The 43,680-nt window shown below is 34.4% G+C and carries 29 protein-coding genes and 1 pseudogene; 20 read left to right on the top strand and 10 right to left on the bottom strand.

Annotation, left to right across the window (positions count from 1 at the left end; all coding sequences use genetic code 11):
- Positions 1-991: helix-turn-helix domain-containing protein (locus tag ACP6PK_RS08960; RefSeq protein WP_426559315.1), on the top strand; the 991-nt coding region annotated here is incomplete at its 5' end.
- 610 nt (positions 992-1,601) lie between these two features.
- Here the strand turns inward: ACP6PK_RS08960 and proB are convergent.
- Complete coding sequence (gene proB, locus ACP6PK_RS08955) at positions 1,602-2,711, bottom strand: glutamate 5-kinase (RefSeq protein ID WP_426559314.1); 1,110 nt, start codon at positions 2,709-2,711, stop codon at positions 1,602-1,604.
- 721 nt (positions 2,712-3,432) lie between these two features.
- Here proB and iscB point away from each other — a divergent pair.
- Both iscB and ACP6PK_RS08945 read left to right on the top strand, forming a co-directional pair.
- Positions 3,433-4,724 (top strand): annotated as a pseudogene (iscB, locus tag ACP6PK_RS08950) (RNA-guided endonuclease IscB).
- Positions 4,725-5,024: 300 nt separating this feature from the next.
- Positions 5,025-6,095 carry a Gfo/Idh/MocA family protein gene (locus ACP6PK_RS08945; protein WP_094673161.1) on the top strand — a complete coding sequence of 357 codons (1,071 nt, stop codon included), beginning with the start codon at positions 5,025-5,027 and terminating at the stop codon, positions 6,093-6,095.
- A gap of 1,154 nt (positions 6,096-7,249) precedes the next feature.
- On the opposite strand, the gene ACP6PK_RS08940 is transcribed toward ACP6PK_RS08945, so the two are convergent.
- Both ACP6PK_RS08940 and ACP6PK_RS08935 read right to left on the bottom strand, forming a co-directional pair.
- Positions 7,250-7,606, bottom strand: a complete 357-nt coding sequence (locus tag ACP6PK_RS08940; RefSeq protein WP_426559313.1) for a phenylpyruvate tautomerase MIF-related protein — start codon at positions 7,604-7,606, stop codon at positions 7,250-7,252.
- Positions 7,607-8,247: 641 nt separating this feature from the next.
- Positions 8,248-8,727, bottom strand: coding sequence for a flavin reductase family protein (locus ACP6PK_RS08935; RefSeq protein WP_094673060.1), 480 nt, complete (start codon positions 8,725-8,727; stop codon positions 8,248-8,250).
- A gap of 502 nt (positions 8,728-9,229) precedes the next feature.
- On the opposite strand from ACP6PK_RS08935, the gene ACP6PK_RS08930 reads away from it, so the two are divergent.
- The 8 genes from ACP6PK_RS08930 (at position 9,230) to ACP6PK_RS08895 (ending at position 17,166) form a co-directional block, all read left to right on the top strand.
- Positions 9,230-10,987: an ABC transporter substrate-binding protein gene (locus ACP6PK_RS08930; protein ID WP_426559312.1), complete on the top strand. Its 1,758-nt coding sequence runs from the start codon at positions 9,230-9,232 to the stop codon at positions 10,985-10,987.
- 952 nt (positions 10,988-11,939) lie between these two features.
- Positions 11,940-12,521, top strand: a complete 582-nt coding sequence (locus ACP6PK_RS08925; RefSeq protein ID WP_426559311.1) for a hypothetical protein — start codon at positions 11,940-11,942, stop codon at positions 12,519-12,521.
- A gap of 108 nt (positions 12,522-12,629) precedes the next feature.
- A complete protein-coding gene (locus ACP6PK_RS08920; RefSeq protein ID WP_426559310.1) occupies positions 12,630-12,839 on the top strand; it encodes a hypothetical protein in 210 nt (69 codons plus the stop codon).
- A gap of 334 nt (positions 12,840-13,173) precedes the next feature.
- Positions 13,174-14,712 carry a hypothetical protein gene (locus ACP6PK_RS08915; protein ID WP_426559309.1) on the top strand — a complete coding sequence of 513 codons (1,539 nt, stop codon included), beginning with the start codon at positions 13,174-13,176 and terminating at the stop codon, positions 14,710-14,712.
- Between the two features lie 307 nt (positions 14,713-15,019).
- A complete protein-coding gene (locus tag ACP6PK_RS08910) occupies positions 15,020-15,373 on the top strand; it encodes a hypothetical protein (RefSeq protein ID WP_426559308.1) in 354 nt (117 codons plus the stop codon).
- Positions 15,374-15,818: 445 nt separating this feature from the next.
- Entirely contained in the window at positions 15,819-16,283 is a 465-nt protein-coding gene (locus ACP6PK_RS08905) for a hypothetical protein (protein ID WP_426559307.1), read from the top strand.
- 386 nt (positions 16,284-16,669) lie between these two features.
- Entirely contained in the window at positions 16,670-16,888 is a 219-nt protein-coding gene (locus ACP6PK_RS08900) for a hypothetical protein (protein ID WP_426559306.1), read from the top strand.
- Positions 16,837-17,166: a hypothetical protein gene (locus ACP6PK_RS08895; RefSeq protein ID WP_426559305.1), complete on the top strand. Its 330-nt coding sequence runs from the start codon at positions 16,837-16,839 to the stop codon at positions 17,164-17,166. The genes ACP6PK_RS08900 and ACP6PK_RS08895 overlap by 52 nt, the downstream gene beginning before the upstream one ends.
- 511 nt (positions 17,167-17,677) lie before the next feature.
- Here ACP6PK_RS08895 and hetR read toward each other — a convergent pair.
- The gene (hetR, locus tag ACP6PK_RS08890) at positions 17,678-18,583 is read right to left on the bottom strand and encodes a heterocyst differentiation master regulator HetR (RefSeq protein ID WP_426559304.1); all 906 of its coding nucleotides are present in this window, start codon (positions 18,581-18,583) and stop codon (positions 17,678-17,680) included.
- Positions 18,584-19,814: 1,231 nt separating this feature from the next.
- Positions 19,815-20,066 carry a hypothetical protein gene (locus tag ACP6PK_RS08885; protein WP_426559303.1) on the bottom strand — a complete coding sequence of 84 codons (252 nt, stop codon included), beginning with the start codon at positions 20,064-20,066 and terminating at the stop codon, positions 19,815-19,817.
- Between the two features lie 348 nt (positions 20,067-20,414).
- Between ACP6PK_RS08885 and cysC the strand changes: the two genes are divergently transcribed.
- The 7 genes from cysC to ACP6PK_RS08850 all read left to right on the top strand — a co-directional run bounded on the left by cysC (position 20,415) and on the right by ACP6PK_RS08850 (position 33,460).
- On the top strand, positions 20,415-20,978 hold the full coding sequence (gene cysC, locus ACP6PK_RS08880) for an adenylyl-sulfate kinase (RefSeq protein ID WP_256386654.1): 564 nt from the start codon (positions 20,415-20,417) through the stop codon (positions 20,976-20,978).
- 23 nt (positions 20,979-21,001) lie between these two features.
- Entirely contained in the window at positions 21,002-22,654 is a 1,653-nt protein-coding gene (locus tag ACP6PK_RS08875; protein WP_426559302.1) for an SLBB domain-containing protein, read from the top strand.
- 1,328 nt (positions 22,655-23,982) lie between these two features.
- Positions 23,983-26,430, top strand: a complete 2,448-nt coding sequence (locus ACP6PK_RS08870) for a GumC family protein (RefSeq protein ID WP_426559301.1) — start codon at positions 23,983-23,985, stop codon at positions 26,428-26,430.
- Positions 26,431-27,506: 1,076 nt separating this feature from the next.
- A complete protein-coding gene (locus ACP6PK_RS08865; RefSeq protein WP_426559300.1) occupies positions 27,507-28,874 on the top strand; it encodes an NAD-dependent succinate-semialdehyde dehydrogenase in 1,368 nt (455 codons plus the stop codon).
- Positions 28,875-30,139: 1,265 nt separating this feature from the next.
- The gene (locus ACP6PK_RS08860; RefSeq protein ID WP_426559299.1) at positions 30,140-31,777 is read left to right on the top strand and encodes an acetolactate synthase large subunit; all 1,638 of its coding nucleotides are present in this window, start codon (positions 30,140-30,142) and stop codon (positions 31,775-31,777) included.
- 475 nt (positions 31,778-32,252) lie between these two features.
- Positions 32,253-32,612, top strand: a complete 360-nt coding sequence (locus ACP6PK_RS08855; protein ID WP_426559298.1) for a hypothetical protein — start codon at positions 32,253-32,255, stop codon at positions 32,610-32,612.
- 296 nt (positions 32,613-32,908) lie between these two features.
- A complete protein-coding gene (locus ACP6PK_RS08850) occupies positions 32,909-33,460 on the top strand; it encodes a hypothetical protein (RefSeq protein WP_426559297.1) in 552 nt (183 codons plus the stop codon).
- 38 nt (positions 33,461-33,498) lie between these two features.
- Here the strand turns inward: ACP6PK_RS08850 and ACP6PK_RS08845 are convergent, their stop codons facing one another.
- From ACP6PK_RS08845 to ACP6PK_RS08830, 4 genes are all read right to left on the bottom strand, one after another.
- The gene (locus ACP6PK_RS08845; protein ID WP_426559296.1) at positions 33,499-33,951 is read right to left on the bottom strand and encodes a zinc ribbon domain-containing protein; all 453 of its coding nucleotides are present in this window, start codon (positions 33,949-33,951) and stop codon (positions 33,499-33,501) included.
- Between the two features lie 281 nt (positions 33,952-34,232).
- On the bottom strand, positions 34,233-36,215 hold the full coding sequence (gene dndD, locus ACP6PK_RS08840; protein ID WP_426559295.1) for a DNA sulfur modification protein DndD: 1,983 nt from the start codon (positions 36,213-36,215) through the stop codon (positions 34,233-34,235).
- Between the two features lie 530 nt (positions 36,216-36,745).
- On the bottom strand, positions 36,746-38,302 hold the full coding sequence (gene dndC / locus ACP6PK_RS08835; RefSeq protein WP_426559294.1) for a DNA phosphorothioation system sulfurtransferase DndC: 1,557 nt from the start codon (positions 38,300-38,302) through the stop codon (positions 36,746-36,748).
- A gap of 70 nt (positions 38,303-38,372) precedes the next feature.
- A complete protein-coding gene (locus tag ACP6PK_RS08830; protein WP_426559293.1) occupies positions 38,373-39,212 on the bottom strand; it encodes an HNH endonuclease in 840 nt (279 codons plus the stop codon).
- Positions 39,213-39,713: 501 nt separating this feature from the next.
- Between ACP6PK_RS08830 and ACP6PK_RS08825 the strand changes: the two genes are divergently transcribed.
- Positions 39,714-41,315, top strand: a complete 1,602-nt coding sequence (locus ACP6PK_RS08825) for a DGQHR domain-containing protein (RefSeq protein ID WP_426559292.1) — start codon at positions 39,714-39,716, stop codon at positions 41,313-41,315.
- 733 nt (positions 41,316-42,048) lie between these two features.
- On the opposite strand, the gene ACP6PK_RS08820 is transcribed toward ACP6PK_RS08825, so the two are convergent.
- Positions 42,049-42,309: a hypothetical protein gene (locus ACP6PK_RS08820; protein WP_426559291.1), complete on the bottom strand. Its 261-nt coding sequence runs from the start codon at positions 42,307-42,309 to the stop codon at positions 42,049-42,051.
- Between the two features lie 239 nt (positions 42,310-42,548).
- Here ACP6PK_RS08820 and ACP6PK_RS08815 point away from each other — a divergent pair, with 239 nt between their 5' ends.
- Positions 42,549-43,439, top strand: coding sequence for a GlcNAc-transferase family protein (locus ACP6PK_RS08815; RefSeq protein ID WP_426559290.1), 891 nt, complete (start codon positions 42,549-42,551; stop codon positions 43,437-43,439).
- Positions 43,440-43,680 lie beyond the last annotated feature (241 nt).

The raw sequence follows: 43,680 nt of genomic DNA, 5'->3' as shown, positions 1-43,680 counted from the left end.
AGATGAGCAAGAAAAAAATACTCTTTCTCAACAGAAATATCAGGAACAATTAATCTATAAAAATCCAAATCAGGTTCAAGAAAAAATGAGTACAAACCTAAACAGTGCTATAGAAACAGAAACTCCAAATGAATCAATAGTCGTATCTATAAATTCCGATAATACAGATGAGCAAGAAAAAAATACTCTTTCTCAACAGAAATATCAGGAAAAATTAATCTATAAAAATCCAAATCAGGTTCAAGAAAAAATGAGTACAAACCTAAACAGTGCTATAGAAACAGAAACTCCAAATGAATCAATAGTCGTATCTATAAATTCCGATAATATAGACACTAATCTTTCAGAAAATAACAACAATTACTCTGAAAAGTTTCAACCAGAAAATAATCTACTAAAATGGAATAAAAAGCCAACAAAAGCAGAACAAGCAGCTATAGCACTTCAGGAAAGAAATACATATCTACACGAACTAGGCAAAAAACTACAAAAAGCACGAAAAATGCGTTATTTATCAATGAAACAAATTCATAAACAAACATTCGTGCCACTTCATTACCTAGAAGCAATAGAGAAAGGTGAAACAGAAAAATTACCAGAAGATGTATATCTTCGGGGATTCATCTTTCGTCTTGGCAATGCTTTAGGATTTGACGGAGTAACTTTAGCGGCAGAATTACCTATTTCCAATTCACTTCAAGGGTTAATGCCATCTTGGTCTAAGTCCAATAAGGATTTTGGATTTTATCTACATCCAGCTTACTTATACTTAGGTTATACAGCTTTAATGGCTGGAGCAGTAAGTGGACTAAGTTGGATATCTCAACAACCAAGTCCTGGAGCAAATATAATTCCAGATACACTAGAACCAGCTGATTCAGTTGCCCACTCAGATAGAGATTTAGAAACCACTCAAACACCTGGATTAAAATCTACTACAGGTAGTCTAGTTGTTGGTTCTGATATGGCTCCACCAGAAACAATGATTTAGGGCTTGCTGAATATAGTCATTTCAAATAAGGATGAAACACTTTTTTGCCTGAAACCCTTTCCAGGAAAGGAACACTCGTCCGAGTCTTATTCAGAATGACTATAAGTCTTTTAGTAGGAGTCGGGAGTTAGGAGTCGGGAGTCGGGAGTCGAGAGTCGGGAGTTAGGAGTCGGGAGTTAGGAGGAATGGAAATTCTAAAGTAGGTAGTCAGAAGAATAGTCCCTTAATTTTTCTGTGGAGCGTTACCTCAAAATGGTCACTTTTTCAGCTCCATCAACTGAAAAGCTGGTACTTTTTCCCGACCTAAAATTGTTCAAAGCTTTAGAGACTGTTTGTCAAATAATTATTAAGAGAGCACGGGAAGTGACTAAAATCTAAAAGCGGTAATGCTTCAAGGGATTGAAATAAGGTAGATAGAGAAGTATTCAGTACATATATTCCTAGATTTAATAGCAACAAAATATGTCAAGTATTTCTTCAGACCTATTCCCTCCATACCTATTCCCTCCATACCTGTTCCCTTTTCCCTATCTCCTTTTTATATTTCCTGATACACTCAATCTCTTATATTTTAATGCTTTGATGTTTAATCAGCAAACATGATTTAGATTTAATTTGTAATTAGAAGATTATCTCTATGTACAACTGTTTCAGCACCTGCATAGCCCAAAATATCAGGTATATTTTCTGAGCGACAACCTAGAATTTTTTGCAATTCAGCATTGCTATAGTTCACAAGTCCCCTAGCTATTTCCTCACCTTCTTCATTACATAGTTGTACAGCATCCGATGAATTAAACTCCCCTTCTACTTGAGTAATACCAGCAGCTAATAGAGATTTGCCCGACTCAGAAATGGCCTTAACTGCACCTTGGTCTAGATAGAGCTTGCCTGCTGGAACTAAAACATTGGCAATCCAGTGTTTGCGGGCATTTACTTGTTGTGGTTGAGGTTCAAACTGAGTGCCAATAGATTCTCCGTTGAGGATTTTTTCTATATTAGTAGGAATTTTACCATCAGTAATTACAGTTCGGACTCCAGCAGTTGTGGCAATTTTAGCAGCCTCAATTTTTGTAATCATTCCGCCAGTTCCTCGTCCACTAACAGACTCGCCAGTTTGAACTTCTAGTTCTTGGAGTTGTTCTATTCGCTCTACTAAGGTAATGGGTAAAGCATCTGGATTATTTCTTGGATCGGCTGAGTATAATTTATCAACATCAGTTAGTATGAATAACCAGTCAGCCTCGACTAAACTAGCAACTAAAGCTGAGAGAGTATCATTGTCCCCAAATTTTAGCTCTTCAACAGCAGTAGTATCATTTTCATTGACTATTGGGACTACACCCAGTCGCAAAAGTTGTTGAAATGTATTGTAGGCATTGACATAACTACTACGTCGTGATAAGTCACTTCTAGTTAGTAAGATTTGGGCAATTGTCTGCTGTAAAGATGTGAACAAGTCATCGTAAACTCGCATTAGTCGTCCTTGACCAACTGCTGCTACTGCTTGTTTGATGGAAATATTTCGGGGCTTTTCGGTTAGTCCTAAAAGATCGCAACCTACACCAACAGCTCCAGAAGATACTAAAACGACTCGATGTCCCTGCTGACGTAGATTGATAATAGTTTCAATTAAGCTAGAAATTGTGGATAAGGCTAAATTTCCGGTTTCTGAATTAGTTAGGCTAGAAGTACCTATTTTAATCACTATTGTATTCATAGAAATAATTGAATTTTTCAACTACTAATCCTAAGCGCAAAAAATTAGCCTTTAACTGAGTAAAATTGAAATATTTATCATTGGAGACTATTTGTAAAGCAAATATTTAAGAAGGTTAGTAAGCTTTTCTGGGAAGAAATTTAGAAGATTGTCCTTCTGAAGTGAAAAATTTTTGGCGATTGCCCTGCTATCCTAATATTTAGATAGGGATAGGGCTACTTTCAGATTTTAATGGTGGTGCATAGTAATGGTATTGGAAGTGTGGGAAGTGTGGCAGGTATAGGAAGTGGGGAAAAAATATATATATTATCACCATTACGCAAGCGGGACTACCCAGATTTTTTTACAAACACTCTCTTAAAATCATTTTTATAGTTAGTATGATAACTAATTTTTGATTCACTCGGCTCCCAAGAACTCCCTCAACATGATAAAACTTTGAAAAATTGATTCAGAATAGACACCTTTGAAAAACCTAGCCAATCCTAGACATTTTGAGGAATTGTCTCTCAAAGGTTGCAGATTAAGTCTTAACTGACTACGTTGGCTAAGTCACGACCACAATATGTGAACTCCAGCATATATGCTGGTCGCTCTAAATTAAGGACAGCGTTAAAGTACGCCAATCGGAAGTAGGTTTTGTACCGATAGTGTTTAGAGCATGAACAAGCCTAGCCAACATGATCGAGGAACACTTTACTGAAAAGGAATAGACACCACAATGTCTAATACTAATTACGTTTTCGTCATAGATACAAACAAAAAACCATTACAACCTTGCCCACCTTCTGTTGCTCGTAGATTGTTAAATTCTGGCAGAGCTGCTGTCTGGCGACGCTTTCCGTTTACTTTGATTCTCAAAAAAGCTGTGGAAAAAGTTGCAAAAACAACTTTAACCCTCAAGATTGACCCAGGCTCAAAATTTACAGGGATGGCTCTATTAGAAGGAAACAAGGTGATCTGGATGCTCTTAATTGAACACCGAGGTTCATTAATTTCCGAAAAACTGCAAAAGCGTTCTCAAAGAAGGAGAGCTAGGAGGACAAAAAATCTCAGATACCGTAAACCAGGATTACCTAATCAAAAGAAGCCTATTGGTTGGTTAGCACCTTCTCTCATGCACAGAGTTGAAACTACTATGACTTGGGTCAAACGATTAATTAAGTTTTGTCCTATTCAATCAATCTCAATGGAACTGGTTCGCTTTGATACTCAATTGATTCAAAATCCAGAAATTTCTGGTACTGAGTATCAACAGGGTGAATTGACAGGATATGAATTGAAAGAATATTTGTTAGAAAAATGGGGTCGTCAATGTGCTTATTGTGGCCGAACAAATACACCACTAGAAATAGAACATATTCATCCCAAGTCAAAAGGAGGTTCAGACCGAGTATCTAACTTAACTCTTGCCTGTACTAAATGCAATCAACTTAAGAGTAACCAAGATGTTAAGGAATTCTTATCAGGAAAGCCAGAATTATTAAAGCGAATACAAACCCAAGCCAAATTACCTTTAAAAGATGCACTACTCGGTTAATTCTTGTCGCTGGAAATTGTTCAATACATTAAAAACTACTGGGTTAAGGGTAATCACATAAGCGCGGGGGACAAACAAAATTTAACCGCAGAAAGCAGAAGTTACCCAAAGCGCACTGCATAGACGCGGCTTGTGTAGGTGAAGTGAATCAGTTAGACTTTAAAACCACTCAAGCTTTAGCTGCTATTTGCAAAGGGCAAGGTGGTAGACAGAAAGCAGCGGTCAATAAATATGGCTATCCCATCAGGTATAACCCACTCAAACCAATCAAAGGTTGGAATAGTGGAGACTTAGGGTTGAATATTGAAACTGGAGTTGTAGGTAGAGTTAATCCTCGCTCAAAATCAAATAGTTTTAATTTCACAGTGCCAGGACAAAAAGCCAAAAGTGTGAATATGAGTAAATTAAAACTTGTACATAAAAAAGACGGTTATACCTATACATTTGGTCCACATTTGTCCATAAATGTCTAGGAAAATGCTGTCTAAAACTTAACAGAATAGATGGTGCTTTTGGTATAGTGTCAGTGAATGGCTTGAATAGTATTCCAAATTGTATGAGATTTTCTGTATAGCAGTATTCGCAAATTTCACCGGAAAATTGGGTTTGAATCCTCCCCTGTTAAGAACATTCCTAGAAAATTGCAAAACTCAAATAGAATTTCATAGCACTAGCCCCTGCCAGCAAATTAAGATAAATTTGCAAAGACTGAACAAAAAAACCTATTAGTCTAATTAGGTGTGGTGGAGGAGAATCTAGGAGTGCTAAATAGAATGTCAACAGTATATTCAACAAATTTTACCAAAAATGGTCAAGCAAAACTACTGCGTGTCGGGGTAATAGGGGTTGGTAATATGGGACAACATCATACCCGTATCCTAAGTTTGCTCAAAGATACTAAGTTAGTAGGTGTAGCAGACATCAACGTGGAAAGGGGACTAGATACTGCCAGCAAGTATGGAGTTCGTTTTTTTGAGGACTATCAAGAGCTTTTGCCTCATGTTGATGCTGTCTGTATCGCCGTGCCTACTCTTCAACATTATGCTGTAGGAATGACCTGTTTAAAAGCAGGAGTCCATGTATTAATGGAAAAGCCGATCGCTGCCAGTATTGCTGAGGCCGAATTTTTGGTTAATACTGCTGCTGAAACAAATCGAATTTTACAGGTGGGTCATATAGAAAGGTTTAATCCTGCTTTTCAAGAACTCAGTAAAGTTCTTAAAACAGAAGAGTTATTGGCCTTGGAAGCTCATCGGATGAGTCCTTATTCTCATAGAGCTAATGATGTGTCTGTAGTTTTGGACTTGATGATCCATGATATTGACTTATTACTAGAGTTAGTAGCTGCTCCAGTAGTAAAATTGACTGCTAGTGGGGGTAGTGCTTCTAGTTCTGGAAATTTAGATTATGTAACAGCTACTCTTGGTTTTGCCAATGGTATAATAGCTACTCTAACTTCCAGTAAGGTGACACACAAAAAACTTCGTTCGATAGTTGCTCACTGTAAAAATTCTTTGACAGAAGCAGATTTTCTCAACAATGAAATTCTGATTCACCGTCAAACAACAGCAGATTATGTGACAGATTATGGTCAGGTTCTTTATCGTCAGGATGGTTTAATTGAAAAGGTTTATACTAGCAATATTGAACCTCTTCATGCAGAGTTAGAACATTTTGTCAATTGTGTGGGTGGAGGAAATGAACCTTCGGTTGGAGGAGAACAAGCTCTTAAGGCATTGCGTTTAGCTAGTTTGATTGAGAAAATGGCTCTTGATGGTTTAGCTTGGCATCCAGCAGATTCAGAATATAATTTGTTGAATACTTCAATGCTCAAAGTAGGTTAAAATATTTCCATAATTCCTCTAGGAATTTTTTAATAGAAGTATTATTTTTTTGATAAATTACTCCGCCTTATTTATATATATTTAGGCGGATTTTTATAGCAGTTTTCATGTTTTTTAGAGTACAGAGATTTCGGTTTAAAGGAAGAAGGAAGAAGAAAGAAGTTTTGTAGTCATGAAGTGAAAACCGCTATAAGTGGAAAAATGGAAAAAGAGCCAGGATTTGTATAAATATTTAAGGATAATTATCAGAAATAATTCAAATGTTTTTAATTATTATTATTCAGATTTGATATCAAATCTTTTCGCGTTCGGTATAAAAAATTTTCCATCTTTAAGTTATTCCCAAATCTTTCTATATCTCCCCATCTCCCCATCTTTCCCACACTCTGATATCTAATTACACCAATACTACAGGATTTGATATGATCTGGCTATCAGCTAATGGCTGATAACTTATACCAATTTGCAAAAAAAAATCATATACTTGGGTCAAACTTTAATTATTAAGTAATTAACACGGGCAGAATGACATTTTTGATAATTCTTAACCAAGAGTGTGTTAATTATTGCTCTGCTAATTAAATCTCAAAGCATTTACAGATAAAGATTTTAGCCTTTTTAGGTATTTAAAAATTACCTAGTTTTCAGCTCTTTCTGCACGGTTCCCGAAAAATCAAAAAGGAGCGCATTTTAGGCGCATAGTTGAGCAAAAAAATTACTCCCCTACTCCCCTTCAGCAAACCCTAATTATCTAATTATTCTTAGTCTTTACTTCTCCCAATACTCCCCTACTTTTGTACTCCCCTGTTCAAGAAAATGCAGCAAACATTGCTCGAATAACTATCTATAAAACCTAAATTATTAGGTTTTCTGTTCCCTAAAACCTATAACTTTCTAACTGACCAAGATTAAAAATTAGTATAGCTAAATACTTAGGGTTTGCTCAACTTAAAACCTTAATTGAGATGCACCCAAAACCTAACTATAACTAAATATTGAATCAGGTATTATCCATTCAGGACTGCTATACATATCACAATCTTTGCCTTAATCTTTAATTAGGGCAGTTTTTGGAATAATTATGATTAATTATCTCATTAATTTATTAGTTCAAACTGCACCTATGTAAATTCCTCAATAAAGGTGAAGAAAACCTAACCAAATGTAGAACTATTCCACCCCCACATCGAACCTTTAGCGTCAGAAAATTCTATATAAATTCGATTTTTTGGTACACCCAAAACTTGATGAACTTGTTGACAGAAATCTTGGCTTATTGTCTTTGTTTGGTTAGGATTCATACTACCAATGCTTTTAATTTCCATATAGCAAACTGGTTCATTACTATTACCACCAAAAGTCATGGGAATATCTGACTCAAAAATTGTCATTACATAGGATTCTGATTTGCTAAAATGTTTTGCCATGCCAGATGAAAGATTTTTGAGAAGGGTATCAATTTGATCTTTTTCTGGTTTGGAAACAGAGGTTTTAACTTTAATTAGTGGCATAACTAAATTAAATAATTAACTATGAACAAAATGAACGATTAAGGTAGGCATTCAGCTATAAAAATAAACCAACCAATTGTCTATATATATACCTATTTTACCCAGAGATTATTACTTACAAGATTGGCATAATTTCAGCAGCTCAGGAAGTAAAATGTTAAATTTATAGCAGTTTCCGACAATTTTTCTACAAAGTTTTAGGCTAGTATAACTGAATTCATAAATTGTAAGTATTCAGGTGTCAGCTATCAGCTAAATACCTTTGGCAGACAAATTACCCTTAAGAGATAAAAAAGTTATCTAAGTACAAATTAGCTAATTATTTATTATTATGTTTACTTCTCCCCTAACCTCCCACACTCCCCCAGCCAATCAAATATAGCAAGATTTTTGATAAATGGTATGATTCTATGCTGAATGCTGACTGCTAATAGCTGTTTGCGCAGCATTCCGCAGGAAATGCTTACCATAAATTAATTATCTCAAAGCACTTTTTATTTGATTTTGTATTAGGGAATAGCTGATAACTAACGGTTTCTAAAATTAGTGAGGTACATTTGTTTTTATTCTGATATTCTCCCTATTCCCTAAAAGTTAGAATTTTGTACCTCACAATGGGCGAAAATTCCTATTAATAGTAATTAACCACCATAATTCCAGCCTGTACTTTCTAACAATAGAGGGTCTCCCTCACGATGCACACCTGCTGCAATTACTTCTCCTACATATACAGTATGGTCGCCTTCTTCTACAGCACTAATAACTCTACATTCTACATAACCAAGAGTATTGGAAATAATTGGGCAACCAGTTTCTCCTAAATAAAATTCTACTTCTTCAAATTTATCCCCAACACGACGTTGAGGTTTGAAAAATTGTTGAGCTAAATCTTTTTGCTCTGCTGCTAAGAAACTAAGAGAAAAAACTCCACTAGCTTTAATCATGGCATGGGATTTAGATTCTCTATTCACACAGTTAACAATTAGGGGAGGCGTAAAAGATGCTTGCATTACCCAACTAGCGGTAAAGCCATTTACTTCATCACCATCTTTAACACCACAGATGTATAATCCATGAGGAATTTTACGCAGTATAGTTTTTTTTGCCTGTTCGTCTAGCAAAGTTTTACCTACTATATATTTAAGAGTTTGACATCTTTTATTTTAACCAAAGTAAATACATTCAAATCAACTCTAATCATTTAACTAAAATCTAAAAAATAGATAGTAAGCTTTGTGATATAATAAAGATTTTTACGGACTAATTAAATATTTAGGGCTTGCTGATTAAATCTTAAAGCATTGACAAATAAAGGCAAGTATCTTTTTGGAGTTGAAAAAAGTGCCTGGTTGTAGGTTCCTGAGAGCTAGAAAAAGTTAGCATTTTGGGCAAAATAATTGCAAAAGAATAAAGGGACAAAATATCGGACTACCTCCTTTATAATTCTTCGTTCCTCCTAACTGCTCTCTACTCTCCTACTCCTTCAAAAGACTTTTTCAGTAAACCCTATTTATATAATAATAATTTTTGATTTGTCAACTATAAATATAACTATAGCGCTATAGTTTTGATTCTACATATACAGTGTACTTACCTAAATCATAACTATACAATAAATATCCTATGTTTTCCCTAAATCACTTTGTCCAAAAATTAACTCATCAAAAAAATTGGCGTTTCATAGCAATAACATTAATAGTTACCACCTTAGCGATCGCCTGCAACAGCACCAAAACCACCACCACAACCTCAGAAACAGTAACCGCTCCCGAAGCAGGTACCGTCGTTTGGGCTAGATATAGAGATTCCGACACCCTCGACCCCCACAAATCAACATCACCCTTATCTAGACAAATAATCGATCAAATTTACGACACACTTCTTGCATTTGATGACCAAGGCAAGATTCAACCCAACCTAGCTAAAGAATGGTCGGTTAACGACAACGGCCAAGAATATACCTTCAAACTCAACGAAAACATCAAATGCCATGACGGCACAACCTTTGATGCAAAAGCTGTCAAATTCACTATTGATAGAGCCATTAACCCCGAAACACAAAACAGCACCAAAGATAGTTGGGGGCCAATAGAAACAGTAGAAGTTGTGGACGACCTCACAGTTAAGGTCAAAATGGCAGAAGCTTTTAGTCCCTTTCCTCGCTTCTTAGCCGACCCCTACTCAAGTATGATTTGTCCCTCAGCCATCCAAACCTACAACGAAAAATTTGGCATAGATGGGGCAATAGGTACAGGTCCTTTTAAATTTGTGGAATGGACTCAAGGGGAACAACTCGTACTCGAACCTAATCCAGACTACAAGAATTATGGGCGAACAGTAGATAATTCTGGTACTCCTTATATTAATAAGTTAGTAATTAAAACTATGCCAGAAGTAGAAGCTCGTTTAGCAGCACTCAAGTCTGGCGAAATTCATTTAACGGAACCTCCAATTACAGAAGTTTCTAATCTTAAGAAAGACTCTAATTTAAAACTTTATACTGCTGAAAATACTGGGCAAATAGTATTTTTAGAATTCGTTACTTATAGACCTCCTTTTAATGATAAAAAGGCAAGACAAGCAGTTGCTTATGGAATAGATGTGAAAAAAACGATAGAGGAAGTATTAGCAGGTTTAGTTAAACCTTCAGAATGTCCTATCGTCGATGTTATGTTTCCTAATGATGAAAAACTTTGTTCGGAGTTTAGTATTAAACCAGACCAGGAAGAGGCAAAAACTCTACTAAGTGAACTTGGTTATAGTGAAGATAAACCATTAGAAGTAACTCTCCTAACTTGGAGGGGAGGAAACCGTGAAAAGATTCTAGAAAATTTTCAAACTCAACTAGAAGAAGTGGGTATAAAGGCTAATTTAGAAACAATGGATATTGGCAGTCTTAATGCCAGAATAAAACAAGAAAATAGCCAAGCAGAAGGTAATGGTGTTATTGATATGATGGGATGGTCTTGGTACGACCCAAATTTTCTTTATAAATTGTGGCATTCTCCTGGTTGGATGGGAGGTTATCACAGTGATGAACTTGATACATTACTAACAGAAATGCGAAGTGCGACTAACTCTAAAGAAAGACAAGAAAAAGTTGTAGAAGTTCAGAAATATTTGCTTGATAATGCTGTGATGATACCACTTTATAGTCCTGGTTGGATGTGGAATTATGTTAGTAGTTCTGATCTGGAAGGTTTTAAGATTGGGGTTTTTAATCGACCTTTTTTTAATGATGTAAAATTATCGACTGCTATGGATAAAAAAGAAGCAGTCACGTCTCCTGCCAGTTCTGAAAAAGAAGTAGTAGAGCAGGAAGTTAATTCAGAAGAAAATATAGAAGATAAAGATTCTATTGCTTCTCCAGAAAATGAATAGGAAATAAAAGTTTCTCCTTCGTTCGAGGTAAATAAAGAATTATTGATTCCTCAAATATCCTCAAATATATCAAATCTAATTTTGATAATTCTGATAATCTTTAATCTGGTTAAAAGACTTGATTTAGGAATTAAATCAATAGACTTTTTGGGAAATTCCTATAATCGCTCAATATATAGGGTTTCTCAATTTACTAAAGTCTAGTTACTAAAGTACAGTTGTTTTTCTTCTTTTATATTTCCATTGAATACGAATTACTAATTTGTCGGGAAGTTCCATGAAAGGTTCCTACCTTCGACCTCAAACAAAAGAAGTATAAATTCCTCCTTCGTTCGAGGTAAATAAAGAATTATTGATTCCTCAAATATCCTCAAATATATCAAATCTAATTTTGATAATTCTGATAATCTTTAATCTGGTTAAAAGACTTGATTTAGGAATTAAATCAATAGACTTTTTGGGAAATTCCTATAATCGCTCAATATATAGGGTTTCTCAATTTACTAAAGTCTAGTTACTAAAGTACAGTTGTTTTTCTTCTTTTATATTTCCATTGAATACGAATTACTAATTTGTCGGGAAGTTCCATGAAAGGTTCCTACCTTCGACCTCAAACAAAAGAAGTATAAATTCCTCCTTCGTTCGAGGTAAATAAAGAATTATTGATTCCTCAAATATCCTCAAATATATCAAATCTAATTTTGATAATTCTGATAATCTTTAATCTGGTTAAAAGACTTGATTTAGGAATTAAATCAATAGACTTTTTGGGAAATTCCTATAATCGCTCAATATATAGGGTTTCTCAATTTACTAAAGTCTAGTTACTAAAGTACAGTTGTTTTTCTTCTTTTATATTTCCATTGAATACGAATTACTAATTTGTCGGGAAGTTCCATGAAAGGTTCCTACCTTCGACCTCAAACAAAAGATAAAAAAATTATCAACTAACATGAACTCACATCCTTTAAATCAACTTGTAAAAATTTTATCCAAATATGATTCTGCCGATCTACTAGCAACTATTGCTGGATTACAACTAATGCCAGAAAATGCTAATCGTTCTGTTCGTCTTGAAGTTTTAGCTCATGCAGTTGCTTCTATTAAAAATAAAGGTTTGGGTTCAAAAAATTGTATTAGTGTTAAAGAACTGGAGAAAGTTTGCAACTCTGATTCATCTACTTTAGCTTTATTTTATTCATCAGAAGACCCATTTAATAATCCATTTACTGAAGCTTTTTATTTTTATGGTGGTTCCTATATTGTATTTCCAGGAATTGCCGAAGAGCAAACATTTATTTTAATAAATTTAGTAAAAGCAATATTTTTTGAAGGTGAAAATTTTTTCAATGAGCAATTAAAACGCAAAGTTTATGAACTTATATTAGCAATTTTACTTTTGAGTAATGAAATAGCTAGATGTGCTGGATTAGAAAGAGGAGTAGAACCAGTAAATGTAAGTCGTGATGTTGTTTTCCCAACTTCTCAATATATGAATCAATTGAAAAAATCTGTATCTTTTAGTAAGTCATAGTTAACTAACTTACTAACTGAAAATGGTATTATTTTTGAGGCAATAGAAAATTTAATATTAGAACTTGGTAATGTTTCAATTAATAATTACAACATTGATAATGGTGAGTTGTTAGCCAAACCTATTATTAAAATTTCTGGCAAATTTATTGTTGCCATTCCTGGAATATTGTTAACAGCTACTAGGAATGAATTGATTTGTCTTGCTATTGAGTATGGTGTCAAAAATGAGTTAGTAAAATTTTATAGCAATGTAGTCTGGGATAACATCGAAGATTCACTGGGTTATACCAGTTTGATAAATGTTTGCTACAAATAGCTAGGGTAATTTTTAGGAGTCAGGAGGTAGGGACGTTGCATAAGGGCGTCCGTACGGAGTCGCATGGGAATGGCTTTAATATAGTTTTTTAGGTCATACATCATATTTTTTGTCCAAGGGACATCTCCTGTGAAGTCTTTTTATCGCTCTTACTATTCGTAACATTCTTTTTTCAAAATGGTATTATATCAATAATTATCGAACTAAAATATCAACTCCTAAGATTCCTGAAACTCCATTATTTCAAGATGCTTTTTTTCAATTTGATATAGATAAATTAGCTTATGTAAGTTTAGTTAGTGATTCATTAGATAGTTATGACTCTAAACAACCTTTGGCATATTGGAATCTGAATAATATAGAAACAAAACTAGAACCTCACATCAAAGAGATATATAAGTATACTTTTACTAATTTATCAGGTATTAATGAAGTTTTATTTTTATCAGTATTTCAAGGTGTAGGACGTCAGATAGTAGTTTCTTTTAACCAGCCAAAAATAGAGTCATTATTATCCATTGGTTTATTCGCATCAGACCTAGAAACCATAACATTATTAGAAGGTGGTAAATCACTTGTACTTTGGAAATACGCTATATCAATTTCGCGACTTAAACAACAAGCAAATTTTGTTTCATTCAACGAGCTAAATAATTTATTTCATTATATAAAAAATGACTATAGTTATTATTTATCCGATCAAAGTATCGTCAATACAGATATTTTTATTCAAGACGGTGCTGGAGAATTACGTCAGGAAGTTATAAATCAACGAGACTATCATGCAGTACCTTCATATATACCTAATTATTTCACCGAAGTAACTTTATTATATAGTACACGAGAGATTCCAATTTATATTCCTAGAAGTTTTCTAAGTACAATACCTCAACCACTAACTTGTCTTCTAGAAGCATTACCTTTATATGTTTGGATTATTCAGAAAAATCAAGAGGAAGTTAATAATTTATACAGGGAATTTTTAGTTGCCATTGCATATTGGTTATGGCCATTTAATCCGTCACCTAATCCAATTATCCAATCCCTTGTTTCTCAATATCGCGTGATTATTATTCAGCTATCTTTACCATCTAGCAAAACATGGTTTGAAGCAAATAAACGACAAAATTTTTCAGAAGACATAACACCAATAAATATTACAGTTGATACAAGTTCAGGAACTATAAATGTAACGATATTGCCAGAAGCATCCAGAAACTTTTTACAAGTTGATCATAGTGCAGAAAGAGAAATGATGAAATATATTTTGACAGGTTTCCGAGAATTACTACCAGAACAAGAACAGGAAAATTTATCTGATGAAATAATCTCTAAAATTATTGAAATTCATCCTCCCCTTGGTCTTAAAAAGCAAATTATTTATTTGGATAGTTCCATTAACCCCGAACTCGATCCAAAGAAACTACCCGCATATCAAAAAGTACAAAAAGCAGATATAAATAAACTTTTAGATGACCTTGGTGATTATCTAAATTCAGTCAAGAAATATCCACAAGGAAAAATTCCTGAAAACGAACGAACAAAATTTTTGAATAATGAAGTTTTTGGTTTCTTTTATAGCAAATTAAAAAAATTAGTTGCTTCATTAAATCCTGAAAATCTTCTAGAAAATTTAATTAGTTACCATGAAGCAATAGTACATCAAGTAAACGAGCATCGCTTAACTATACCAACTCGGTTAGCTTGTTTCAGTTCAATTCCTGAAAGGTATAAAAATATTCAAAAGGAAATGTTAGAAAATAATCAAACTGCATTAGCAAGTCGATTTATAATTGAATATGTAGTAGCTCAACCTCCTACTGGTATAAGATCTTTTAGTCTGAGTATTTACGATCGCTTACCGAATAATTAATAATTAATAATTAATAATTAAATAATTCGCGCCTTGAAGCCTCCCCTTGGATAGGGGAAAAAAGTGCTAGGATATTTCCTTATCTTCAATTCCGTAACGGTTTTAACCAGAGGTAATTATCAATTATCCATTATCAATTATCAATTAATGAAAAGCTCTTGCCTATCAAATTATTAACTTTGGATTTAAAAGTGATTTAATTAATTTTTCATTAGCTGATTTTCAACTTTCTATCTTACCTTCTGGCAGATTAGAAACAGATACAACAGAATATGAAAAAGCAAGAGAAACTCATCTATCAATTTTTATGAGTGGTGAAACAACTCGAATAACAGAATCATTTGAGAGATATTGGGAAACTCCACAGATACCTACTGAAAAACCAGAAATTGTCAAAAAAATAGACGCAGCAGCTTCAATTGAATTTGGTTATTCAATAACAGAAATATGCGAATTACTTGGAGAAGCTATTAATATTGGAAAAAAAATTCACCCCACTGTTATTTGTCTCCCTTTAGAAAATTTTATTACTCGTTTAGCGACACAATTAAATTGGAATGAAGAGAAAGTTACTAAAGCACTTGAACTACTATCTCTTTCTCAGCATTCTGACTTTCTTAAACCCGATGAAACTTTTGAGAAAAGAGATGTTTACCCTTGAAAATTTAATCGTTTATTGTCGTATTTACCAAAAAATGAGGGTATGCGCCTCCCCTTTTAAGGGGATGAAAAAGCGGTCGTTTGCGGAGCATTCCGTCAGGATGGGATGGCGAGGTTTCCCGCTCTTGCAGAGCCGCGAACGCTTTTCATGTCGGCGACAGCCGTTAACGCGCGTTGTGCGCCAGCTAAACGCCATATCCAATCGACCAAGAGAAATATTTAACTCAGTATTTCAAGCCTCCGACTTTAAGTCGGAGGTTCACTGATAACTGTTTAGCGTTCCGCACAACTTTCCTATCGGAATGCTACGCAAACGTTAACGCTGCGCGACATGGAAAGCGGAGCATTCCCTATAGGAAAAAGCGCAGCTCCTCCGCAGGAGGCTAACTGTTAACGTAGTTCCTCCGCAGGAGGCTAACTGATAACTGAAATGACGTCGTCCTTTTTTGCTACGTCAAAAAAATAATAAAGTAGAAATTATTTGGGGAATTCGTCATTTATATGAAGTACAAGAATACCTCATTCAATTTTTTTTGACTGGAAGACTTCAAGCAAAAAGTAAAGAAATGAAAGAAATAATCAGTAAGATAACAAACCAAGCAGGAGAAGACTTCAATAATAGAATAGCTGATTGGTTTGAAAAAGATTCAAAACTAATAGTATGTCGGCAGGTTAAAAAAATTGGTGAAATTAAGATTGAGGAACAAAAAGGAAAACCGTTAGGTGATATAGATGTCTTAGTAGCTGACCCTAAAAATTTATGTATTAAAATAGTTGAATGTAAAAATTTTTCAATGGCTCGTGCTCCACACCAAATGAAAAATGAATTAGATAATTTATTTATAGGAAAAGGCAAAGGTCATTTCAGTTATCAGTTAGCCTCCTATGGTCGTAACTGCGTTAACAGTTAGCCTCTTGCAGAGGAACTGCGTTAACAGTTATCAGTACCTCTAGCTGTTTGCGCAGCATTCCGTAGGAAAGCTTCGGGATTGAAATAAGGAATATGTTCTTTTTTTATCCCCTATCCCAGGGGAGGCGCATACCCACAATTTTTCGGTAAAAGTAAGGAAAAACCTGCTATTGAACATCATCAACAAAGAGTTAAATGGGTTAATAATCATCTACAAGAAGTATTAACCTGACTTAGTGTAGACCCTAATCTAAATTGGAAAGTTGAACCAATTATAGTAACAGATGAGGAGTTATCTACTCCACACTTAAGGTCTTCACCAATTCCTGTAATTTCATCGGTAGAACTATGTCAAACACGAGAATTCAATTAAATGGAGGTTGAATTTTGCTATACTTAGAATTAGATGAAGGTATCCAAGAACTAATAAAAAAGTATGCTCCAGCTTTGACTATAATTGGTGTATATTTTTTGAATTCAGATGTAGAAGAAGCAATTTATTACTGTTATCGGGATTTGGAATATGCTTTTAGATCCACTATATCTTATTGGTATTGGAAACAAAATCATGGGGAAGATTTTTTGGTTCACCAAATAGTTTTTTAATCAAAGCAATTAAAAACAATTGGCATCCCTACCGATGGAATGATAACTGGATAGAAAACCCAATATTTAAAAGTGAAGGAATGAAGTGGTGGGATGAAGCGGAAGTTCACTGGAGAAGAGATAACCGTAATTATCTAGTAGTTGATATTCAAGAAACTATTATAGGAACCAAAGCTACAATCTTTTTTAGAAGTGGAAAAAGTATTGAGTTGCGGAAAGTGAGTAGAATGAGTTGGGAAGAATTACTAGAATATGCTGAAGGAAATTATAGAAAATAATGCTACTTAATCAATAAAATTAAACCTTAAATATTTAAGTTCATAAGCAAAATTAATTACACATTATATTAACTCTCTGTTCCCAGTTAAGTGTTCCCTCTTTCAAATAGGAAATTCCTAAAAGCACGACTACTTAATAATGAAAAATTACTCAAAATTATAAATCTAATAAACCTCTTTTGTATGAAGCACAAAAGACAACAAAATTAATGACTAGATAGCACCGCATTAAGCAAATCTTTTCATCCCTAATAGTAAAAAAAAAAGTCAAGATGCAACCCTGTTTAGTTGTATGATAAGTTATTTTCGATTAAACTAACTATTAGTTTGAATCAAGTTTAGTCAAAACCCTGCACCTTCAAATTAGATTAATTGAGGTCATCAAGATTATTAAAAACTTTAATCACTAAAGAATAAAATCAAAATAACTAAAATTAAAACAGATTCAGATTAGGGGCTAGAAAAACTTCTAACTCCTAAGCTATCAAAGCTAGCAAGTAAAGTAATTAGACTAATCATCCTTTGGGCCAAAAACCATCTGTACCACCATTTGTTTTCCATCTGGCTCGTGATATCTATCAGCCCAATGTCTAATTATTTCATCTAACTCCTCTTTAGCCTGTTCAAAGCGATCAGGAGAAATATCAAACTCCTCTAAAATCCGCATTACCTTATTACTATTATTCATTTCGGCCCAGTCCTTCATCAAGCGGAAATAGCGAGCTGTATCCTCAACCATAATATAAGTACGTTCTTCTTGATCTTCTGGAGAATAAGAAGAACGAGTCAGAGCATAAAAAGGCATTCCCCAAGGAGAATCTATCTTTGTCACCGTCCCAGAATAAATCAAACGACGTTTAATATGTTCGGCCAAAGCTTCACTCAGAGGCATCCGGCGTTCTGGTGGTAAATCTTCCTGAGAACGCCTATGCAAGAACTCGATTAATTCCATAAACTGAAAAGAATTAATCAATCTAGCATCAGGCATATTTGAAGGCAGTTTAGTTTCTATATATCGCCTCTCTTCTGTAGTAAGATTACTATTAGGAAGTCGGGAACGTCCAGGTATCCAAGCATACTGTTCTAACCATACATAGGGAAACTGAATCAAATAGCGAGGTTCTTGAGAACCCAACATTTTCAGCAATTTACCCTTTGTAAGTGCTTCTTCTACTTCCTGCACAATCACCTTAACCCGTTTAGGTTCGATGTGATGCAGATGTCCGGTCATGCGGAGATTTTGACCTTGTTCAATATAGGTCATATAAATGGCACATTTAGCTGCCGTTGCCGCTGCATCTAAAAAAGCTCCATGACGATGCCCACTCGTCCTCATGGCGCTAAACGCTAGATATAACATAATCTGATCCATAGCGCTGGGGCTAAGGCTATTAATCAGATCGGTATCGCTTTTCATTATAATCCCCAAAATAACAAAACTAAGGAGGTATTCTATCGTCCTCCATTAACAATTAAAAATATGCTGACTATGATAATATTTCAATGCCAGAAAGTCAGTCAGCTATAACTGTTACACTAACCAATAGCACGAATTACGCGAAATTTTCTCTTATACGTTAGCTGTAGTTTATTGTTAATTATGACAAGCCCTACAGTTAGAGTTGATATTTAGGTCTTTAAAGATATCTTCTTGAGATTTTTTCGCGTTTGGTGTGATGATGGTCACAGTAATTAACTGGTCTGTTATCTTAGTAGATTTTTGCACCCTTTGTACTGTTTGCTGACAGACATAATTGATAATAGCATAACATATTCAATTAATAATCTGACTTTGACATAGTATCCTGTTTCTTAGCTTTAGAGTTAAAGTTAGGCCAACTCAAAATGGCCAATAAGTAGTCAAAGAGATTATTCTGCCATGCAACATTCCTAGTCTATAGAGCTTACTTAAATTAAATACCTTGCCCATATCCTTCATTGAGAGATGCTCATCTACCCAAGCTATTTGCTTACCATCTCAAATGAGTAACCTCTCATTAATGGATAATGGATAATTCCTCAATGAAAACCGAGAGCATCAACCTATCCCACTATTCTAAAAATGCTTATTTACTTAAGTAAAATTTTCCTGAAAAGCTGGATTTTTCGTTTTTATTTTTAACAATACTTGGGCTTTAGTGCAAAAATATTATTAGTGGGATAGGTTCATTGAAGATAAGGAAATCTCCTAGCTTTTCTCTGGAAATATAGGGCAATAAAGCCGAATTGATTAATTATCAATTATCCATTGGTAAATCTAGACCCCAAGTTTAAGCAAAGACAAACTTTAGAATTTCAAAATTATCAGTCAAATAACTACTCCCACTCATTAGAAGTAATTAAAATTTTAAAATCCATACTTTTGATTGGTATAGGTTTTGAGGATTTTTTAACTGACGGATTATTTTCACCACCCTGCACCAGATTTTTAGAGCGGTGGATACCTTATACCCTTTTTCTAAAGACTTAAGAAAATAAGTCATCTATTGAATAGCAAGGCTTTAAACCCAAATTTTAGCTAATTTTTCACATTATAATGTTCATAGATGGAACATGGAACTATAGAAGCAACATTCTCAATCTAAAAGCTCAAAGTTATTTGACAAAACTCCAAATTCATACTGAAACTTAAAAAGTAGGAAATAGTTTTAACGTCCACTACCACGATGAGGACAAATTTCCTGATTATCTAGTTCAGAAGTGCAGATTGTGCTGACAAAGTTTCGTCTGTTGTTTCTTGAGTCCCGGGGATACTTAGGTCCTCCGTGACTGGTTTGAGCAGAGCCTCTGAAAAATGTTGCAGATAATTCAAGTTCATTTCCAGTCATTAGAGCTTGGCTATTAGAAGCATTACCAAGTAATAATAAAAACGAGAAAACGATCGCTGTATAACTTTGCATAGGTCATATCCATGTAAGAGTATCTATTCTCTGATACGGATATTGAAGATAAAATCAGGATAGTTAACAAATAATTTGTTAGTTCAATCTATAGAAAAGGGTGTGGCGGACTAATATATTAAACTGGATTTATTCCCAAATTGTAGATGTAAAGCTAAGACTTAAATCAACCCACATATTACATTCTCAAATAAAAAAGCAAACTTCAAACTTTAGAGTGATTATTATCCGGTGTTTTAACCATCACAACTAAACAGAAGTATCAGAGATTAGGCCACTAATCTCACCGATCCCCGCTGAAAAATTTACTTACAAAAGATTCTCTTAATTTACTAATTGAAGTAGAATATATATTCAGTAAAAACTCACAAAAATCAAGTAAAAATGGAAAAAGGATTCATTCTCTGGTTTACAGGGTTAAGTGGTGCTGGTAAAACAACTATTAGTAGGGTTGTAGCAGAAAAATTAAAAGAAAGAGGTCGGAAAGTAGAAATATTAGATGGAGATATAGTCAGAGAAAACCTATCAAAAGGTTTGACTTTTAGTAAAGAAGACCGAGATATAAATATCCGGCGAATTGGATTTGTAGCTCATCTCCTAAGTAGAAATGGAGTAGTAGGGATTACGGCAGCAATTAGCCCTTACAAAGCAATACGAAATGAAATTAGAGAAATGGATGAAAATTTTATAGAAGTTTATATAAATGCACCTTTAGAAGTATGTGAAAAACGTGACGTTAAAGGTTTATATGCTAAAGCCAGGGCTGGAGAAATTAAACAGTTTACTGGTATTGATGATCCTTACGAACCACCAGAAAATCCAGAAATTACTTGCTACACAGACAAAGAAACTTTAGACGAAAGCGTAGCTCATATAATTAGTAGTCTAGAAAAATTAGGTTATTTGAGTTAAAAAAAATAGGGAGGAAGTGAGCAATGAAGCAGCAAGAATCAAAAAATCAAGAAGATGTAATTAGCAAAATATTATCTTTATCCAAAATTTTAAGTTATGGAACAATAGTTATATTATGCAGTTACTGGAGAGTATCATATTCTGCACAAGCTCAACTCCTCTCTCAGGAAGACCAAACAACACAAGAAACTTCAACCTTACCAAAACTAACAGAACCTTTACCTAAAGGTATAGAAGCACAACCACCTCTCCTACCTCCACCCCCAGAACCAATATTGATTCCTGAACCAGAAACACCATTACCAGATTCAAAAGGATATACACTAGGCCCAGGTGATCGGGTTCAAATAGACATCTTTAATCTACCAGAATATAGTGGGGAAAATGGCCAACATCAAGTGCAAATTGATGGGACTCTCAACCTACAATTAATAGGTAATGTGTCTGTTCAGGGAATGACTTTAGAGGGAGCAAAAGAATTAATTCAAGAAAAATACGGTGAGTATCTACAAATACCTATAGTTAACCTTAATCTATTAGCAGCACGTCCATTAAAAATAGCGATCGCCGGAGAAGTTCAACATCCTGGTTCATATACCATTTCGCCGATAGTTAGTCAAGGTGGTGATAGTAAAAGTGGGACTCAACTACCTACAGTAACTAAAGCATTACAGGTAGCTGGTGGAGTAACAAGTTCCGCAGATATTAGACAAATCAAAATTCGTCGCCTCCAACTTAACGCCTCAGAACAAGTAATTAACATTAATTTATGGGAACTTTTACAAAATGGCAATTTAGTCCAAGATATTTCTTTGCGGGATGGGGATACTTTATTTGTTCCTAGTATTACAGAAGTTAATCCAGTAGAGTCAAATCAATTAGCAAGCGCTAATTTTGCTGGTACTAATACTCAACCTATCAACATTGCAGTGGTTGGAGAAGTGGCACGGCCTGGTCCTTATATATTAGAAACAGATATTGACCAAAGTCAAGTTTTGCCTATAGAAGAAAATTTAGACTCTAGTGAGGCAGATAGAAATATTTCACTTCCTGAGAATACGACGCTGCATACTGTTACGAAAGCAATTAAAATGGCAGGGGGTATTACTTCAACAGCGGATATTCGGCAAATTAGGGTGCGTCGGTTAACTCGCGCTGGTACTGAGCAAGTTATTAAAGTAAATCTTTGGGAACTACTACAAAGTGGGGATTTAAGTCAAGATATAGTATTAGAATCAGGAGATACAATTTATGTGCCAGTAGCAGATGAAGTTAATTTAGATGAGTTAGCTGAAGTTACTGCTTCAAGTTTTTCTCCTGGTAATCTCAAAATTAATGTTATTGGAGAAGTAGTTAAGCCTGGAACAGTTTTTGTTACTCCTAATAGTACACTTAATCAAGCTTTATTAGCAGCAGGAGGTTTTAATCCAGCAAGAGCAAAAACAGAAGAAATAGAACTTATTCGTCTTAATCCTAATGGTACAGTTACTCGGCGAAAAGTACAAGTAGATTTTTCGGCAAAAGTTAATGAAGAAAATAATCCAACTTTGCTGAATAATGATGTAATTGTAGTTGGTCGTTCTGGTAGAGCAACCTTTACTGATAATGTGGGAGGGGTGTTAGCTCCTTTGAGTCCAATTAATAGAATTTTAGGAATATTTTTTGATATTTTTTGATTAATTTAGGGAGTAGGGAATAGGGAATATAGCAATCCGCGCATAGGTTGCGGGGAATTAAAAAGTAAATAAAAAAGTTGAAACTCTGACTTGTTACCTGTTCCGAGTTAAGTTTTCCCTAAAAAGCTGTAATATTTTTGCCACGAATATGCGGAGGATTGCTATATTATTTATAATGTTGTGGTGGTAGTTAGGAGTCAGGAGTCATAATTTCAAAGGCTTTCAGTTAAAATTAATTATTATAAAATTTTTTACCGAATAATTAAAGTTTAAAGCCTCTCCTTAAAAGCAGAAAAAAAACAAAAAATCATTAATAGAAAAAAAGTGCTAGGATGTTTCCTTAGATTCAATCAAGAACGGTTTTAACCAGAGGTAATTATCCATTAATGAATATAGGGCTAAATCAAGGTATATCCTAATGATTTTAGTTCTCAAATCGACCGATAATTTACCTACTAAAAGAGTTAATCTAACAATTTTTTTGAAATAGGTATTATTGACAATATTACTTACTATAATTATTATAATATATATAAATGGCAATGGCAACTTTGGTTAGGATATTATCAAGTTATATTTCCAGAATTATACTAATGATTTAAGTGTTTAGCAATTGAATGCTTAGACAATAATTTTATTTTTAACTTTTGACTATAATTATAGATATGTAGCAAAAAAAAATATCAGTTATCTATGAATGATAGACTTTGACAGTAACATTTAATTCTGGGAAAGTTATAAATCGCTTTTTTCTGTTTTAAAGGTAATAAGTAGTTGTGCAAAATTAATTACACATATTTAGCAAAGGAATGTATAGTATAAAAACCAAATACATATTTATGAGGTTATGAAATTTATTAGAGACTTACAGCAGTTTCGGAGTTAGTGAGGTACAAATTTTTAGGACTTTAGGCAACAGATAATTAATTAAAGTGTACCTCACCATCCTAAAAAGTGCTGTAAATTGACAGAGTAGAAAGCTTTTCAAAAGAATGACACCGAAAAGCTTACTTCAATATCTCAAAAAAGTTCTTGATAATTTAGGAAAAGAATATGTAATTAATTTTGCTTATGTACTTAAAGCTAATAGCTGATAGCTAACTACTAACTATACTTTTAATTCTGGGAAGTCTCTGTTATTGCTTTTCTATGTTTGCAAACTGGTAGACTCCTTGCTACTCCCTATTTTTGATTTGAGATTTTAATTATGGATATGCAGCAAAAAAAAACTCTCAGTTATCTTTATATAATAATCGCGAACTGGTAGACTCTTCCCTACTACCTACTCCCTATTCCCTACTCCCTATTTTTGATTTGAGATTTTAATTATGGATATGGAACCGAAAAAAAATTCTCAGTTATCCTTATATAATAATCACGGTAAACTGGTAGACTCTTCCCTACGGAGTAGGGACGTTGCATGCAACGTCCCTACCTCCCTACTCCCTAAACATAATATATATGAGGCTGAATTTCAAAATTTTGAAGAAAAAGTATCTCAAAAAGAAAATAAGATTTGGAAATTAATATGTCATCGTTTTTTCTTGATTTTTAGTGTGACAACTGCCGCAACAACTGGAGCATATTTCTGGAGTTTAAATCAGATTCCTATATATCAAGGAAAATTTCAAATATTAGTTGAACGAGTTATGGTGAAGAATTCAGCTAATAATCAATTAGATACAGATGAAAAAATATTAGGTACAAATTTTGGAGAAGATTGGGAAAAACAGACGGCAAAAATTATTTATGGTGATGAGAAAATAATTTATTCAGTGGCTAATCAAAATCAAGAAGATAATAATTATATCTTGGATTATGAGTCGCAAATTCAATTGCTGAAAAGTCCGCAAATTATGCAGCCAATAATTGCGGATATTCAAAAAGAGTATCCAGAAGTGAATTATAATTCCCTCTTTGAAAAACCAAGAAATAATTTTTTTAGTATAGAAAAAGTGAAAGTTCAAAGGTTGGGTGATACGAAAATCATAGAAGTTAGCTATAAAGATTCAGACACAAATAAAATCAAGTTTGTCTTAGATAAACTGGCAGAAAATTATCTTAAATATGGTCGTGAAGATAATCAGAGTAAGACTGGTAAAGGCTTGAAATTTGTTGATTCAAAAATTCCTAAATATCAGCAAAAAGTTAAAGAACTGCGACAGGAATTACAGCAACTGCAACAAGAGTATCTATTTATTAATCCAGAAATTAAAAGTCAAGAAATAGCAGCAGAAAGGAACGCAATTCAATCTCAAAAACTAGAAAATAAAATATTACTTGACCAACAGCGATCGCTCCATACTATGGTGCAAAGTCAGTTGGGGATTAATCCAGAAGAAGCTTTGATAGCTTCAGCTTTAAGCCAAGCGCCAAGATATCAATCATTATTAAATCAATTACAAAAGGTAGAAACAACGATTGCTTTAGAATCAGCTCGTTTTAAAGATAAAGCACCTCAAATGCAAGCTTTATATAAACAGCGAGAAAAATTACTACCTTTATTAAATCAAGAGGCAGAAAAAGTTATTGGTAGAGATATTGAAGAAGTAAGTAAAAAGGCTTTAGCTTTTCAAGATTCTGTTCGCCTAGAATTAATTCACAAAATGATATTAGCTGCTAATCAAATAGAGGTGATGGAAGTTAGAGGTAAAGTATTGGATGCAGCGGAAGGTAAATTAAATAAATATGCTGAAAAAATGCCAGAAGTAGTCAGGCGTTACACGGAAATTCAGCAAGAATTAGAAATATCAAATAAAACGATTAAAGACCTGTTAGAAAAACAACAGATATTACAAATAGAAATTGCTGAAACAAAGTTACCTTGGGAATTAATAGCACCACCAGAATTATTAAAAAATCAAAACGGTGAGTTAGTAAAAATATCTCCAAATATGTTATTAAATCTTGCCTTGGGAGGATTAACAGGATTAGTATTTGGAATATTATTAGCTCAGTTGGGAGAGAAATTTAAGCAAGATGTTTTTGAGACACCAAAAGAAGTCAAAAAATCTATTGGTTTACCTTTGTTAGGAGTAATTCCTATACATGAACAAAGAATGTGGATGAATGATGAGTTGAAGGAAAAGAAAAGTTCAGCTTTGGTTTTATATCCCTCAGCTTTTCAAGAAGCTTTTCGCACTTTAAATGCTAATATTCGTCTATTAAATATAGAAAATCCGATTAATTCTTTCGTAATTAGTTCTGCCTTACCAGGGGATGGTAAATCTACAGTAGCAGCTCATTTGGCTCGCGCTGCTGCTGCTATGGGTCAACAGGTACTATTAATAGATGCTGATTTACGTTGTCCACAAATTCATAATATGATGGGATTGTCAAATCAGCAGGGGTTAAGTAGTGTAATTATTGATGGTATACCGATAGAAACTGCTATTCAGCGATCGCCTGTGGATGAAAATCTGTTTGTCTTAACTTCTGGACCTATTCCTCCAGACCCTACAAAAATTTTGTCCTCAAGGGAAATGGGGCAATTGATTCAAGACTCAGCTAGTAATTTTGATTTAGTAATTTGTGATACAGCTCCATTATTGGGAAGAGCTGATGCTAATTTATTAGCAGCTTGTACTAATGGATTATTATTAGTAGTGGGGTTAGGCAAAACTGAGCGAGAAGCTTTAAGTTTAGCTCTAGATGATTTAAGTATGGCAGGTATACCAATGTTGGGTATTGTGGGTAATGGCGATCAGGCGGATTCTTATTATCAGCGATATTATGACTATGAGTATATTGAGCCTCAGTATGAGGAAATGAGGTAGGGTAGTATTCAATAATTAATAATTAACAATTAATAATTAATAATTACCTCTTCTGTAATAGAAGGATTGGGTTAAAAGAAATTTTTTTCTTCTCTTGGTCGATTGGATATGGGTTTAGCGTTCCGCACAACGCGCGTTTTTCATGTCGCTCCGCGTTAACGTTTGCGGAGCATTCCGTCAGGAAAGTTTTGCGGAACGCTAAACGTTACGCGAGATGTTTGCGCAGCATTCCGCAGGAAAACACGTAGCGTCCCGGAGGGAAAGGAGACCCGCTCTTTCAGAGCTGCTCCGCTTTATATGTTGCGAAGCAAAACGCCATCCCATCCTTGGGAATGCTCCGAAAACGACCGCTTTTTTCTCCATGAATGGAGAGGCTTTATACCTTAATTTTTCGGTAAAAAATTTTGGTAGTAGTGATACTGAATCCGTTTTAGATAGGAAGTTCTATGACGAGGGCAAGGCAGTTATTCTGGATTCAGAAGGTAGAAGAGTTAGAAAGTATAAAGTATTTGGAAAAAGTACCTTTACCAATGGATAATTGATAATTAATCAATTTAGTTTACAGCCTCTGCTAATAATTAATAATTAATAATTGATAATGAAAGAGTTTTGGAAATCTATAATTTTATCTCCCTATTTCTATCTAACTCGTTCATATGCTCTAATTATTCATTATCCATTATCAATTAATGAAAAATGCTCAAACTCAGTTAGGGATTATTTTTGACTTTTTACTTTTGACTTGCGCGTAGCGCTAGAGGTATTTTTGTTGATAATTAAAAAAATGTAAAAGATAGTTAAGAATTAATTGGTTTGGGTAGTCTTACCAACTAAGATGGAGTAGAAAGCTGAATCAAGTAAACAAAACCTGGCAAAACTATTAGATTAAATTAACATCAATTGTGAGAAAAAACAATAAGTTAAATCACCCAAATAGTTAGTGCTAAAAAATTAAAGTTATTATGTTTATTGGATAACAACTTTATAAGTAAAAATGTCTTGATATTCATAAGTATTGAAAGTATTCAATTTTTACTTATGAGAGGGTAATTTTAGATTTTTGAGGAGAAGAAAAGATGGCGATCGCTACAATTAATCCAGCAACAGGGGAACTAATCAAAACTTTTGAACCAATCACAGATACCCAAATAGAAGCTAAGTTAGAATTGGCAGAAAAAACTTTTCGCCAATATCGTAAAATTCCCATGACCCAACGTGGAGAATGGTTATTAGTAGCAGCAGATATATTAGAGAAAAATGCTGAGAAATTTGGCAAAATAATGACTCTAGAAATGGGTAAAACTCTGAGTGGAGCGATCGCTGAAGCTAAAAAATGTGCTTTAGTCTGTCGCTACTACGCAGAAAAGGCAGCCGAGTTTCTAGCTGATGTCCCTGCACAAACTGATGCTAGTAAATCGTTTGTTCGTTATCAAGCACTTGGCCCAGTGTTGGCGGTCATGCCCTGGAATTTTCCTTTTTGGCAAGTTTTCCGTTTTGCAGCACCAGCTTTAATGGCAGGAAATGTGGGATTATTAAAACACGCCTCTAATGTGCCTCAATGTGCCTTAGCTATTGAAGAAATTTTTAAAGAAGCAGGTTTCCCAGAGGGTGCTTTTCAAACTTTATTAATAGGGTCTGATAAAGTAGCAGGTATTATGGCAGATGACCGAGTAAAAGCAGGAACTTTAACTGGCAGTGAACCTGCGGGTGCAAGTTTAGCAGCAACAGCAGGTAGAGCTATTAAAAAAACTGTTTTGGAATTGGGAGGTAGCGACCCATTTATAGTATTAGAAAGTGCTAATCTAGAAGAGGCTGTATCTACAGCAGTTACAGCGAGAATGCTAAACAGTGGCCAATCCTGTATTGCTGCTAAACGTTTTATCTTAGCAGAAGCTATCGCTGATGAATTTCAACAACGTCTGGTAGAAAAATTTGAGGCTTTAAAAGTAGGAGACCCTATGTTGCCAGATACTAATATTGGTCCATTGGCAACTCCATCTATTCTTCAAGAGTTAAATGCTCAAGTACAAGCTTCTGTTGAGAAAGGAGCAAAAGTTATGACTGGTGGTCATTTTTTATCTGACCTTCCTGGAAGTTTTTACCCTCCTACAATTTTGGCTGAGATACCAATAGACTCCCCTGCTTATCAGGAAGAATTTTTTGGTCCGGTAGCTTTAGTCTTTCGAGTTGCTAATATTGATGAAGCAATAGAATTGGCAAACAATACTCCTTTTGGGTTGGGTGCAAGTGCATGGACTACAGACACAGCAGAAGCAGATAGGTTAATCTCAGAACTGGAAGCTGGTGCTGTTTTTATCAATGGTTTAGTTAAGTCTGACCCACGTCTACCTTTTGGTGGAATTAAACGCTCTGGTTATGGTCGGGAACTTAGCAGGGAAGGAATTTTGGAATTTGTCAATATTAAGACTGTTTGGGTTAAATAATTAATAAGTATTAGTAGTAGAGAATCTAGGCTAAGGCTAAAGTTGTAGTTCATTAATTGATAATGGATAATTAATAATGGATAATGGATAATTATTTTTGTTTTCGGCTGTCGCCGACATCAAACGCTACGCGACTTGAATTGCCTTTCGCGGAGCGACATGGAAAGCGGAGCATTCCGTCCGGAAATGCGGAGCATGACATAAGGTCAAGCTTTGCACAACGCTTTCGGCAATTATCAATTATTAATTATTAGCAGAGGCAATAAAGCTGAATTGATACTTAAGACCTCGCCCGACCAGGCGGGGTTTAAATCAATTATCAATTATCCATTGGTCAAGGTATTCTGGTAGATATCTCAGTTTACCTAATCTTCTTTATCTATTTCAAGAGTTTTAATTCTTCGCTCCTTCACTTATCCTTATGCTAGTAACTGATAGCTGTTTTCGGGTCACCGACATGAAACGTTACGCGACATGAAAAACGTAGTTACAACTCAGGAGGCTGACTGACATCTGAATGCTTACTTTAGAACAAACCTTATTAGATTGAATCTATTACCTAGAAAAAATTGATAAATAGCAAAAAAAATATTTATCAAATTTTTTATCTCTAAATCAAGAGTTTGATTTATAGCAGTTTTCACTTCATGACTTGCATTACTTCTTCCTTCTTCCTTTAAACCCAAATCTCTGTACTCTAAAAAATATGAAAACTGCTATAACTTCCGAAGTTAGCTTTATTGAGTTAAATAGTTAGATAGAGAAACAGTTGGATATACCTTAATTATTTATTCTTGAAGAAAGTTACAGGTTTGAGGTTATACCAAATTAAAATGAAGGTGCATAGAATAAATTTTCAATCATAATTGACCATATATCCGATAAATGAATTATTTTCATAATTCTGTGCAACTTCAGATAAAATTGGTATTATACCAGGCGCTATAAATATTTGCTACGAATCCCTCTTGCCTGTTAACTGTTACCTGTTGCCTATAACCAGAGTTCTATAACATTTTTAGAAAAAAATGGTATTAATAGTTCAATTGAATAAACGAAGATTCAACCCGCAACTAACCTTAGATACCATGAAGACCCTGGACTTAATAACCCAATTCCTCTTTTTTCAATACCTAAAATCTTGAGAGCATAGCATCAAGAAATAGTTGAACAAGCTTTGAACTGCTACTCCAACTATATCCCATTTTTAAATGTTAATTTTGACTTAGTTTTTTACCAGTTTTTATAAAAGGAGAAAAATCAAAATGAACACTGCAGAATTATTGGTTAAATGCCTGGAAAATGAAGGTGTAAAATATGTATTTGGATTGCCTGGAGAAGAAAATCTAAATATTCTAGAAGCTCTGAAAAATTCCCCAATTCAATTTATTACTACCCGACACGAACAAGGTGCTGCTTTTATGGCAGATGTCTATGGTCGTTTAACAGGAAAAGCAGGAGTTTGTTTATCAACATTAGGTCCTGGCGCTACTAATTTAATGACAGGTGTTGCTGATGCTAATTTAGATGGGGCTCCTTTAGTAGCAATTACAGGTCAAGTTGGTACTGATAGAATGCACATCGAATCTCACCAATATTTAGATTTGGTGGCTATGTTTTCCCCAGTAACTAAATGGAATGCTCAAATTGTTCGCCCTAGTAATACACCAGAAATTGTCCGCAAAGCATTTAAAGTAGCTCAACAAGAAAAGCCGGGTGCTGTTCATATCGATCTACCAGAAAATATTGCTGCAATGTCTGTAGAAGGGAAACCTTTGAATCGAGATAAGCGGGAAAAATCTTATTCTGCTTATCAGAGTATGACGGAAGCAGCAGTGGCAATTTCTAAGGCAAAAAATCCTGTAATTTTGGTTGGAAATGGAGCGATTCGAGGGCATGCAAGTGAAGCTTTGACAGAGTTTGCTACACAATTAAATATTCCTGTTGCTAATACTTTTATGGGTAAAGGTGTGATTCCTTATACTCATCCTCTATCTTTGTGGACAACAGGATTACAACAACGGGATTATATTAGTTGTGCTTTTGATCAGACAGACTTAGTTATTGCGGTTGGTTACGATCTGATTGAATATTCTCCAAAAAAATGGAATCCTCAAGGCGAAATTCCGATTATTCATGTTGGGGCAAAATATGCAGAAATTGATAGTAGTTATATTCCCATAGCTGAAATAGTTGGAGATATTTCTGATTCTTTGAATGAAATTTTGCGACGCTCGGAGCGGATCAATGAATTAAGTCCGACTGTTTCAGAAATTAGAAAAAATATGCGCTCTGAATATGAGGGATATGGTAAAGATAATGAGTTTCCAATTAAGCCTCAAAAACTAATTTATGATTTACGTCAAGTAATGGGGCCAGAGGATATTGTTATCTCTGATGTTGGTGCCCATAAAATGTGGATTGCTCGACATTATCATTGTGATAGTCCTAATACTTGTTTGATTTCTAATGGATTTGCCGCAATGGGTATTGCTATTCCTGGGGCGATCGCTGCGAAGTTGGTTTATCCTGACCGTAAAATTGTGGCAGCTACAGGGGATGGTGGTTTTATGATGAATTGTCAAGAGTTGGAAACTGCTTTGCGAGTGGGTACTGCTTTTGTGACCTTGATTTTTAATGATGGTGGTTATGGTTTGATTGAGTGGAAACAGGAAAATCATTTTGGCAAGTCTTCTTTTATTAAGTTTGGAAATCCTGATTTTGTTAAGTTTGCCGAGAGTTTTGGTTTGAAGGGTTATCGAGTTGAGTCTGCTGTTGATTTAATTCCTACTTTGAAGGAGGCTCTTGCTCAAGATGTTCCTGCTGTGATAGATTGTCCTGTTGATTATCGGGAGAATGTTCGTTTTACTAAAAAGTCAGGTGGTTTAAGTTGTTCTATTTAGGAAAAAGGAAGTAGCGATTAAGGTTTTTTTTCTGCAATCTAACTCTAAATTTACTGAATAATTAATTAACCTCAGTCTTGGATTGGCAAAGCCAGTCCAATTAACATAGCAGCCCTATACTAGCTATAGTCATTTCAAATAAGGATGAAACACTTTTTTTGCTGAAACCCTTTCTCAGGAAAGAAACACTCGTCCCAATCTTATTGAGAATGACTATATTAGCTTTTCCTTACGGAATGCTACGCTTGCCAGCATTTAGCTAGCCTCCTGGGTCGTAACTACGTTCACAGCTAAAGATCCGAGGGTTTAAGTCCGCCACAAGAGCTTGAAAAATTAGTGGTGCGCTTTTTTGGGGATTTGAATCCCCCATTATACACCGTGAAAGGCTGATAGCTGTTAACGAAGTTCCGACCTAGGAGGCTAGCTGAGTCCTGAGTGCTACTTCAAACAATTCTTTCAACATAAGGAGATAAAAATGTTTATTGGAATGACAGAATTTGACGGAGTTTTTAATTTGTCTGTAAAAGCACTTGATTGGTTAATGGAATGGAATACAGAAGCAGAAATTGCTTCTAGTATATCTAAAACAGCACAAAAAGTTGTTGAAAAATTGATCGCTACACCTGGTATGACTATGGCTCATAGTAGAGACTTCAGCAGAGCAAGACGTTTGTTCACATTGAAAGATGGAACAACAGTTAAAGTTTTGACAAATCCAGTAGGGGTGAATCATGTATTTTTAGCAGATTCTAAGGAAAAAATGATATTTGGAGGCTATGTCGGTTGGGTTCATAATGAAAATTTCAATGAAGCTCTTAATGATATAAAGAAATAATTTAGCTAGCCTAAATGTGCCACGTTGCAAAATGCTGTAAGATAGCTTCTATAGAACCCCTGAAAGGATCTATTTAAAATTATAAATTGAGAGTAGGAGAGTAGGGAAGTGGGGGAGTGTGGAGAGATGGGGAGATGGGGAGATGGGGCGTATTAGATATCTGGCACTCATCCAATCATCAAATCAATTATTACCCATTTTGTATCAATTAATTCTCCCTCCAACCTATTTTTTAGAGATACCAAATGGCTTCTATATAAAATGATTGTAACTTGTGTATTATTAACTTATTAGCTATGAATAAGAACTATAGCGCTATAGTAAAGAAGACTTTTATCGGAACAAGAGAAGCAGCTTTTTTATTAGGTATTTGTTGTCAAAGAGTCAGAACTCTACTCTCCCAGAATAGGATAAAAGGAGCTTATAAGCACAAAGGATTTTGGCAAATTCCCCTTTACAATAACATGCCTGTTGTCGTGCCAGGTACTAGAGGTCCAGAAGGTGTTTGGTCTAAGAGACTCCGAGAGAAGCCTACAAGAATTCATGTGAATCAACAAAAAATTAAGGCTAATGGCAAAAGAATTAAAAATGATCCTCAAATGACCCCGGAGCAATTGATGCCAGTAATCGCCCTAAAGCAAACTAATCGTAACGATTTGGGTTATCAGATGGAAATAGATGGCCCTTGTCGTATTGTTTATAAGCCTTATGACCCCTTACCTTGTGGCGCTCATTTGTGGATTGAGACCTATTATCCGGTGCAATTTGTGGATACTAAGTTTAAACCTATGACAGCTAGGCAAGCTTATAAATATGTTGCCAACCACTACCCTAAAAGGAAATTTTAGCGATTCTTGGTTGGCTTATTAACGGAAGTCGATTGCTATTAATTTTCTATTATACATAACAATAGGACTCTGTATTTGACTTTACAGAGAAAATTTATGGTGATTTGATTAAGGTTTGATACTCCCCCGGCTGAAGCACGAGGCATTCTTAAGCAATCCATGCATTGGATTCTTGAAGGCATTATCAATGTGCCACTACTGACTCCTTCGAGAGAAAACTCCAAAGTTGTCGCTACTTTTTTGAGGATATTGGCTGCACCATTCACATCGGCATTCACTAACAAACCGTTTTTGGTTTGATACACTCCTGGTTTAATTCGCTTTCCTGACGGTTTCCACTTATCGGGTTTTTCACCGATTTTGGGCAGAAAATCATCATCTAAAAAGCTAGCTTGCGAAGTATAAGATTCCTCGGTTTCAATAAATTCTATGCCGTGCAGTTCGCATAACTGACTAATCCGATCTTTGAGTTTAGCTGTTGGAATTTGCACAAACTTTTGGTTGTTTTTGGCTCCGATGTGAATACCATCTTTTTGCCTCTTATTCCATCCAAAAACAATCCGACCAATGCCATATCTTACGCAACGGTTAATAATTAATCTTGCTGCAAGGAAAAAATATGGTTACCATAAATACCATTTCTTGACATTAGTTTGATTTTTTTGAGAGTTATATTCAAGTAAATATTCCTGAGCTATCGCCTCCAAATCACGAAAATTTTCTACCCCTACCTAAGCAACTTCAGCTGAAAAAGTAAAGGAAAAAAATTAGTTTACCAAAAATATCCTTTCTTGACATTAGTTTGATTTTTTTGAGAGTTATATTCAAGTAAATATTCGTAAGCTATCGCCTCTAAATTACGCAAGTTTTCTACCTCTAATTTACCAACCTCAGTATCAGTAGATAAGAGAATAACTTGATGACTAGCAGTAGGGAAATAACGTTCAACTAAATTTTGACGATGAGAAGAATCTAACCTACCTAAAGGTGTATCAATAGCCACAGGTAAATGTCTCCCAGAAACTCTTGCTAAACCCCATAAAAAAGAAATTGCTAAAAGCTGTTTTTCTCCAGCAGATATTCGATGTTTAGGAACAAGTTGCCCTTGATTATCATAGAGAGAAAGAGCAAAATTATGAGTATCAATAGCCACGCGATGAACTAAGTCTGATTTATGTAAAAGATAACGGAAACATTCAGTAACTTCTATCTCTAATTTATTCAGCTTTTTCAGAGTTAACTTATCCTTAAATAGCTGTAAAGTATGCTTAACTTTTACAGAAGACTCAATTATATTTTGAATATTGTGAAGTTCCATAGTTTCGTCAGTATAACTCAACAATTCTTTCTTGGTTTGATTAATATCATCCTCCAATTTTTTACAATCATATTTACTATTTTCACAAGCAACTTCTACTCTTGCTAATTCAGTTTGTGCCTCTTGCAAAGCAGTTGCCAAAATTTCATAAGCTTCCGGGGATGCTGCGGTTGCCAATTGCTTTTCCAGAACATTAATTTCTACTTCCAAATCTTTCAGACGAGTTAAACTTTCCTGGGCATTTCTCAGAGAATTTTCAATGTCATAGCGTAACAAATTTTCTAGTAAAATTAAAGCTTCTTCATCAGCAAACAACCAAGGTTCATCAGCTTCATTAATATCCTCTTTCAGCGTCAGATTTTCTTGATTGAGAAACTCTTCAATTTTGCTAACTTTTTCAGTATGAATTGATAAATTATTCAGATAATCAAGTAGACGTTTATCTCTTTCCTGAAAAGCATCCAAAGCAATTTCTGCTTCGTGGCGTAAAATTTCTAGATCGCCCTGAGAACTTGCTTGTTCCAAAAGAGGAGAAATTAAAGCTAGAGGTAAAGCACCTCCAGCAAGTTCAATCATTTCCTGACGAGCATTATCCATTTCCAATTCTACATCTTTAAACTCTTGTTCTAACTGACTCCTTTCCGCAGCAATTTTTCCTCCTTCTGAGACAAATTTTCTCATTGCTTTTTTTTGCTTTTCTTGAGATTTTTTTAATTGCTTTTCTAAATCTGCTAATTTTTCGCTAGCAACTTCCAAATCTGTTTTTTGCTGATGGAGTTTTTGTTCAATTTCCTCTAAATTTCCTATTTCTTTAGTCTTAGCAATTTGTTTCTTTTTCCGAGTCACCAAAATATCTAAATCTGCTGCAAGACGTTCAGCTAATTCTAATCCTAATAATGACTGAATTGCATCTACTACTAAAGGTGGTGGTGTTTCTAGTTCAGCTAATTCTTTTACCTGTTCTCCATCAAACAGAAATAGATTAGAAATTCCTAAAGGTAAGAGGTTTTCTATATATTCATCCCAGGTATTTGCCAAGTAATAATCAGGCCATTCACCATCAAGAATTCCCAGATTATCTTTGCCGTCTTTAGGATTTTTTTCCCAGGTACGAATGATACGATATTCTACAATTTGGTCATCTTGAATATGTTCAAAAGCCAATTCAATGCGAGTTTTTTCTGTAGGAGGAGTATTGCGGTTTACGCATTGAGAAAGAAAGTCGCCATAAGTTAAATTTCCCCTAGTTGAACATTGGGCGCGATGACCGTAAAGTGCAAGGCGAATGGCATCTAAAAGAGTAGTTTTTCCTCCTCCATTCATACCTCCAAATAGGATGATAGGACGGGGGTGATTAGTATTAGTAGGGCGAAGGTTTATTGTTTGTTTACCGAAGTATGGTCCGAAGTTTTGTAAGACAAGTTCTAGAAAGATCATTTTCAGTTATCAGTTATCAGTTATCAGCTTTTTCAGTTATCAGTACCGACTGCTGAAGCATACAGTTTGAAATACTGAAGTTTATTTTTTATTCTTATAATTTAGTTTTTGATGGCAGGAGATAAGTCTGACAAAGAGAATTTTCTTCTCAAGCAACAGAGAATTTTTGTCTTTGACTCTGAATGGAAAAAAGAAAGGTTTTCCAGAGATGAGTTTTTCAGATAAATTTTCATCACTTGTGAGTCATTGTGGAATTTTCCTCCTTGGAGAGAAGTCTGACAAAGAGAATTTTTTTCTCAAGCAACAGAGAATTTTTGTCTTTGACTCTGAATGGAAAAAAGAAAGGTTTTCCAGAGATGAGTTTTTCAGATAAATTTTCATCACTTGTGAGTCATTGTGGAATTTTTCCTGGTAAGAGATAGGTCTGACAAAGAGAATTTTTGTCTTTGACTCTGAATGGGAAAAAGAAAGGTTTTCCAGACATGAGTTTTTCAAATAAATTTTCATATTTTTATTTCTCCTTTACTTCCCTAATCAATATCTTCCAAACTTTGAGGAGAAAACTTCATATTTGCCCAACTTAATTGTTTAATTTTCTCTGAAACTTTTCCTTCCTCAACAGCTTCTTTTAAATCTCTTTTATTGTGAGCGTTTTGAATAGCTTCTTCCTTAGAACGAGAACTTGTTTCAAAACATTGTTCGAGACTTTCGTAAATCTTATATCGGTGAGACTTAATATAATATTGCCGTTCTGTATCTAACAGTTTTGCCATAAGTTCAAGGTGCATTTCATCCCCACTACATATTTCTTCTAATACTGACCATTCATCACTACCTAAAAGACTTATTCCTGCACCAGGACGACAGTCTTGAAATTCTTCTCCTGTTACTTCTTTATATATACGAGGTAAACTATCATCAAACTCGTGTTTTTCCTCTAACCAAATGCGTCTAATTTCGCTAAGTTCTTCTAAAGAAATAAGAGTAATATCTCGCATATTTTCTGGAGCAGTTTCACGAATTTTTGTTTGAGCTTCTAACAACTTTCTCAGTAAAGTATCTCGCCATTCTTTTTTGTACGGACCGGGTATTGGTTCCACAGAAACTTCACCATCTATTTTCCGTTCAAATAGTTGAACTGCACCCCAAATTCGCCGAAAATCTCTTTTATCTCGGTCAAAAATATCTAGTTCTTTACGCAAGTCTACTAATGGTTGTAACCATTCTTTTTCTTCATCATTTTGAATCATTGCTGACATAGATTTATCACTATCTACTAAAGTGCAAACCCAGCATCCAAAACGAGAACTTCCACAACTAGGAGTAGAGGTATCAACTACTAACGGACATTCATTATCTTCTGTTGCACCTCGATACATTGCTAGTAAATCTTTATTACTATTTCCCCAAGGATTTTCCCATTGCATTAAATATAGCCAAACTTCATCAGTTCGCCAGTCTTCAATAGGAGTATAAAGTAAAGAATTAATCAGACTAGGATGAGGACTTAGATGGTTTCTTATTCTACCAATTTCTCGTTTATTCATTATTGCTTCACGATTAGCACTTTCTGTTTTACGAGTTCCTAAAACAACTATTGTTTCCCCATTATTTCTAACAACATTACGAATAAAAAGATTAGAAGGATCAATTTTTAAACGGGGAGTACACCAGCGAAATGTATGGCGTGGAGCTGGGTATCCTTTACCAAGTAATCCCACCCAGTATGTTTTTTTGATTTCTGGTTTTAATAAATGACATTCTATAGGTAGTTTCTGATTTTTTGCAGCCTCTTCCATTAACTTTAAAGAGTTAGTTACCCAAGCAGAAACGATAGGATTTTCTACTAATGTATCTGTAGTAATAACGTGGATAGTTTTAACTCGTTTTTTTTGCGGAAGTTCAGCGATCGCTTTCCATATTAGTTGTAATGTTGCGGTACTATCTTTACCGCCTGAATATCCAATTACCCAGGGAATAGAATCTAAACAATATAGTTCTTGAATTTCTGTAGTTAGCTTTTTTATATCTTCTACTAATTCGGCAGTAGTTCTGCTTGGAAATAAAGATTGTTGTATACCTTTCATATTTATAAATATCCTCAAATTTAGTAAAATTAATTTTCTATGATTCTGATATGAATACGTTATTACGATGTCATTCTAAGGCTTCTATTCTAGGAAAATATTTTTTTTCACTAGGCAACCAAATTCTAAACCCATGAAAGAATTTGATGGGTTTAGAATTTGGAGATTCTTCTTGAAAGTTATTGGAAACGATAATTTTATAATCATAATCATCAGAGATTGTAAATAAACCTTTATCAAATGCCCAATGATGATTTTTACAAAGTGATATGCCGTTATTTATTCTATCATCATAAAATTTTGCAAATGGTTTTATATGCGCTCCATCTACAATGTTTTGCTTTATCGACGTGGTGACTTTCATTCCACAAAAAGCACATTTATAGTTATAGGTGTGGACAACTGCTTTACGAAAAAAAGCATCTCTTAGTAGAGATTTTCTTAAATATGATTTAGGCTGTTTTTGTTGTTCTTCTTGCTCATCATTTTCGTGAAATGTTTGATTAATTGTAATGAGTTCTTGAGTATCTTTTTGGTTGACTGAGAACCAAGTTGCAATTAATAAATCTGTTAATTCTTTTCTGTTATTTTTATCTTGTAGTAGTTCAAATAATTCCGCATCAAAGCTTGCATATTCAACTACTTCTTTAAGTCTATTTAGTCCTCTTGGTCGGTGTTCCTTTGTAACTTTCTTTTTTGGTAAAGAATCAATAAAATCAGATTTAAATTGTACATTCCAAAAACTATCATTCTGCAAATGATAAAAAGGATAGTAAAAACTATTTTTATAAGGACGATAATATAGAATTTTCCAATTTTTCTTAAAAGTATCAATCAATTTTTCTATAACAGTTATTTGTATCTGGTTATTTTGAATTAAACCTTCTGAAATTAAATCAATTACAGACAAAAGGTAAGATAGGCTTGTGTTTAGCAGTACCCGATTTTTTACTTTTACTTGTATTAAGTTCGCTAAAAAGTTGACAGTAGTATGCTAATTTTTTTTCCCTATTTAATTCTTTATTTTTGCTCATTTATAGCTCTAGGTAAAATATCTAATTGTAAATATTTATTTGTCATAAATCACCATATTAACTAAATAGATATGCCAGATTAAATCTCAAATAACTACCAAAATTAAATTTACCATAGCCATTCTGATTCCTCTTTTTGAAATTACGAGATTAACTATTTATTGCTGAATGTTTCTTATTTTGATGCTAAAAAAAAGACATTAATATTCATCCCTCATATTCCATCGGTTAATATTGACATAATCAACAGTATATGTTAATTATAACCTACAATTATAAATTATAACAACTCAAAAGTTTTTAAAAATTTTTGTTAACAAAAATTGATATATTTATTTATTTTCAAAAATCGTTAAAAATATTTCCCAGAATAACCAATGAAAAAGACCAATAAACCCACTTCAGAAATAGCAAAAGAAATTTTAGAAAACGATAATCGAGAAAGAGAAGCGATCGCCATCCTACTAGACAAACACATAGGCAAAGACGACAGATTATTAGTACAAAAAACCATGATGGGAAACACAGAAGCTTACATAGGTTCCGTCACCCTAGAATGGTTAGATAGTCGTGTACGTTTTGCCTCCCAACTACCATTATTTCGGCAAAAATTTGACATGGAAACCAACAATATAATTAGGGATGCAGAAACAATAGATGAAATTCAACAACGACCTTTAGACTGGTCTCGTCAAGCTCCATTAACCCTATATTTAGCAACAAGAAAAGCACATAAATTTCCCGCAGTATTAGTAGTAATTAGCCCCAGTTGGGTAGATAACCCCAAAGCAGAAGAATGGAATAAAAATGGTGAAGCCAATAAATCTGCAACTGATTTTTTACCCCTAGACTCAGAAGGAAAAGTCGGATTATTAGACCTACGTTTAGAAGTAGCAGTATTTGCCTTAGACGGTCAACATAGACTGATGGGAATTCAAGGATTAATGGAATTAATAAAAACTGGTAGATTACCAAGATATAACAAACAAAAGAAGCCAGTAAGCGCAGCAATTACTATTGATGATTTAACCGAAATTAATCATATTGAATTACCAGAACTACAAAAATTAGCCTACGAACAAATAGGCATAGAATTTATTCCAGCAGTAGTCAAAGGAGAGACAAGAGAACAAGCGCGACGGAGAGTTAGGTCAGTTTTTGCTCATGTAAATCTGACAGCAGTCAAATTAAGTAAAGGGCAATTAGCATTATTAAATGAGGATGATGGATTTGCTATTGTAGCCAGAAAAATAGCAATTTATCATCCTATTTTAAAGGAGAAAGATGGTAGAAATTCAAGGATAAATTGGGATAGTGCAACTGTGGCAGCTAAGTCTACTGTTTTAACAACTCTCCAAGCATTGCAAGAAATGTCGGAAAGATATTTAAGACCTCGTTATCCCTATTGGAAACCTTCAGATAAAGGTTTAATTCCTATGCGCCCTGAAGAAGAAGAGTTAGAAGAGGGAGTGAAAGAATTTATGCTATTTTGGGATTATTTGGGTAATTTGCCTAGTTATTCTAGATTAGAAAATAGTGCTGAAACTCCAGAATTAAGAAGATTTAGTTTTGAGACAAAACCAGGAGAAGGTCATATTTTATTTCGCCCGGTCGGACAAATTGCTTTTGCTGAAGCTATAGGAATTTTAATTTATAAAAAAGGCTTTTTTTTAGAGGAAGTTTTTGACAAATTAAATAAGTATGATGTGGATGGTGGTTTGAGTGGAATAGAATTTCCTGACTCAATTTGGTATGGGGTTTTATATGATTTTAATAGAAAGCGAATGTCGGTAGCTGGTAGAGATTTAGCGATGAGATTATTTATCTATATATTAGGTGGAGTTTATGACAAAATGGAGCGGGCAGAAATTCGTCGGGAGTTGGCAGAAGCAAGGCGAGTTGGAGAGGATCGAGCTGTAGATTTTCAAGGTAAGTTTGTGGAATTAAAAAAGGTAGGGTTGCCGGAAATGTTGTCTTGAAGTTAGGATTTATAGAAGTTCACTTTCATATTTTTAGCAATAGGAAGTTCAACAATTAATTAATAATTAATTATTACCGAAAAATAAAGGTATAAACCCTTTTCTTTTAAGGATAAAAAAAGTGCTAGGATATTTCCTTATATTCAATTCCCGTACGGTTTTAAGCAGAGGTAATTATCCATTATCCATTATCCATTATCCATTATCCATTAATTACCTCTTCTTATAAAGAAGAAGATTACCTAAAAGGATTTATTTTATTCTCTTGGTCGATTGGATATTACCAGGGAATCTCGCCATCTCATCCTACGGAATGCTCCGCAAACGACCGCTTTTTTATCCATGAATGAAGAGGCTTTATACCTGAATTTTTTGCTAATTTCATCAACCAAATTAATTACACATACTATAGACTTCCTGTTCCCTTTCTCAACTAGGAAATTCCTAAAAGCACCACTACTTAATTAACTTTTAAAATAAGATTGCTTAAGCATTTCTGTGCTGGAATGCTGTGCAAATAGCTATTAATGGTTAGCTCTCAGATTTTTATAGCAATTTTATGTGAAGTTGCACATAATTCTAAAATTTATTACAAAGTTTTATTGATACTTTTAATTATCGCTCAACCTCTCAATACTAATTCCCCAGATAAAGACAGTAGTTTAATAACTAATAACTCATACTGAAAGCTAACTGCTAAATGCTATGAGATTGCTATAACTGCTGTATATGTTCAACAATTACTTAGTAAATATTTTTCCAAATACTCCCAATTTTTATGACCATATTCTTCTCGCAGAGAATCTTTCAGATTATCATCAATAACTAATTCTCCATCTTCACTACCTTGGAATAGACATCCATGAGAAAATATTTGTTGTATATCTGTGAGACTATCTATTAAACTGACAATAGAATAATGTTGTTCAACCCATTCAGTAGGACTAGGTATTTCAGAACTAACATTTATTGGATGATTAGTGGTAGATGTCATAATTTTATTTCTGTAAAAACCCTGAATCTAAATCAATTCTTTATCTAAATATCTCAGGATACATTATCTAATGATTTATAGACTAATTTCAGTGAAGCTAGTCAAGCAGATATTGTGACAAATTTTGCTGTCTTTAGTGATTTAGATCAACTGTATAGTATGGTCACTTGTCACTCTACGGATATTTATTAAGATAGGTTGTATTTGAGAACTAGATAAAATGACTCAAAATATATTTTATGGATAGTATCTTTATTCAAATAGTTGCTTATCGGGATTTAGAATTGGTTCCCACAGTAAAAGAGGCGATCGCCCACGCTACTCATCCCGAACGCTTCACCTTTGGTATTTGTTGGCAGTATGGTACGGATGAGGAAAAGGACTATATTAGTAAACTTAAAGGTATAAAAAATTGTCGTATTATTGCGGTTACAGCTTCTCAAGCTCGTGGTGTAGGTTGGGCGAGGTCTCTGGTGCAGAAGTTATGGCAAAAAGAGGAATATACTCTACAAATTGATGCCCACATGAGATTTTTGCCTGGATGGGATGTAGAATTAATTAGAATGCTAAAAATGTGCCCCTGTGAAAAACCGCTTCTGAGTACCTATCCTCCTGCTTATAAACCTCCTAGAGAATTGGTTGGAGATACACCAAGTCGGTTAGAACCAAATCAGTTTGGAGATCCTGGCACTTTAACTTTAAGAGGAATAGGGGATTTAAGTAAATGTAGCACTCCGCAATTGGGAGCTTTTGTTGCTGCTGGATTTATTTTTGCAGAAGGGTCAATTATTGAGGAGGTGCCCTACGACCCGGATATTTATTTTACAGGAGAAGAGGTATTATTTGCTGCTAAAGCTTGGACGAGGGGGTGGGATATTTATCATCCTAATTTGAGTGTTTGTTGGCATTTTTATAATACTGGTAAAAAGCGGGTTGTACATTGGGAAGATCATAAAGATTGGTGGGTACAAAATAAGGTGTCTGAATCTCGTTTTCGTCAGATTTTGGGAATGGAAACTACAACAGAAGATTTTGGAATTTATGGGTTAGGAAATGTCAGAAGTTTGGCAGAGTATGAAGCATTAGCAGGTGTGAATTTTAAGGAGCGTTGGTTTATTCGTTTTATTTAGGGAAGGAAGAGGGAAGAAGGAAGAAGGAAGAAGGAACAAGGAAGTTAGTCAAGTACAAAAGAAGAAGTTAGAAGTTAGAAGTGATAAGTCGGAACTTAGAAGTTATAAGTTATAAGTTAGAAGTTATAAGTCAGAAGGAAGTTAGTCAAGTACAAAGGAAGAGGTAAGAGGTAAGAAGGAAGAAGAAATAAGAAATAAGAAATAAGAAATAAGAAATAAGAAATAAGAAATAAGAAATAAG

Origin of the sequence: Dapis hubbardiae BLCC-M172 (assembly GCF_050016015.1) — a bacterium.
GTDB lineage: Bacteria > Cyanobacteriota > Cyanobacteriia > Cyanobacteriales > Microcoleaceae > Trichodesmium.
This window is presented reverse-complemented; position numbering and strand designations above follow the sequence as displayed.

Excerpts from the sequence above, each read along its gene's own strand:
- proB (WP_426559314.1), bottom strand. The coding sequence starts at position 2,711 with ATGAATACAATAGTGATTAAAATAGGTACTTCTAGCCTAACTAATTCA.
- ACP6PK_RS08945 (WP_094673161.1), top strand. The coding sequence starts at position 5,025 with ATGTCAACAGTATATTCAACAAATTTTACCAAAAATGGTCAAGCAAAA.
- ACP6PK_RS08940 (WP_426559313.1), bottom strand. The coding sequence starts at position 7,606 with ATGCCACTAATTAAAGTTAAAACCTCTGTTTCCAAACCAGAAAAAGAT.
- ACP6PK_RS08930 (WP_426559312.1), top strand. The coding sequence starts at position 9,230 with ATGTTTTCCCTAAATCACTTTGTCCAAAAATTAACTCATCAAAAAAAT.
- ACP6PK_RS08925 (WP_426559311.1), top strand. The coding sequence starts at position 11,940 with ATGAACTCACATCCTTTAAATCAACTTGTAAAAATTTTATCCAAATAT.
- ACP6PK_RS08910 (WP_426559308.1), top strand. The coding sequence starts at position 15,020 with ATGAGTGGTGAAACAACTCGAATAACAGAATCATTTGAGAGATATTGG.
- hetR (WP_426559304.1), bottom strand. The coding sequence starts at position 18,583 with ATGAAAAGCGATACCGATCTGATTAATAGCCTTAGCCCCAGCGCTATG.
- ACP6PK_RS08885 (WP_426559303.1), bottom strand. The coding sequence starts at position 20,066 with ATGCAAAGTTATACAGCGATCGTTTTCTCGTTTTTATTATTACTTGGT.
- ACP6PK_RS08875 (WP_426559302.1), top strand. The coding sequence starts at position 21,002 with ATGAAGCAGCAAGAATCAAAAAATCAAGAAGATGTAATTAGCAAAATA.
- ACP6PK_RS08870 (WP_426559301.1), top strand. The coding sequence starts at position 23,983 with ATGGATATGGAACCGAAAAAAAATTCTCAGTTATCCTTATATAATAAT.
- ACP6PK_RS08865 (WP_426559300.1), top strand. The coding sequence starts at position 27,507 with ATGGCGATCGCTACAATTAATCCAGCAACAGGGGAACTAATCAAAACT.
- ACP6PK_RS08860 (WP_426559299.1), top strand. The coding sequence starts at position 30,140 with ATGAACACTGCAGAATTATTGGTTAAATGCCTGGAAAATGAAGGTGTA.
- ACP6PK_RS08855 (WP_426559298.1), top strand. The coding sequence starts at position 32,253 with ATGTTTATTGGAATGACAGAATTTGACGGAGTTTTTAATTTGTCTGTA.
- ACP6PK_RS08850 (WP_426559297.1), top strand. The coding sequence starts at position 32,909 with ATGAATAAGAACTATAGCGCTATAGTAAAGAAGACTTTTATCGGAACA.
- dndD (WP_426559295.1), bottom strand. The coding sequence starts at position 36,215 with ATGATCTTTCTAGAACTTGTCTTACAAAACTTCGGACCATACTTCGGT.
- dndC (WP_426559294.1), bottom strand. The coding sequence starts at position 38,302 with ATGAAAGGTATACAACAATCTTTATTTCCAAGCAGAACTACTGCCGAA.
- ACP6PK_RS08825 (WP_426559292.1), top strand. The coding sequence starts at position 39,714 with ATGAAAAAGACCAATAAACCCACTTCAGAAATAGCAAAAGAAATTTTA.
- ACP6PK_RS08820 (WP_426559291.1), bottom strand. The coding sequence starts at position 42,309 with ATGACATCTACCACTAATCATCCAATAAATGTTAGTTCTGAAATACCT.
- ACP6PK_RS08815 (WP_426559290.1), top strand. The coding sequence starts at position 42,549 with ATGGATAGTATCTTTATTCAAATAGTTGCTTATCGGGATTTAGAATTG.